This is a genomic window from Pseudomonas sp. WOUb67 (genome assembly GCF_050058005.1).
GTDB lineage: Bacteria > Pseudomonadota > Gammaproteobacteria > Pseudomonadales > Pseudomonadaceae > Aquipseudomonas > Aquipseudomonas putida_R.
This window is the reverse complement of the sequence record NZ_CP170112.1, coordinates 5,482,826-5,540,496: the sequence shown is the minus strand read 5'-3', so window position 1 is coordinate 5,540,496 and position 57,671 is coordinate 5,482,826. Positions and strand designations below refer to the sequence as shown.

Genomic DNA, 57,671 nt, shown 5'->3' with positions numbered 1-57,671 from the left:
GATGAGGAACAGTCTGATGGCTGGCAAAACGCTCTACGACAAACTCTGGGAAGCCCATGAGGTCAAGCGCCGTGATGACGGCTCGTCCTTGATCTACATCGACCGCCACATCATCCACGAAGTGACGTCGCCCCAGGCCTTCGAAGGCCTGCGCCTGGCCAACCGCAAACCGTGGCGCATCGACACCAACATCGCCACCCCCGACCACAACGTGCCGACCACGCCAGAGCGCAAGGGCGGTATCGAAGCCATCGTCGACCAGGTGTCGCGCCTGCAGGTGCAGACCCTCGACGAAAACTGTGACGAATACGGCATCGTCGAATTCAAGATGAATGACGAACGCCAGGGCATCGTCCACGTCATCAGCCCGGAGCAGGGGGCCACCTTGCCGGGCATGACCGTGGTCTGCGGTGACTCGCACACCTCCACCCACGGCGCCTTCGGTGCCCTGGCCCACGGCATTGGCACCTCCGAGGTCGAGCACGTGCTCGCCACCCAGTGCCTGGTCGCCAAGAAGATGAAGAACATGCTGGTGCGCGTGGAAGGCCAATTGCCTGCCGGCGTTACCGCCAAGGACATCGTCCTGGCCGTGATCGGCAAGATCGGCACCGCCGGTGGCAACGGCCACGCCATGGAGTTTGCCGGCAGCGCCATCCGCGAATTGTCGATGGAAGGTCGCATGACTATCTGCAACATGTCGATCGAAGCCGGTGCCCGTGTAGGCCTGGTGGCCACAGACGCCACCACCGTTGCCTATGTCGAAGGCCGCCCGTATGCGCCGAAGGGCGAGCAGTGGAAGCAAGCGGTCGAGTCGTGGAAAGACCTGGTGTCGGACGATGATGCCGTCTTCGACACCGTGGTCGAACTGGACGCGGCGCATATCAAGCCACAGGTCAGCTGGGGCACCTCGCCCGAGATGGTCCTGGCCGTCGACCAGCGCGTACCGGACCCGGCTGCCGAAGCCGACCTGGTCAAGCGTGGTTCTATCGAGCGTGCCCTCAAGTACATGGGCCTGACCGCCAACCAGGCGATCACCGATATCCAGCTGGACCGCGTGTTCATCGGCTCGTGCACCAACTCGCGTATCGAAGACCTGCGCGCCGCGGCAGAAATCGCCAAGGGCCGCAAGGTAGCCGCTACCGTCAAGCAAGCCATCGTCGTGCCGGGCTCGGGCCTGGTCAAGGCCCAGGCCGAGCGCGAAGGCCTGGACAAGATCTTCGTCGAAGCCGGTTTCGAATGGCGTGAGCCAGGCTGCTCGATGTGCCTGGCGATGAACCCGGACCGCCTGGAGAGCGGCGAGCACTGCGCGTCCACCTCCAACCGCAACTTTGAAGGCCGTCAGGGCGCCGGTGGCCGTACCCACCTGGTCAGCCCGGCCATGGCTGCCGCTGCCGCGGTGACCGGCCACTTCATCGATGTCCGCGAGTTGATCCAAGGGAGCGCAGCATGAAAGCCTTTACCCAGCACACTGGCCTCGTCGCGCCGTTGGACCGTGCCAACGTCGACACCGATCAGATCATCCCCAAGCAATTCTTGAAGTCGATCAAGCGCACCGGCTTTGGCCCGAACCTGTTCGACGAATGGCGTTACCTGGACGTGGGCCAGCCCTACCAGGACAACAGCAAGCGCCCGGTCAACCAGGATTTCGTGCTCAACCACGAACGCTACCAAGGTGCCAGCGTGTTGCTGGCGCGGGAAAACTTCGGTTGCGGCTCCAGCCGTGAGCACGCCCCGTGGGCGCTGGACGAGTATGGCTTTCGCAGCATCATTGCGCCGAGCTTTGCCGACATCTTCTTCAACAACAGCTTCAAGAACGGCCTGTTGCCGATCATCCTCAGCGATGAGGAAGTGGACGAGTTGTTCAAGCAGGTCGAAGCCAACCCGGGCTACCAGCTGACCGTCGACCTGCAAGCGCAGGCGGTGACCCGCCCGGATGGCAAGGTGCTGCATTTCGAGATCGATGCGTTCCGCAAGCACTGCCTGCTCAACGGCCTGGACGACATCGGCCTGACCCTGCAGGACAGCGATGCGATCAAGGCCTTCGAAGGCAAGCACCGCGCCAGCCAGCCTTGGCTGTTCCGGGATGCCTGATTGATGTAGCCGGCATTTGCAGTGGCTGTGCCGGCCTCTTCGCGGGTGAACCCGCTCCCACAGGTACGGCGTCGGATTCGAAACCTGTAGAGATCCTTTGGGAGCGGGTTCACCCGCGAAAGGGCCGGCAAAGGCAACAAAAATCTAAAGGATTGAGACATGACCAGCACCCAACACACCGACGTGGTCCAGCGCCAGTTCGGCGAACAGGCCAGCGCCTACCTCAGCAGCGCCGTGCACGCCCAAGGGAGTGAATTCGCCCTGCTGCAGGCCGAGCTGGCGGGGCAGGCGCATGCCCGCGTGCTGGACCTGGGCTGCGGTGCCGGTCATGTCAGTTTCCACGTCGCCCCGCTGGTTGCCGAAGTGGTCGCCTACGACCTGTCGCAATCCATGCTCGACGTGGTCGCCAGCGCCGCCGCCGAGCGCGGCCTGGCCAATATCACCACCGAGCGCGGCGCCGCCGAATGCCTGCCGTTCGCCGATGCCGCGTTCGACTTCGTCTTCAGCCGCTACTCGGCCCACCACTGGAGCGACCTGGGCCTGGCCCTGCGCGAAGTGCGCCGGGTGCTCAAGCCAGGCGGCGTGGCAGCGTTCATCGATGTGATGTCGCCGGGCAGCCCGCTGCTCGACACCTACCTGCAAACAGTCGAAGTGCTGCGCGACACCAGCCATGTGCGCGATTACTCCGCAGCCGAATGGCAGCGTCAGGTCAGCGAAGCTGGCCTGCATGTGCGCAGCCATACGCGCCAGCCGCTGCGCCTGGAGTTCACCAGCTGGGTCGAGCGCATGCGCACCCCCGAGCCGATGCGGGTGGCCATCCGCCAATTGCAGCAAGCCATGGGTGAAGAAGTACGGCAGTATTACCAGATCGAGGCCGATGGCTCGTTCAGCACCGATGTGCTGGTGTTGTGGGCCGAGCGTTAAGCACTTTTCGGTGGGGCCCGTCTGGCCGCACCGCGTGAATGGATAGAGGAAAGCATGAGCAAGCAGATTCTGATTCTCCCAGGTGACGGTATCGGCCCGGAAATCATGGCCGAAGCGGTCAAGGTGCTGGAACTGGCCAACGACAAGTTCCAGCTCGGCTTCAGCCTGGAACACGACGTGATCGGTGGCGCCGCCATCGACAAGCACGGCGTGCCGCTGGCCGACGAAACCCTGGAGCGTGCGCGCAAGGCCGATGCCGTGCTGCTGGGCGCCGTGGGCGGCCCGAAGTGGGACAAGATCGAGCGTGACATCCGCCCGGAGCGCGGCCTGCTGAAAATCCGTTCGCAACTGGGCCTGTTCGCCAACCTGCGCCCGGCCATCCTCTACCCGCAACTGGCCGATGCCTCGTCGCTGAAGCCGGAGATCGTTTCGGGCCTGGACATCCTCATCGTCCGTGAGCTGACCGGTGGCATCTACTTCGGTGCCCCGCGTGGCCAGCGCGAGCTGGAAGGCGGCGAGCGCCAGGCCTATGACACCCTGCCGTACAGCGAAAGCGAAGTGCGTCGCATTGCCCGTGTCGGCTTCGACATGGCCCGCGTGCGTGGCAAGAAACTGTGCTCGGTGGACAAGGCCAACGTCCTGGCCTCCAGCCAGCTGTGGCGTGAAGTGGTCGAAGACGTGGCCAAGGACTACCCGGATGTCGAACTGAGCCACATGTACGTCGACAACGCTGCCATGCAGCTGGTACGTGCACCCAAGCAGTTCGACGTGATGGTGACCGACAACATGTTCGGTGACATTCTGTCGGATGAAGCTTCCATGCTGACCGGTTCCATCGGCATGCTGCCTTCTGCGTCGCTGGATGCCGACAACAAAGGCATGTACGAGCCGTGCCACGGCTCGGCGCCGGACATCGCCGGCCTTGGTATCGCCAACCCGCTGGCGACTATCCTGTCGGTGTCGATGATGTTGCGTTACAGCTTCAATCAGTCGGTTGCCGCCGAAGCGATCGAGAAGGCGGTGAGCCTGGTTCTGGACCAGGGCCTGCGCACCGGCGACATCTTCTCTGAAGGCTGCCGTAAAGTTGGTACGCAGGAAATGGGCGACGCAGTAGTCGCAGCGCTGCGGAATCTGTAATCTCTCTGGCCCGCCACCCAAAATTCCCGGTGGCGGCCCACTTTTAGCAAAGGTGTAGTTGCGATGAAACGTGTAGGTCTGATCGGTTGGCGCGGTATGGTCGGTTCCGTGCTCATGCAGCGGATGCTGGAGGAGCAGGATTTCGACCTTATCGAGCCGGTGTTCTTCACTACTTCCAACGTTGGCGGCCAAGGCCCGAACGTGGGCAAGGATACAGCGCCGCTCAAGGACGCTTATTCCATTGAAGAACTCAAGACCCTCGACGTTATCCTGACCTGCCAGGGCGGCGACTATACCAACGAGGTCTTCCCCAAGCTGCGTGAAGCCGGCTGGCAGGGTTACTGGATCGATGCTGCCTCGTCCCTGCGCATGCAGGATGACGCCGTGATCGTCCTCGACCCGGTCAACCGCAAGGTCATCGACCAGCAGCTGGACGCCGGTACCAAGAACTACATCGGCGGCAACTGCACCGTCAGCCTGATGCTGATGGGCCTGGGTGGCCTGTTCGAAGCCGGCCTGGTCGAGTGGATGAGCGCCATGACCTACCAGGCAGCCTCGGGTGCCGGCGCGCAGAACATGCGTGAGCTGATCAAGCAGATGGGGGCTACCCACGCTGCCGTTGCCGATGACCTGGCCAACCCGGCCAGCGCCATCCTCGACATCGACCGCAAGGTTGCCGAGGCCATGCGCAGCGACGCCTTCCCGACCGAGAACTTTGGCGTGCCACTGGCGGGCAGCCTGATCCCGTGGATCGACAAGGAACTGCCGAACGGCCAGAGCCGTGAAGAGTGGAAGGCCCAGGCCGAGACCAACAAGATCCTCGGCCGCTTCAAGAGCCCGATCCCGGTCGACGGCATCTGCGTGCGCATCGGCGCCATGCGTTGCCACAGCCAGGCGCTGACCATCAAGCTGAACAAGGACGTGCCGATCGCCGACATCGAAGGCATGATCAGCCAGCACAACCCTTGGGTGAAACTGGTGCCTAACCAGCGTGAAATCAGCATGCAGGAACTGACCCCAACCAAGGTCACCGGCACCCTGAACATCCCGGTAGGCCGCCTGCGCAAGCTGAACATGGGCTCGCAGTACCTGGGCGCGTTCACCGTGGGTGACCAGCTGCTGTGGGGCGCTGCCGAACCGCTGCGCCGCATGCTGCGGATTCTGCTGGAGCGTTGATCGTTCTGCTTTAACTAAAAACCCGCGCTGGCGACAGCGCGGTTTTTTTTTGCCTGAAGGTTTTGTGCTTATGCCGCTGGCCCAATCGCCGGCAAGCCAGCTCCCACAGGTACTGCACAGGCCTGGAGAACTGTGCAGTACCTGTGGGAGCTGGCTTGCCGGCGATTGGGCGGGACATGTCATGCAAATGTTCGGGTCGGCAGCGTATTCCCGAGTTTTGTAACAGCACCCCTGAGCAGTGGCAAAATGCCTGGCTTAACGAGAAGTATTCTCATTATAATCGGCCTCCCCAGTTTGCCTGAGCATAGGAAAGTGCTGACGTGCTGGAACAACTCTTCAACGAACATGCCTCCGCCTTGCACCGCTACCTGCTGCGCAAGAACTGCACGCCATCCCTGGCGTCGGACATCGTCCAGGAAACCTTCCTGCGGCTGGCGCAGATGGAAGGGGTAGAGCGGCTGCTCGCCACCCCGGCCTACCTGTTCCGCGTTGCCCACAACCTGATGATCGACCATCATCGGCGCTATGGAAGCAGGCGCTACGAGGCCGAGCCGGCCAGTATCTTTGACGGCTTGATCGATGAAGCCAGTTCGCCAGAGGACCAGGCCCTGGGCGCCCTGGAACTGGAGCGCCTGCACGCAAGCCTGGAGCTGCTGCCCGAACGCACGCGTAACGTGTTTCTGCTGTGCCGGGTAGAAGGCATGACACACAAAGAGGCCGCCGAGTATTTACGGATTTCCACCAGCTCTGTACAAAAACACCTGGCCAGCGCATTGGCCCGAATCGGCAGAGGGCTCGAACCTGACCAGTAGACCAGGCGCAAGCGCTGACCTGGCGGGGCTACCAGAAAAACACCAACAGGCAGCAACAGCGTACCGTGAACCCCTCAGAACCTGTTGACCCGATCGAGCGCAAGGCTGCCGATTGGGTCTTGAAACACCGTCAAGGTCGCCTCGGCCCCGCCGAGCAAGCGGCCTATCGGCGTTGGCTGGAAGCCGACCCCCGGCATGCTGCCGTGGCTCAGCGCCTCGACCGCGCCTGGCAGGCCAGTGCCGCACTACGCCAGGGCTATGTGCGGCCTCCGCGCCCAGCCCGCGCCGGCGGGCCGCTGGGCTGGCTACAGCCCCTTTGGCAAAGGCCCTGGGCCAGTGGTGGCGCTCTCGGCGGATTGGCGATGGCCTGCTGGTTGTGGATGGCGCCGCCATTCTGGGTGCAGGGCCTGGGCGCCGATTACCAGACCGGCTACGGCGAAGTGCGCCATGTCACGTTGGGCGATGGTAGCCAGCTTGTACTCGGCAGCCGCAGCATTCTCAGCGTCGCGTATGACGGCCAGCGCCGTACGGTGCGGCTCAAGCACGGTGAGGCAGTCTTCAGCCCTTCACCGGTGGGCGAAGCGGAGCCACGACCCTTCACGGTCAGCACGCCAGGGGCAAACATCACCGCCCGTGGCACTCGCTACCTGGTCGCGGTCGACAAGGATGACCGATCCGGTTGGGTAGGCGTGCTTCAGCACAGCGTCGAAATCAACCTGGTTTCCCATGGCCTGGACGATGCGTCGGCATCTGCCGTGTTGCAGCAAGGTGACAGCCTGTACTTCGGCCCCCATGCCGGGCTCAAACCACTGGAGCAATCCCCCGAGGAGCTGGCCAGTTGGCAGGAGGGCAGGGTGGTGTTGCGCCAGCAGACCCTGGCCCAGGCGGTCGAGCAGTTGGGCCGTTATCGCACTGGGTTGACCCTGGTGCGCGGTGAAGCGCTGCGACGCCTGCCGGTGACTGCCGTGGCACGCACCGACCACATTGATGACGCCCTCAAGCAATTGGCCAGGCAAGCACATGCCCGGGTACTGGAGCTTCCCGGCGTACTGCTGATTTACTGATCTAAAAAAACTGATTAATAGATCATATCGCTCTACTGCGTTTTCCAGCTTCGCACGTTACTGAATGCAAATAACTCTTATTTGTCTTTAGCTAGGGTGCTTGGAAACGATGTCAAAGGGAGCTTCAGGGCGTTTTGCCCCTCAACGTGGAAAGCTGAGCCTGGGCATTCAGCTGGCACTGTTGGCCTGCTGCGGCGCCACGCCGGTAATGCCTGCCATGGCCGCCAGCGACCCGGCTGCCGCCGCACAGGCCGGCCAGTACCATCAGTTCGATGTGAAGGGCGGGGCACTTGAAGATGCCATGTTGCAGCTGGCGCGCCAGGCGGGCGCCGAGCTTTACCTCACCGGCGATGCCTTCAATGGCCTGTACGCCAACCCGGTGCAGGGCCGTTTCTCTCTGGAGGGTGCGCTCAAGCAATTGCTGAGCGGCTTGCCAATCAGCTTCAGCCTGAGTGGCGGGCCCGACCGCCCGGTAATCCACCTGCAATCGGCCACCAGCGCCGGCACCGATGACCTGCACCCGACCTACGTGTACAGCCAGCGTGACAGCCGCTCGAGGGACGAGAAGGGCTACAGCGACATCTACGACCAGGACATTTCCACCGTCTACGCCGGCAAGGAGCAGATCGAGCGCTACAAGGGCGCCGCCCCCGCCGACGTGTTCAAGGGCATGCTCAACGTTTACAGCGGCGACGCCCGCAACAGCGGTGCACTGGACCCGAACGTACGGGGCATTCAGGGCCCTGGGCGGGTGCCGCTGACCATCGACGGCACCGAGCAGGCGCTGACGGTGTACCGCGGCTATATGGGGGCCAACAACCGCAACTACATCGACCCCAACCTGATCGGTTCGATCAAGGTGATCAAGGGGCCGAACCTGGAGCGCAACGTCTACAGCGGCGTCGGTGGTGCGGTGGTGGCCAATACCCTGAGCGTCGATGACATCCTCAAGGAAGGCGAAGCGTTCGGCGGCGAGTTCAAGATCGAGGGCAGCAACAACTCGGTCTCACCGAAGCTGCCTACCTTGATGACCGGGCAGATGCCCGGTGCGGATTACCAGTACATCCCGATCAATTCGTACTACGACCCGTCGCTTTACAAACACCCGCGCACCAGTAGCAGCAACGACCTGTTGTCGAGCGACGACAAGGCTTACCGGCTGGCGCTGGGGACGCGCCAGGAGCAATTCGACCTGATGGGCGCCTATGCCTATCGGGAAAAAGGCAACCACTACGCGGGCAAGCAAAAGAGCAGTTATTACTCCAGTGGCGAACTGGTGGATGGCAAGTGGGACTGCGTGCCCAACCTGGCGCGCATCTACAAGCCCGGCGACGAGGTGCCCAACAGTTCCAGCAAGATGGAATCGTGGCTGGCCAAGGCCACCTGGAAGATCGACGAAGGCCAGAGCCTGGAGTTTGGCTACCGCGCCACCGACTCGTTGTATGGCGAGATCCTGCCCTCGCGCATTTCATTCTTCACCCCGGGCAGTACTTACGATGCCGCTACCTACGGCGTGCCGCAGTGGCCGCTGAGCCATGTGGACAGCAAGGCCTATAACGTCGAGTACAAGCTTAATCCCGATGACAACCGCTGGGTCGACTTCTATTCCAACCTGTGGATGACGCGAACCGTTAGCGATACCTACAGCTCGGGTGGCGTGCCCAATGAAACCACGATGCAGAACCGCGAGTTTCGCAACACGGCCGTGGCCAATGCCAAGCATGACCGTGCAGGGCTCACGGTCAGCAACAAGCTCAAGCTGCTGGACAGTCTTGATCTGACCCTGGGTGGCAGCTACCAGCATGAAAAACTGAGTTCGGGTGACAGCATGTTAGACCCGAGCACGTTCGGGGCAACGCGACTGTTTCCAAGGGCAGGTCGACGTGAGGAGCAGGAGTACAACTTCAACTTTGACTGGCAGCCGGTTTCGTTTGCGCGCTTTACGGCGGGTGGTCGTTATTCCTCGTATTGGTCGTTCGACGATTTTCTCAGTAAGCGGCAGCGTGATACGGGTGTGACTACCCAGTACGTGCAGACCGGTAAACAGGTCACGTACTCCACGAGCAGGCAATTGTCGGATGCAGAGTGGCGTGCGGCCGTGGACGAGAACATCGCGGGCAACCAATGGGTATGGGAGATGTTTGGTTATACCGAGGAGCAGATTCAGGCAGACATTGAAGCGACGGAACTCAATACACCGCGCTCAGTAACGACCCAGCACACGGCAGACTGGGCGCATGACGGAAAAGGGCGATATCAGCGCAGTAACAACCCGTGTATCGCAGCCGCAGCGGCTGGCGATATAGAGGGATGCACCGCCACGTTCTATGACGGTTCACCGGGCTACGTCGACAACGAGGGCAATCTGGTCAACCAAACGGTCGACACCTCGGCCAAGCACCGCAGGGATCAAGGCTGGGTACCTAATCTCTCGGCGACTTTCTTTACCTCGGAGAATGGCCGGTTCTATTTACGTTACAGCGAAGCGATTCGTTATCCGAGCATGTTTGAAAGTACCGTTGGCTTCTCTGCGTCACTGACGCCTTGGCAACTGGAGCCGGAACATGCACATAACTACGAAGTGGCTTACATTCACAACCTCAGCGGTTGGCTAGGCAGTGAGCAAGCGGATGTCAAGCTTACCTACTATCACAACACCACGGATAACGTCATCGAGCGCAGCCCGCAGCTGGTGTTCTCCAATGTTGAGAAACAGACGACGGCAGGTATCGAATTACAAGGCCGGTACGACAATGGCGGTTTCTTTACCGACGTGAGCGTGGCGCATGTGCTTAAAAATAAAGTGTGCGATGAAAACTCGGCCATGCAGCTGGATGCTAACGGCGGCATCGCCAATTGCGTGGATGATGGGTTCCTCGGGGGTTATCTAGTGGGCATGGCCATGCCTGAATGGTCTGCCAATCTTGGCTTGGGAGCGCGTTTCTTCGACCGTCGTCTGGAGGTCGGTGGGCGTGTCATTTACTACAAAGGGCACGACAGCAAATTCCATAGCAATTACAGCGGCAATCCCATGGTCTCGTATTACCTCAATACGCCGTTGTCGTGGGATGACATTGTGACCTACGACGCGTATGTCAATTACAAAGTGACGGACGATGTAAGTGTCGAGTTGGTCGGTACCAACCTGAGCAATCTTTATTACCTGGATCCCTTGACGCGTTCGGCCATGCCCGCGCCGGGGCGAACGTTGAAAATCGGTTTGACTGCAAACTTCTAAGGTGGAATGACTATGGACGGGTGAATGCGCCGAATGTCGGACGTGCTTGTGTGTTGGATACTATTAACTTATCAATGGATTATGAAATGAAAGCGTTCAATGTTTCCGTACTTGCAGTTGCACTTCTGGGCCTGGCTGGCGTTGCGCAGGCTGACGTATCCTCGGGGCAGAGCTATGCGGGCTCCATCGTAGTAGGTGGCTCCCAAGGCAACTCCACCAATCACCCTGGTGAAGCGGGTGCGCCAGCCGTGGGTGTGACGGCTTTCTACGGCGGTGCAAAAGTTGGCTTCAGCGGCCTCAAGGGCATGGTGGCTGCTGACGCCAATGGTGTAACCACCATTACCCCGGCAATGATGCCGGCATCGCACTCCGCCCTCGGCAACTTCGACTTCAAGCAGGTTTCCACCCAGCAAGTCTACTTTGGCGAATGGTCGCAGAACGGTACCAACAATGACCCGACCCGTGTCGTCTACTACTCGGGCGACACCGCCGGGCGCGTGCTGCCGACCACCAATGTTGCCTATGCAGTCCAGGGCATCAGCAACTACTCCGGTGCCAACCTGATGTCGGGTGACATGACGGCAACCTTTGGTGCTGCTGCGCCGAAACTCACGGGCTACGTCGGCAATAGCGCGCTGAGAGTCACTGTGGATGCCACCATCAACAAAACGAATGCATCCTTCTCGGGTACCTCCAAGGCCGTGAACCCGAGCAACAACGCGCAGCTGTCGGCGGGTACTACCCAAGGTAGCTTCTTCGGCGCCGGCGCCACTGCCTCCCTGGCCGGCATCGCCAAGTTCGATAACCGCAACTACGACACCGCGTTCGGTGGTGTGAAGAAGTAAGCCGACCCGCTTGATGCTGGTCAGTTAAGTGCAAGCAGGGTTGTCACGCAGCCCTGCTTGCAGCTATTTCAAGGCACCCCGAGAGCCGAGCAATGCCCCAGCCTTCACGCCTGCGTTACCTCTTGTTGCTGTCCCTCCCGCTTTCCTTCCCCATCACCGCTTTGGCCGACCAGGACACCAACCTGCGCCTGAACCAGAGCATCGAATATCGCGCCAACCGCCAGGAGCGCGAGCTGCTCAAGGACGAAATCGCCGGCACCACGCTGGTCATCGATGGCCAGACGTATCGGGTAGAGAACAACCTCAACGACCTCGGCCGTGCGCTCTATGTCTCGGTGCAGCGCCAGCAATGGGCCGACGTGACCGCCTTCCGCGCCCGCTACGTTGCGCTGGCAGGCCACGACCCGATGCTGCTGGCCTACGCCGATGGCGCACTGGCGCGCTCGCGCGGCGACCTGGACCAGGCCGAGGCGCACTACCGCACATTGCTGGCGCTGCAGGGCGACTTTCTCCCCGGCCAGCTGGAACTGGCCCGGGTACTGTTCGAAAACCGCAAGGATCGCGAATCCACTGACGCTTTCCGCCAGATCAGCCAGAGCCTCGGCCCGGCCGATGCGCGTAACCAGGGCCTGGGCAATACCGTCGACAGCTTCATCGAGGCGCTGGACCACCGCGAAAGCTGGCAGGGTTCGCTGGCCGTCGGCCCGACCTGGAACGACAACCTCAACCAGTCCTCGGAAAGCACCACCCACTACCAGTTGGAAACCAGCGACGGCGTGTACCTGGTCGAACGCAAGCTGCCCAAGGCGGTGTCGGCGCAGGGCATCGACTACGAAGCCACCTTGAACAAGCGCGTTGCGCTGTCCGGCCACCATGGCGTGTTTGCCCGGGCACTGGCCTATGGGCAGGCCTACGACAAAGAGGCCAGGTACAACGAAGACACCTTTATCGGTAACACCGGCTACAGCTATCAGGACGGGCGCAACCAGTACAGCCTGGGCCCACAGTTCGAATACAACCGCATCGGCAGCGACCCGATGTACTCGGCCTGGGGCCTGCGCGGTGAATGGATGCACAACCTTTCGGCCACCCGCATGCTCAAGCTGGAAGGCGAATACAAGGACATGGCCTACCGCCGCCAGGCCGCGGACACCTATGACGGCAGCGCCGCCTCGGTGTACGCCACCCTGTGGCAAGCCCTGCCGCAGCAATGGGTGCTGTTCGGCGGTTTCGACCTCACCGACCGCAACACCCGCGATGCGACCGAGGCTTACTTCCAGCGGGGCCTGCGGGTGGGCGTGGCCAAGGACTTCGACATCGGCCTGAGCAGTGTGCTGTTCGCCTCCTGGCGCACCCGCCAGTACGACGCCTACAGCGCCTTGCTCGACGACCGGCGTCATGAAGAAGAGCAAGGCTATACCTTCATCGTGCGCGCACCGCGCCTGGCCTTCCATGACCTGGTACCCAGCCTGACCTTCAAGTACAACAAGGTGAACAGCAACGTCGACTGGCTGTACAGCTGGGAGCGCAACAGCGTCAGCCTCAAGCTGGAAAAACAGTTCTGAGGGGGCTACACAATCTCAGAAGCCCTGCGTGATCCTCTGTGGGAGCGGGCGTGTCGGAGCGCCGAACCGCCGCGAACACCGGCGAAGCCGGTGCCATCCACCGCGTCGCCAGCTTCGCGGGCATGCCCGCTCCCACAGTGGGCTGTGCAGGCCTGCGCCGTTGAGCGCGGCAGTTATCCCGAGGGCCACAAGCAGCGTTGGCCTCGCCCGGGCAATGCGAGTAAAGTGCCGCTCCCGTTTCGCCTGAGGCAGCCCGCATCATGAACCCTACATTCGATATCGCCGTCGTCGGCGCCACCGGCAGCGTCGGTGAAACCCTGGTACAGGTGCTCGAAGAACTGGCGTTCCCGGTCGGCACATTGCACCTGCTGGCCAGCATGGAGTCGGCAGGCAGCAGCGTGATGTTCGCCGGCAAGAAGCTCAAGGTGCGTGAGGTCGACAGCTTCGACTTTGCCCAGGTCAAGCTGGCCTTCTTCGCCACAGGCGCCGCAGTCAGCCGCAGCTTTGCCAGCAAGGCGCTGCAGGCGGGTTGCACGGTCATCGACCTGTCTGGTGGCCTGGACGATGCCCTGCCCCTGGTGCCTGAAGCCAACGCAGAGCGCCTGGCCGGCCTGGCATTGCCGGCACGCATTGTCAGCCCGTGCTCGGCTGCCGTGGCCCTGGCGGTCGCGTTGGCACCGCTGAAGGGCCTGCTGGACATCGAGCGTGTGCAGGTGATGGCGGCGCTGGCGGTGTCCGCGCAAGGCCGCGAAGCCGTCAGCGAACTGGCCCGGCAAACGGCCGAGCTGCTCAATGCCAGGCCGCTGGAGCCACGCTTCTTCGACCGCCAGGTGGCATTCAACCTGCTGGCCCAGGTGGGGGCCGCCGATGAGCAGGGCCATACGGCGCCGGAGCGCCGCCTGGTCAGCGAGTTGCGCGTGCTGCTGGGCATGCCTGAATTGAAGATTTCCGTGAGCTGCGTTCAAGTCCCGGTGTTTTTCGGCGATAGCTTCAGTGTGGCCGTGCAGAGCCGTCGCCCGGTCGACCTGGAAGCGGTCAACCAGGCACTGGAGGCAGCCGACAGCGTCGAGTTGGTAGAACGTGACGATTATCCGACCCCGGTCGGTGACGCAGTGGGCCAAGACGTGGTCTATGTTGGTCGTGTACGTCACGGTGTTGATGAAGACCAGCAGCTCAACCTCTGGCTGACCACCGACAACGTGCGCAAAGGCGCCGCGCTCAATGCCGTGCAAGTGGCACAATTGTTGATTAAACAGATGCCGTAAAAGATACTGGCGAGCACTTTTGTCCTGCTCTGCTTGCAGGTTTCGGGACGATTCATACAAGGGAAGAGGTCATGCTTCGAATTCGCAAACTGGTTCTGGCCATGGCTGCAGCATCAGCGCTGTCGTCTGGCATGGCGAATGCGCTGGGCCTGGGGGAGCTGACCCTGAAGTCGGCACAGAATCAGCCGCTGGACGCCGAGATCGAATTGCTCGACGTGCGCGACCTCAAAGCCGCCGAAGTGGCGCCGAGCCTGGCGCCGCCGGAAGAGTTCAGCAAGGCCGGGGTGGCGTTTCCGACCTACCTCGAAGACCTGACCTTCACACCGGTGATCAACCCCAACGGCAAGAGCGTGCTGCGGGTTACCTCCAGCCAGCCGCTGCCGGGGCCAGTGGTCAAGTTCCTGGTCCAGGTGATGTGGCCACAGGGCCGCCTGCTGCGCGACTACAGCGTGCTGCTCGACCAGGCCAAGGCCCAGGGTGACAAGCCGGCGGCGGGCAATGTCGCGCCGGCGGTAACCGGTGCCAGCAACTACACCACCCAGCGCCGCGACACCCTGTGGCAGATTGCTGCGCGCAACACCCAGGGTGGCTCGATCCAGCAGACCATGATCGCGATCCAGGCGCTTAACCCGGACGCCTTCATCGGCAACAACATCAACCAGCTGAAGGTTGGCCAGGTACTGCGCCTGCCCGATCAGCAGCAGGTCCAGAGCATTGCGCAGGGCGAGGCAAACAGCGAGGTGGCCGAACAGTATGCCGCCTGGCGTGAAGGCCGCCGCCTGGGCCCGCGTGCCCGCCAGCTCGACGCTACCCGCCGTGGCGCCGCTGAAGCCGCCCCGGCGCGTATCGCCCAGGGTGACAACCTGCGCCTGGTCAGCCCGGGTAACCAGGCCGGTGCCGGCCAGGCCAAGGCACTCAACGACAAGCTGGCCGTGGCCCAGGAAAGCCTGGACACCAGCCGTCGCGACAACGACGAACTGAAAAGCCGCATGACCGACCTGCAGAGCCAGCTGGACAAGCTGCAGCGTCTGATCGAGCTGAAGAACGACCAGTTGGCCCGTCTTGAAGGCCAGGGTGCAGCCGCTTCGGCTGCCGCTGCCGCTTCACCGGCCCAGCCGGCAGCGGCAGCCGAGCCGGCGGTCAAGCCTGCACCCGCCGCCGTTGATACCGCGCCCCAACCCGTACCTGGCGCCACGCCTGCGCCAGCCACCCAGCCGAACAGTGCACTCGACCAGATCCTGGGTAATCCGTGGCTGCTTTGGCTGATTGCCGGCTCCAGCATCTTGGTGCTGGCGCTGCTGCTGTGGCTGCTGGCGCGCAAGCGCAAAGCCCAGCAAGAAGCTGAGAAGCACCTGCGCATGGCGCGGGCGCTGGAAGAAGAGCAAGCCCCAGGTTTCGACACCGATACCGAGAGCCTCGACGGCGTCGAAGTTTCGGAGCCGAGCGTGACCCTGTCGCCCGCTGTGGTCGCAGCTTCGGCTGCTGCGGCTGTCGCTGCGGAAAAAGTGGCTGCACCAGCCGCCGAGGCAGAGCCCGAGCCTGAGCCATACGCCGACCCGCACGCCGCACTGCTGGCGGAAGTCGATCAATGCCTGGCCGAGGGCCGCCTGAACCGCGCCACCGAACTGCTGGAGCCCGCCGTGGCCGCCGCGCCGGAGCGAGACGACCTGCGCCTGAAACTGATGGACACCTACGCCCGCCAAGGTGACCAGAGCGCGTTCGCCGAGCAGGAGCGCAAGCTGCCGGCCAGCGAGCAGAACATTGCCCAGGTTGCCGACCTGAAAGAGCGTTACCCGGCCATGCTTGGCCTGGCCGCTGCCGGCCTGGGTGCGGCGGCACTGGCTGCCGAAATGGATGAGCAGTACGTGCAGGAGCTGTTGCACGACGAGCCTGAGGCGCCGGTGGTTGCCGATGTGGTGCCTGACGAGGTGCCTGAGTTCGAGCCACAGGTAGACGCTGAGCCAGAGGTTGTGGCGCAAGCAGAGCCTGAAGCCGAGCTGGATGCCTTCGACGAAGTGCCGACCCTTGATGCACCGGGCCTGGATGAGCAGGACCTGGACAGTGACTTTGACCTGAGCCTGGGTGAAGACCTGCCGGAAGAAGACCCGCTGGCAGCGCCGCTGCTGGATGAGCCGGCGGCACAGGAACCTGTCCCCGACGAGCTGGTAATTGCCGAGCCTGTGCTGGATGAGCCTGAGCTGGAAGCGGTTCAGCCAGACGAACAGCCGTTTGCCGTGGATGCCGAACTGCAAGCCGACGCCGACGCTGATTTCGAAGCCATGCTGGCCCAGGCAGAGCCACAGCCTGCCGTGGACCTGTCCGATTTCGACCTCGATGTCACTGAGCCGGTTGCCCCGGCCGCCCCGGAAGCAGTGGAAGAGGCCCCGGTGGACATCGCCGCCGAACTGGCTGCCTTCGACAGCGTGCCGGCGTTTGACCCGGTGTCCGAGTTCGACATGCCGTCGGACTTCGACCTGTCGCTGTCGCTGGACGACGATTCGCCGGCCGCCAAGAGCTTTGCCTCGGAGCTGGACGACGTCAACGCCGAGCTGGACAAGTTGTCGCAGAGCCTCGAATCGCCCTCGCTGGAGCCACACTTCACCAGCGAGGACGCGGTTGCGCAGCCTGAGCCCGAGCCTTTGGACGACCTGGACTTCGACTTCTTCTCCGGCAGTGACGAAGTGGCCACCAAGCTCGACCTGGCCCGCGCCTACATCGACATGGGCGACAACCAGGGCGCGCGCGACATCCTTGATGAAGTGGTCAAGGACGGCGACGACACCCAGCGCCAGGAAGCCGAGGACATGCTCTCTCGCCTGGTCTGAGGTTGTTTGGCCCGGCCTCTTCGCGGGTAAACCCGCTCCCACAGGTGCTTCACAGATTTCAGATGCTGTGATGGCCCTGTGGGAGCGGGTTCACCCGCGAAGAGGCCCGTAAGCGCGACACACATCCAACGGCAGCCCTACACGGCTGCCGTTGTCGTTATAATCCCCGCCATTCCGTACACCCCACAGGTTTCATGCGCTTGGACATCATCGACACCGCTGCCGCCGAATCCGCGGCCGAAGGCTACTCCCGAATCGCCTTGGGCGTGGAATACAAGGGCGCCCGCTATCGCGGCTGGCAGCGTCAGGCCAGTGGAGTGCCCAGCGTCCAGCAAGCGCTGGAGCAAGCATTGTCCAAGGTCGCCAACGAACCGATTTCGGTAATCTGCGCCGGTCGTACCGATGCCGGCGTGCATGGCTGCGGGCAGATCGTGCATTTCGATACCCGCGCCGTACGCGACGAGCGCGCCTGGACCCTGGGCACCAACTTCAACCTCCCGCACGACATCAGCGTGGTCTGGTCGCGGCCGATGCCCGCCGACTTCCATGCCCGCTTCAAGGCGTGTGCCCGGCGCTACCGCTACGTCATCTACAACGACCCGATCCGTCCGGCACACCTGGCCGAGGAAGTGACCTGGAACCATCGCCCGCTGGATGTCGAGCGCATGGCCGAAGCGGCGCAGTTCCTGCTGGGTACCCACGACTTCAGCGCTTTCCGTGCCAGCCAGTGCCAGGCCAAGTCGCCGATCAAGCACATCTACCACCTGCGCGTTACCCGCCATGGTCAGATGATCGTGCTGGACGTGCGCGCCACCGCCTTCCTGCACCACATGGTGCGTAACATTGTCGGTGTGCTGACAGCCATCGGCGCCGGCGAGCGCCCGGTCACCTGGGCGCGTGAAGTGCTGGAAGGGCGCAACCGCCGCGAAGCCGGGGTCACCGCCCATCCGTACGGGCTTTACCTGGTCAAGGTGGAGTACCCCGAGGAATATGTGCTGCCCCAGCGTTACATCGGCCCACACTTTTTGACCGGCTACGAAGCGTTGGCAGACTGACGGACGAAAAGCCATTTGCTAACATCCGGCCTTTCACCGTAACAATCAGGGTTCGCTGTCCATGAGCAATGTTCGCAGCAAGATCTGCGGGATTACCCGTATCGAAGACGCACTGGCCGCTGCCGAAGCGGGTGCCGATGCCATCGGCTTTGTCTTCTATGCCAAAAGCCCGCGGGCCGTGGACGTACGCCAGGCGCGGGCGATCATTGCCGAGTTGCCACCGTTCGTGACCACGGTCGGGCTGTTCGTCAACGCCTCGCGGTGCGAGCTGAACGAGATCCTCGAAGTGGTTCCGCTGGACCTGCTACAGTTCCACGGCGATGAAACCCCGCAAGACTGCGAAGGCTATCACCGCCCCTGGATCAAGGCCCTGCGTGTGCGCCCGGGCGACGACCTGGAGGCGGCCTGCCAGCTTTACGCAGGGGCCCGCGGCATTCTGCTGGACACCTACGTGGCGGGCGTGCCCGGGGGAACCGGTGAGGCGTTCGACTGGTCACTGGTGCCGGCACGCTTGAGCAAGCCCATCATCCTGGCGGGCGGGCTGTCGGCCGATAATGTCGGCCGGGCCATTGCCCAGGTACGGCCTTACGCGGTGGATGTCAGCGGCGGTGTCGAGCAGGCCAAGGGCATCAAGGACGCGGCGAAAATCGAGGCCTTCATGCAGGCGGTGAAACAGGCGTGATGGCAGATGTGACGGCTGGCTGCGCGCCATCGTCCATAGCTTTCGCAGCCCTGCGGGGCAGCCGCCGGTGGCGGCACATCAACACATTAGCGGTGGAGTGGCACGCTGGAAGCCCCGGCGGCCGGTCCATCATTGTTTCATCAAAGATTTTGAGCTCAAGGGCAGGGCAGGGCCGGTGACGCCGCCCCCCGCCTGCCAATACTGGAGAAAGAAAGCATGAGCAACTGGTTAGTCGACAAACTGATCCCTTCGATCATGCGTTCCGAGGTGAAGAAGAGCTCGGTGCCTGAGGGCCTGTGGCACAAGTGCCCGTCCTGCGAGGCCGTGCTGTATCGTCCGGAGCTGGAAAAAACCCTGGATGTCTGCCCCAAGTGCAACCACCACATGCGCATCGGCGCACGTGCGCGCATTGATATCTTCCTCGACGCCGAAGGCCGTGCCGAACTGGGTGCCGACCTGGAACCGGTCGACCGCCTGAAGTTCCGTGACGGCAAGAAGTACAAGGACCGCCTGACCGGTGCCCAGAAGCAGACCGGCGAAAAAGACGCGCTGATCTCCATGAGCGGCACCCTGATGGGCATGCCGATCGTGGTCAGCGCCTTCGAATTCTCGTTCATGGGCGGCTCCATGGGTGCCATCGTCGGCGAGCGCTTCGTGCGCGCGGCCAACTACGCCCTGGAACACCGCTGCCCGATGGTCTGCTTCTCCGCTTCGGGCGGTGCGCGCATGCAGGAAGCGCTGATCTCGCTGATGCAGATGGCCAAGACCTCGGCGGTGCTGGCGCGCCTGCGCGAAGAAGGCATCCCGTTCATCTCGGTACTGACCGACCCGGTGTACGGCGGCGTGTCCGCCAGCCTGGCGATGCTTGGCGACGTCATCGTCGGTGAGCCAAAGGCCCTGATCGGCTTCGCCGGCCCACGTGTGATCGAGCAGACCGTACGCGAGAAACTGCCAGAAGGCTTCCAGCGCAGCGAGTTCCTGCTGGAGCACGGTGCTATCGACCTGATCATCTCCCGTGGCGAACTGCGCCCGCGTCTGGCCCGCCTGCTGGCGCAGATGACCGGCCAGGAAACCCCGGAGCAAGCGCGTGAGGCGGCTGCCGTCGCGTGATGAAACAACGATCCCTGGGCGAATGGCTCGCCTACCTCGAGCAGTTGCACCCCTCGGCCATCGACATGGGCCTGGAGCGGTCGCAGAAGGTGCTTGCCCGGCTGGCGCTGGGCAAGCTGGCGCCACGCGTGGTGACGGTAACCGGCACCAACGGCAAGGGCTCGACCTGCGCCTTCGTGGCCTCGTTGCTGCGCGCCCAGGGGCTGAAGGTCGGCGTTTACAGCTCGCCGCACCTGTTGCGTTACAACGAACGGGTAGTGATCGATGGCCAAGAGGCCAGCGATGAGCGCCTGTGCGAAGCCTTCGCCGCCGTCGAGGCGGCGAGGGGCGACATTTCCCTGACCTACTTCGAGATGGGCACACTGGCTGCGTTCTGGTTGTTCTACCAGTCGCAACTGGATGCCGTGGTACTGGAAGTGGGCCTTGGTGGCCGCCTGGACACCGTGAACGTGGTGGATGCCGACCTGGCCCTGGTGACCAGTATCGGCGTCGACCATGTCGATTACCTGGGCGATACCCGCGAGCTTGTGGCCTTCGAGAAGGCCGGCATCTTCCGCGCGGGCAAACCGGCCCTGTGCGGTGACCTGGACCCGCCACAGCCACTGCTGGACAAGGCTGCCGAACTGGCTGCGCCGCTGTTCCTGCGTGGTCGTGACTTCGATCTGGCCATTGCTGATGGCAGCTGGAGCTGGCGCGGTACCGCAGCTGATGGTGCGCAGGTAGGGCTGCGTGACCTGCCTTTGCTTGACCTGCCCATGGAAAACGCCACGCTGGCCCTGCAGGCTTACCTGCTGATGGGGCTGCCATGGGATGCCGCGCAGGTGCGCCAGGCATTGCTGGCGACCCGCATCACCGGCCGCCTCGATCGCCGGCTGCTGAACTGGCAGGGCAAGCCGGTGGAACTGCTGCTGGATGTGGGGCACAACCCCCATGCGGCGGAGTACCTGGCCCGGCGCCTGGCGGCCCGTCTGCTCAAGGGGCGCCGCCTGGTGGTGTTCGGCCTGCTCGCCGACAAGGACCTGGACGGCGTTGTCGCGCCACTGCAGGGCCTGGTCGACGACTGGGCCGTGGCGCCGCTGGATACCCCGCGCAGCCGCCCGGCTGCGGAACTGGCCACGGCCTTGACGAACCTCGGTGCTGCGGTGAAGTCTTATGTCAGCGTCGACGCCGCCCTCGAAGGGCAATGTGCGCAGGCGACGGCGGATGATCAGATCCTGCTGTTCGGTTCGTTTTTCTGTGTTGCCCAGGCGCTGGAATGGCTGGAGCGGCACACCCAGGAGGGTGGAGTAGATGGCAGTGCTGGATAAAGGGATGAAACAGCGCATGGTCGGTGCGCTGGTGCTGGTAGCGCTGGCGGTGATTTTCCTGCCGATGCTGTTTACCCGCGAGGACGAGATGCGCCAAGTGCACGTCGAAGCCCCGCAGGCACCGGCCATGCCAAGCCTGCCGGAAGTGAAAGTGGACCCGGTCGCCGTGCCGGAACCGCAGGTCATTCCGGAGGAGCCGCAGCAGCCACCGGTGGTAATCGACGAGTCCACTGCGCCAGCCGCTACGCCCAGCCAGCCGATCACGCCATCACCGCAGACCCAGGCGCAGGCTCAGCCGGCCAAACCGCAGGCCCCGGCACCGAAGGTCGAGCCGAAGCCGGCGGCCACCCCGGCACCTGCCACAGCAGTGGCCAAGCCAGCTGCCCCCTCGAAGATCGACGTCAATGGCTTGCCTGTCAGCTGGTCCATCCAGTTGGCCAGCCTGTCCAACCGTGCAGGCGCCGAAAAGCTCCAGCAAACCCTGCGCAGCCAGGGCTACAACGCCTATATCCGCGCGGCGGGCGGGATGAACCGGGTGTATGTCGGGCCGCTGATCGAGCGGGCCGAGGCCGAGCGCACGCGCGACGCCATCAATCGCCAGAACAGCCTCAAGGGCTTTGTGGTGCGGTTCCAGCCAGAGCGCAGTTGACAAAGCCATTCGCGGGCAAGCCCGCTCCCACAGGTTGTAGCGTAACCCATGCCGTTGCGCAGTCCCTGTGGGAGCGGGCTGGCCCGCGAATGGCTTAACACTAATCCCCCGACATTCCGCTTACTCCCAGCCCTGCGCTCTGATAAAATGCGCCGCCTCAAACGTCTGCAGGCAGCACCGTGGCATTTACCTTGGTTGATTGGGCGATCATCGCGATCATCGCCGTCTCCACACTGATCAGTCTCAAGCGCGGCTTCGTCAAGGAAGCCTTGTCCTTGCTCATCTGGATCATTGCCGGTGCGGTTGCCTGGATGTTCGGCGGTTCGCTCTCGGTGTATCTTGAAAGCTATATCCAGACGCCATCGATGCGCGTCATCGCCGGCTGCGCCATTCTTTTCGTCGCCACCCTGCTGGTGGGGGCCATGGTCAACTTCCTTGTCGGCGAGCTGATCCGTGTGACCGGGCTGTCCGGTACCGATCGTTTCCTGGGCATGGCCTTCGGCGCCGCGCGCGGGGCCTTGCTGGTAGTGGTGGCCATAGGCCTGATCAGCCTGGGGCCGGTTCAACAAGACACCTGGTGGCAGGAATCACGCCTGATACCACAATTTCTCTTGGTCGCCGACTGGTCGAAAAACCTGATTCTGGGTTTCACCGGCCAGTGGTCGCCCAGTGGGCTGATCAGCGCTCCGGCTGATCTGCCGTTCAAGGAACAGTTGCTCGGGCCCGCAAAGCCCTGAGCGCTTTTCACTCAAGTTTCGTCAAAGTAGGGGTTGCGTCGCATGTGTGGCATCGTCGGTATCGTCGGTAAGTCGAACGTCAATCAGGCGCTGTATGACGCGCTTACGGTCCTCCAGCACCGCGGCCAGGACGCTGCCGGTATCGTGACCAGCCATGACGGCCGGTTGTTCCTGCGCAAGGATAATGGCCTGGTGCGCGACGTCTTCCAGCAGCGCCACATGCAGCGCCTGGTGGGCAGCATGGGCATTGGCCACGTGCGCTACCCGACTGCGGGCAGCTCGACCTCGGCCGAGGCCCAGCCGTTCTACGTCAACTCGCCGTACGGCATCACCCTGGCCCACAACGGCAACCTGACCAACGTCGAGCAGTTGGCCAAGGAGATCTACGAGTCCGACCTGCGCCACGTCAACACCAACTCCGACTCGGAAGTGCTGCTGAACGTGTTCGCCCATGAGCTGGCGGTGCGCGGCAAGCTGCAGCCGACCGAAGAAGACGTGTTCGCTGCCGTTTCCCACGTGCACAGCCGCTGTGTCGGCGGTTACGCCGTCGTGGCGATGGTCACCGGCTACGGTATCGTCGGTTTCCGCGACCCCCACGGCATCCGCCCGGTGGTGTTCGGCCAGCGTCACACCGACGAAGGCGTCGAATACATGATCGCCTCGGAAAGCGTGGCCCTGGACGTGCTCGGCTTCACCCTGATCCGCGACCTGGCGCCGGGCGAAGCGGTGTACATCACCGAAGAAGGCCAGCTGTTCACCAAGCAGTGCGCCGAAGCGCCGAAACTGCAACCGTGCATCTTCGAGCACGTCTACCTGGCGCGCCCGGACTCGATCATCGACGGTATTTCGGTGTACAAGGCCCGTCTGCGCATGGGTGAGAAACTGGCCGACAAGATCATGCGCGAACGCCCGGAGCATGACATCGACGTGGTCATTCCGATCCCGGACACCAGCCGCACTGCCGCGCTGGAGCTGGCCAACCGCCTGGGCGTCAAGTTCCGCGAAGGCTTCGTCAAGAACCGCTACATCGGCCGTACCTTCATCATGCCCGGCCAGGCCGCGCGCAAGAAATCGGTACGCCAGAAGCTCAACGCCATCGAGCTGGAGTTCCGCGGCAAGAACGTGATGCTGGTGGACGACTCGATCGTGCGCGGCACCACCTGCAAGCAGATCATCCAGATGGCCCGCGAAGCCGGTGCCAAGAATGTCTACTTCTGCTCCGCAGCCCCTGCAGTACGCTACCCCAACGTCTACGGCATCGACATGCCGAGTGTTCACGAACTGATCGCCCACAACCGTACCACCGATCAAGTGGCCGAGTTGATTGGCGCCGACTGGCTGATCTATCAGGACCTGCCGGACCTGATCGAATCGGTCGGGGGTGGCAAGATCAAGATCGACCACTTCGATTGCGCGGTATTCAACGGTGAGTACGTCACCGGTGATATCGACGAAGCCTACCTCGAGCGTATCGAGCAGGCGCGTAATGACCTGGCCAAGGTCAAGAACCAGGCCGTCAGCGCGATCATCGACCTCTACAACAACTGATTCAGGGAGCGACGGCATGACGGATCAATGGGATGCCGGGCGACTGGACAGCGACCTCGAGGGTGTCGGTTTCGACACCCTGGCGGTGCGCGCCGGTCAGCACCGTACACCCGAGGGCGAGCACAGCGAAGCGCTGTTCCTGACCTCCAGCTACGTGTTCCGCACGGCCGCCGACGCGGCCGCGCGCTTTGCCGGTGAAACGCCGGGCAACGTCTATTCGCGTTACACCAACCCGTCGGTGCGTGCCTTCGAGGAGCGCCTGGCGGCCATGGAAGGCGCCGAGCAGGCCGTGGGCACCTCCACCGGCATGGCAGCCATTCTGGCCGTGGTGATGTCGTTGTGCAGCGCCGGTGACCATGTGCTGGTGTCGCAGAGCGTGTTCGGCTCGACCATCAGCCTGTTCGAGAAGTACTTCAAGCGCTTTGGCGTGCAGGTGGACTACGTGCCACTGGTCGACCTCGGCGGCTGGGAGAGGGCCATCAAGGCCAACACCAGGCTGCTGATCGTCGAGTCGCCGTCCAACCCGCTGGCCGAACTGGTCGATATCACCGCACTCAGTGAAATCGCCCATGCCCGTGGTGCCATGCTGGTGGTGGACAACTGCTTCAGCACCCCGGCGCTGCAGCAGCCACTGAAGCTGGGTGCCGACATCGTGTTCCACTCGGCCACCAAGTTCATCGACGGCCAGGGCCGTTGCATGGGGGGCGTGGTTGCCGGCCGTGCCGAACAGATGAAAGAAGTGGTGGGCTTCCTGCGTACCGCAGGCCCGACGCTCAGCCCGTTCAATGCCTGGATCTTCACCAAGGGCCTGGAAACCTTGCGCCTGCGCATGCGTGCGCACTGCGAAAGCGCCCAGGCGCTGGCCGAATGGCTGGAGCAGCAGGACGGCGTGGAGAAGGTGCATTACGCCGGCCTGCCCAGCCACCCGCAGCACGAACTGGCCAAGCGCCAGATGAGTGGCTTTGGTGCGGTGGTCAGCTTCGAGGTCAAGGGCGGCAAAGAGGGCGCCTGGCGCTTCATCGACGCCACCCGGGTGATTTCCATCACCACCAACCTGGGTGACAGCAAGACCACCATCGCCCACCCGGCCACCACCTCCCACGGTCGCCTGTCCGCGCAGGAGCGTGAAGCCGCCGGTATCCGCGACAGCCTGATCCGCGTTGCCGTGGGCCTGGAAGACGTGGCTGACCTGCAGGCCGACCTTGCACGCGGGCTGGCCGCACTGTGATCGAAATCCGCGGCAGTACCCCGGGCCAGAACGGCCGGGTAGCCTTGGTTACCGGTGCTGCGCGCGGCATCGGCCTGGGCATTGCCGCATGGCTGATCTGTGAAGGCTGGCAGGTGGTGTTGAGCGACCTGGACCGTCAGCGTGGCGGCAAAGTGGCCAAGGCCTTGGGCGACAACGCCTGGTTCATCACCATGGACGTTGCCGACGAGGCCCAGGTCATTGCCGGGGTGTCCGAAGTGCTCGGGCAATTCGGTCGGCTGGACGCGCTGGTGTGCAATGCGGCCATCGCCAACCCGCACAACCAGACGCTGGAAAGCCTGAGCCTGGCGCAGTGGAACCGGGTGTTGGCGGTTAACCTCAATGGCCCGATGCTGCTGGCCAAGCATTGTGCGCCGTACCTGCGTGCGCACAACGGGGCGATCGTCAACCTCACCTCTACCCGGGCGCGGCAGTCCGAGCCCGACACAGAGGCCTATGCGGCGAGCAAGGGCGGCCTGGTGGCCTTGACCCATGCCCTGGCCATGAGCCTGGGCCCGGAGATTCGCGTCAATGCGGTGAGCCCGGGCTGGATCGATGCCCGTGACCCGTCGCAGCGCCGTGCCGAGCCGTTGACCGAGGCCGACCATGCTCAGCACCCGACGGGCAGGGTAGGCACCGTGGAAGATGTGGCGGCGATGGTTGCCTGGCTGTTGTCGCGCCAGGCGGCGTTTGTCACCGGCCAGGAGTTTGTGGTCGATGGCGGCATGACCCGCAAGATGATCTATACCTGAGCATTTTGTATTGCCTGTGCAGGCCCTTTCGCGGGTAAACCCGCTCCCACAGGTACTGCGTAGTTCTCAAGGCCTGCGCAGTACCTGTGGGAGCGGGTTTACCCGCGAAAGGGCCTGCACAGGTAATCACACCATTTCTGCCTTTTTTGAAAAAAATTCAATGGGGCTATTGACTTAGCTTCGCCACCTGCGTAAATTTCGCGGCCTCAGAGAAGCAAACGCAACAAGCAACATCGCGAGGGTGATTAGCTCAGCCGGGAGAGCATCTGCCTTACAAGCAGAGGGTCGGCGGTTCGATCCCGTCATCACCCACCACTTCCTGAGAAGTTCCTGGTGCAAAGGTTTCGCAAGAAGCCGACAGCCAGAGAGGAGCGCACTGCGCAGCGGTAGTTCAGTCGGTTAGAATACCGGCCTGTCACGCCGGGGGTCGCGGGTTCGAGTCCCGTCCGCTGCGCCATTTTTCAGTAACAGATGGGTGCCATGCACCGGTCTGAAGCCACAAGGCAAATTGCCTTTGGCTGATCCCAGTTTCAATCAGGTGCAAGCCTGAACGATACGCAGCGGTAGTTCAGTCGGTTAGAATACCGGCCTGTCACGCCGGGGGTCGCGGGTTCGAGTCCCGTCCGCTGCGCCATCTTCGTTTCAAGGTCCCTAGAACACCTTGAAGCAAACACAAGAGAAGCGATCCTGTTGTCGATTTTTTTGTGCCTGCCCTGAGGCCATTGCGCCGGAAGGGTAGACCCAGGTTTCAATCGGGCGCAAGCCTGAATGATACGCAGCGGTAGTTCAGTCGGTTAGAATACCGGCCTGTCACGCCGGGGGTCGCGGGTTCGAGTCCCGTCCGCTGCGCCATCTTCGCCTCAAGGCCCCTTGAACGCCTTGAAGCACGAAAAAAGCGACCTTCGGGTCGCTTTTTTTGTTTCCACGGCTGGAAACGCCCGCCTTTACCCAGATTTACACCAACCTGACAGACTCTTCACCGACCAGTGGTTCCTGTGCCTGCCTGCTGTGTTGCACAATAGGCACCTTCCTGACTTACCCGGAATTCGCAATGACCAGATCTTCCGTCTTTGGTGCGCTCGGGCTGGCCCTGGTGCTGGCGGGGGTGGCCGGTTGTTCCTCGAAGAAAACCGCCGTGTACGAGCACGAGAACTTCGATGACTCGGGTACCTTCTCGCGCAGCTTTCCGGTGAGCGATGCCGGCTCTTGCGAGGCCGCCCGGCGTGCCTTGCTCAGCCAGGGCTACATCATCACCAACAGCGGCGCCAACCAGGTGGTGGGTAACAAGAGTTTCCAGCAGAACAGCGAGAACCACCTGCAGATCAGCTTCAACGTCACCTGCGCGCCGGATGTGAGCGACGAACAGCGCTCGACCATGTTCGCCAACGCCCTGCAGGACCGCTATGCGCTGAAAAAGTCCAACACCTCCGCCAGTTTGGGCGTGGGCGTGCTGGGTTCGGTATCGATGCCCATCGGCTCGAGCGACGACTCGATGGTCAAGGTGGCCAGCGAAACGGTGACGGCGGCGCAGTTCTATGACCGCTATTTTGCCCTGGTGGAGAGCTACCTGCCCAAGCCGAAGAAGGTCAGCAAGGCCAAGGTCGAGGCGCCCAAGGTCGAAAAACCGGCGGTTGACCTAGGGTTGCCGGAGCAGGCGGCTGCGAACCCTGTGGCCCCCGCGCCGGCAGTCGCGCCTGCCGCTGAAATTGCACCCGCGCCTGCGGCCGTTGCTCCAGCCAGTGAGGCGGTAGCGGCCCCTGCGGTGGATGACAGCCAGGGTTCGCAGCCGGTAGCGCCGCCGACGGAGGCTGCGCCGATTCAGGTGCAGCAGGATGCACCGCCTGCCGAGGCTGCGTCGCCGGCACTCTGATGGGTCGCCCACGCGTGCAGTGACGCTTTCCCTGATACTGGCAAATAGCTATTTCGCCTGTCATGGCTTGCCCCCTACAATCGCCTGATCATGCAGGCGGTTGGGTCGTCCAGCCGCGCCAGGTTGTGTCAGGGAGATGGCCTCGATGATCAATTCACCGCTTCAGTTCGGCATATCCATTTCTGCCAGGGAGCTGGCCGACCAAACCGGCTTGGCGCAGATACCGGGTGCGGTCGTCGATGTCTGGAAGTTGCTGTACCGGGATCATGGCCATGCTGAGTACGAAAAGGTCTGTGCGCTTTTGAGCCGGGGCCTCGAGCGCCTGCAACGTGTACGCTCGCGCATCGCCCTGAGCGATCGGCAGATTCAGTCATACCAGCCGAACCTGGACCAGTACGAGATCAACGCGTCGCTGCTGGCCCTCGAGACGCTCTACCACGATTACGAACAAGCTTTGGACATGCTTGTGCAAGGCATCCGCGAGCAGGCTGCGGGCGGGCTGCAAGGTGCAGCCGACCGGATGGTTGCCCTCGGGCGCTTGGGTGGCTTGAACAATCGCATCGCCGATGAAGTGGGTAAACACCTGTTGATCCTGCAGCGCTCGCTCAATAGCGACTACCGCCTGCAGTTCCTTTGGCCATTTTACGAGCAGCAGAGCTGCCGCGACTTCGTTTCGTACTTCTATACCAGCAAATTCTGCTATGCACGATGCTTCGTCGCCCAGGTCAAGGCGTACCTGTTGCTGCATCTGGTCCAGGCCGACCCCTTCTCACCGTTCCGTATCAAGGACGAACTCAATGAGTTCGAAACCCTGCTGGGCCGCCAGGAACGGGAAATGACCCACTGGTTGCCCGAGGAGGTCCAGGCTTTGGTCCAGGAGCTGGCGTTGGAGGCCCAGGGGGTGCGCGGCGCCGCCGCGGTGTCGTTCCGTTCGAGGCTGGGCGATCATGGCTTGCGCTTTGGTGAGGACAATCGCGTGCACCTTAGCAGCGTGGTTCAGGAGTGGCGTCTGGAACCCATCGAGCCGCTGGTGTTCAACCCGCACATCGATCAGCGTTTTCGCCTCAAGCATGCGGTATCTGGCCGGATCCTCCAGCTGGACGGGCCGGCTGGTGCCACGGGGGTCAAGGACTACAAGGACGCCAAGGGCGGCTGGAGGATCAGCTGGAACGGCTCCCGTGAAGCGTTCAACCTGCAGTTCAAGGGGGCCGCCGACGATCTTGAAAACAACTTCCGCCTGGTCGCGCGCAGCGGACCGAACAGGGCCAGCACCGAGGTGCGCCTGGCTGGCAAGCTGGTCGAACGGCCTTTCGATAACGATCTGCAATTCCATATCGAGCCCTATAACCAGCCATTCGCCGAGCGCGAGCGGCTGTTGGTCGATGAGCACCTGACGCCGGGGGGGTACCTGACCTCTGAGGCTGGGGCCTATACCCTGCATTATCGGCACGATGGCTCGGTAGAATTGGTCAAGGGGCGCGACGGCAAAGTGGTGTGGTCTGCGGCGACGGGCCACCCGGTGGCGCCGCAGCGCCTGATGCTGCAGCCTGATGGTAATTTCGTTGCCTATGACATGCTGGGGTCGCCGTACTGGGCCTCGGGCAAGTATTTCAAGGACCAGCAAGCGTTGTATCGGCGCTCGATACTGCGGGTGCGCAAGGACGGCCGTGTCGAGATTCGTGTACCGGGGCAGGAGATTTTCTGGATTACCCCGCAGCCGTAACCCGTGCGCGATCCGAAGCCACACGATCTTCCCGGGAGCACCAGCGGAATGCTTCCTAGTCAGGGAGAACACTGATAGCATCCGGCCACCTCGCTGGGGTCGATTCTGTAGATGCATGCTCTTTCTGTGTTCATCTTTTCGCTCCGGTAGCCGATAAGACGATTCAAGCAATTCATACTTTTACAGGGACGTAGCGAGATGAAGCAGGTTGTCTGGTGGGTGGCGTTGGCGTTGATCGGCAATGTGGCGCTGGCTGCCACCGAAGGCGACCCTTTGCTCGATGGTGCTACCCCCACCGTCAGTGAGGTGCGTGGCGTGCTGCGCGCCCGCTCTCAAGCGGTGCTGGCCAGCGAGTTGCCGGGCCGGGTCACTGAAATGCCGTTCACCGAGGGGCAGTCGTTCAGCAAGGGCGATGTGCTGGTGCGTTTCGACTGCAGCGCTTACCAGGCCCAGGCTAATGCCTCCAACGCTGCCGTGCGCGCAGCACGCGAAGAATTGCGCAACAAGCAGCAGTTGGCCGCGCTGAACTCGGTCGGCCGTTTCGAAGTTGCGCTGGCCGAGGCGCGCCAGGCACAGGCTCAGTCCGAGTCGCAGATCTATCAGGTACAGGTGCAGCGCTGCCAGATCAAGGCTCCGTTTGATGGCCAGGTAGTTACGCGCCGGGTCCAGGCCCATGAGAGCGTGGCCAGCGGCGCGCCGCTGCTGGAGATTGTCGATAACCGATCACTGGAAATTCAGCTGCTGGTACCGTCGCGCTGGTTGGGCAAGCTCAAGCCTGAGCAGGCCTTCAGCTTCGTCCCCGATGAGACCGGCAAGCCCATCGACGCCGTGGTCAAGCGTCTCGGCGCGCGCATCGACGAAGGTAGCCAGACCCTCCTGCTGATTGGCAGCGTGCCGGCCAATACCCCGGGCCTGCTGGCCGGGATGAGCGGTACCGCGCACTTCGCGCAGCCGCAATGAACGCACCCGTCCCCGGCGCGCTGGAACAGTTACTGGCGCACTACCTCAAGCTTGAGCGCCAGGCCCGTTCTGCGTCTTCCACCGAGGTGCTGGCGTTCAGCATGGTCAACGACAGCCAACCGCTGTTCGGCTATCGCCATGGCGCGCTGCTGATCACCGGCAAGGTGCGGGCACTGACCGGCATCAGCGTGGTCGAGCCGAATGCGCCCTTCGTGGTGTTCATCGAGCGCATGGCCGCCGGTCTTGCCGCCGGCGAGCGCTTTGCCCTGCCCGGAGCGGTGCCGCAGGACAGTGTCGACCAGGCCATTCGCGATGACTGGCAGGCGCTGTCGGCACCTTATGCGTTCTGGTTGCCGCTCAAGGATCGCGAGGGCCAGGTCTTCGGTGGCCTGTGGCTTGCCCGTGATGCCGCCTGGAGCGAAGCCGAGCAGGCCTTGTTGGCGCAACTTGGCGATTGCTACAGCCATGCCTGGCGTGCCCTGCAGCCGGGCAAACCGTGGCGCCTGCGGTGGCCGGCGCGGACGCGCTGGGCCCTGGCTGCCGCGCTGCTGCTGGTGCTGCTGGTGCCGGTACGCCAGTCGGTGCTGGCCCCGGCGGAGGTGGTGCCACGCAACGGCCAGGTGGTTGCAGCACCGCTGGACGGCGTGGTTGCCGAGTTCCTGGTCAAGCCCAACCAGCCGGTCAAGGCCGGTGACCTGCTGGTGCGCTTCGACGCCACCAGTCTCAAGGCCCAGGCCGATGTCGCAGAGCGAACCCTGGGCGTGGCAGAGGCGGAGTGGAAGGCCAACACCCAGCGCGCCTTTTCCGATGCCGATTCCAGCGCGCGCATCGACCTGTTGGCCGCACGGGTCGAGCAGAAGCGCGCTGAGCGCGACTATGCCCGTGACCTGCTGGGGCGCAGTGAGGTACGTGCCGAGCGCGATGGCATCGCGGTTTTTGCCGATGCCCAGCGCTTCGTCGGCAAGCCAATGCGTACCGGTGAGCGCCTGATGGATATCGCCGACCCGGCGCAGGCCGAGCTTCGCATTGAACTGCCAGTGGCCGATGCCATTGGCCTGGAGAAGGGCGCCGAGGTGGCGTTGTTCCTCGACAGCGATCCGCTGAACCGGCATGGCGCTGTGCTCGAGCGCGCCGCCTATCAGGCGCAGACCACCCCGGCCGGCCAGTTGGCCTATCGTCTCGATGCCAGTTTCGCGAGTGCGCCGCCGCGCATCGGTTTGCGTGGAACCGCCAAGATTTACGGTGACCGTGCACCGCTGGCTTTGTACCTGTTGCGTCGGCCGTTGGCGGCACTGCGTCAGGCGGTGGGCCTTTGAGGCTGCCGGCGCTGCGCCCTGACCTGCAGCTCTCGGCGGGTGCGCCGGGCCTCGACGGCTCGCCGAACTGGACCCTGGCCGATCCGCTGCGTGGCCGCTATTTCAAACTCGGAGCCCCGGCCATGCGCCTGCTGCGGCACTGGGCGCTGGGCGATCCGCAGCGGGTGCTCAACGCGGCCAACGCCGAACCGGGTGTCCCGCTGACCGGGCAGGCCGTGGAGGAGCTGTTGCGCTTCCTGCGCGGCCATGATCTGGTCAGTGCCGTCGATGCTGAGCAGCGCGATGGTTATGCGGCGAAGGCAGCGGCCCAGCGCCAAGGCATCTGGACACAGATCCTGCACAAGTACCTGTTCTTCCGGATTCCGCTATGGCGTCCGGATGCCTTCCTTAATCGCACCTGGCCGTGGTTGCAGCGCTATGGCCCGAACCTTCTGCGGTTCGGCCTTCCAACGGTGCTGTTGCTCGGCCTGTTCCTGGTGATGCGTGACTGGGAGCGCTTTCTTGCGACCTTCCCGCACCTGCTCAGCCTCGGCGGCATGGCCGCGTTTGGCATCGCCCTGGGCTTCGCCAAGCTGTGCCATGAATTCGGCCATGCGTACATGGCCAAACGCGCCGGCTGCCGGGTGCCGAGCATGGGGGTGGCGTTCATGGTACTGCTGCCGATGCTCTACACCGACGTCAGCGATGCATGGCGCGTGCAGGACCGGCGCACCCGCCTGCTGATCGGCGCCGGCGGCGTGCTCGCCGAATTGCTGCTGGCCTGTATTGCCCTGCTGGCCTGGTCGCTGCTGCCGGACGGGGCAGGGCGCACAGCCGCGTTCATGCTTGCCAGTGCCACCTGGATCACCACCGTGGCCATCAACGTCAACCCACTGATGCGTTTCGACGGCTACTTCCTGCTTGGCGACCTGTGGGGCGTCGACAACCTGCAGGGTCGCGGTTTCGCCCTCGGGCGTTGGCACTTGCGCGAACTGCTGTTCGGTTACGGCGAACCTATGCCGGAGCGCTGGTCGCCCGGGATGCGGCGACGCCTGCTGTGCTGGAGCTATGCCTCGTGGCTGTGGCGCGCGGTACTGTTCTTCGGGATCGCCCTGGCGGTGTACCACCTGTTCTTCAAGGTGCTCGGTATCTTCCTGATGCTGGTCGAGCTGGTGTGGTTCATTGGCCTGCCGGTGTGGACCGAGTGCAAGCACTGGTGGAAGCATCGCGACAAGGCCCAGCCGCGCAAGGTGCTGTTGCTGGGGGGTGGCTTGGTGCTGCTGCTGGCCCTGCTGCTGGTACCTTGGCGCAGCGGCGTCGAGGTGCCGGCAATGCTTGAGGCGTCGCGGGTCAGTGCCCTGCATGCACCGGCGGCGGCGAGAATTCGGGCGGTGCTGGTCAAGGATGGCGAGCAGGTGGCGCAGAACCAGGTCCTGGTAGAGCTGGAGTCTCCCGACCTGGAGGCGCGCATGACCATCAGCCGTCGTGAGATCGAGATTCTACAGTTGCAACTGCGCCGCCAGTCGGCGCGCAGCGAGACCGCTGCCGACAGCGGCATTCTCGAACAGCGCCTGGCTGAAGCCGTGGCCGAATACCGCGGCCTGGCAGCGCAGCGCGAGCGCCTGGTGATCCGTGCACCCCATGCCGGGAGCCTGCGCGACCTGGCCGACAACTTGGTGCCCGGGCGCTGGGTTAGCAGTGATCTGCCTTTGGCCCAGATCACTTCGCAAGGCCTGCGTCTGCGTGGCTACGTGGCCGAGGCGGACCTGTGGCGGGTCGAGCCGGGTGCGGCTGGGCACTTCGTTGCCGACGATGTACTGCGCGAGTCGCTGAAAGTGACCCTGGACGCGGTGGACAACAACGGCGTGGCCTACATTGATCAGGAGGCATTGATTTCCGATCATCACGGCCCTATTGCGATCCGCCGTGACGAAGAGAAGAGGGCGCAGCCGTTGCAGGCGCAATATGGCGCGCAATTCGTGCTCGAAAACAGTGCGCCCGAGCAGTTTTCACACCCGTTGCGCGGCGTCGTGGTTGTGGATGGCCGGGGCGAATCGCTGCTTGCTATGGCCTGGCGAAGAATCGCTGCAATTGGTGTGAGAGAAAGCGGATTTTAGTAGTGCGATTGTCAGACAATTTGTTGTAGTCTGATGTCAATTAGCCATGGCGCTAGCGGTGACTTTCGTCACTTGAAGAGTTGATCACCACGTTTTTCAAACAGGGAAGTTTGCTTTGATGTCGAAGTACGCTGTGACACTCCGTGCGCTAGAAACAACCGACATGGCTTTTTCGGAACATGTCTACGCCACCAGCCGTGCTGACGAAATGTCCCATAGCGGCTGGTCAGCCGGCGAAATTGCGGCATTTCTGAGCATGCAGTTCAATGCCCAGCATCGCTACTACCAGGAGCACTTTCGCGGTGGTGAGTTCCTCATCATTGAACTTGATGGCCAGCCCATCGGCCGCCTGTACGTGTTCGTTGGCAAAAACACACTGACCCTCATCGATATCGCCTTGCTTCCTGACTTTCAGGGGCAGGGCATCGGCACTTCACTGGTCCATCAGCAACTGCAACGGGCAGACGACCACGGCCTCGCGGTGGAACTGTCGGTGGAAACCTACAACCGGGCCCAGCGCTTGTACGTTCGCGCAGGCTTTCACGTAATCAATGAAACCGGGGTCTACCTGCGCATGCGCCGTCAAGCCCTTGTGACTTCCCCTGCGGTGGCCTCATGAGTGACCTCGATTTCCGTATCCCCACCCGGGAAGACCTGGCCAGTGGTGCCGCCGGCGGTGGTTTCACCCTTCAGATAGCTCCCGACGAGCACCTGCCGGTGGAGTTGGTGGACCTGCGCGATGGCTCGGCGCTGAACACTGACTACGACTGCTACCTGGCCACCTTCGTGTTGCCCCACGGGGTAAGCCTGCCGCAGGCGGTGTTTCGCCTGACCGGCCCGGATGCCCGCGAATGGTTGCTGTTGCTGACCCCAGTGTTGCCTGAGCCCGATGGCCGCCACGCATTGGAATTGGTGATTCATACACGGCGCGAATCCATCGCGGCTCACTGATCTGACCTACATGATGAACGGCTCGCTGGCGTTCATCATTCGCAACCTTTGCTTGGCCATCAACTTCATCATCTGCCGCTGCGGACAGATGCGGGTGCGTGCCAGCTGAGGGGTTGAAACAGGAATTTCCCAACCACGCAACAAAGGACATGTTCGATGAGCGATCCCTTTATCGGCGAGATCAAGATGCTGGCAAGCAACTACGCTCCCCGCGGCTACGCCATGTGCCAAGGCCAATTGCTGCCTATCCAGCAGAACAACGCGCTGTTCGCCCTGGTGGGTACTGCCTATGGTGGTGATGGCCGTACCACCTTCGGCTTGCCGCACTTTGGCGGCCGTTCGCCGATTGGCCAAGGCGTTGCTGCGCCCGGTGTGCAGAGCGTGTACCAGCTAGGTGAGAGCGGTGGTTCGGAAACCGCCACCCTGTCGCAGAGCAACATGCCGACCCACGCGCACCAGCAGAAGGCGTCGGCCGCCACGGCGACCACCGACAAGCCAGGTCCAGATACCTTCTTGGCTGCGGCAGTGGACGGCGGCGGCAACGCCGTGAACATCTACGGCATCGAGATCAGCAGCGCGCCGACCACCATGGCACCGCAGTCGATCGCGCCAAGTGGTGGTTCGACACCCTTCGCGATCCGCAACCCCTTCCAGGCCGTCAGCTTCGTCATCGCCCTGATCGGTGAATACCCAAGCCGCCCCTGATTGCGGCCATTGGCGACGGCCACGGCCGTCGCAACTTTTTCGGCCGCCTTGCCAAGCAGGCAAGGCGGGCATACCAGGAGGTGCAACATGAAGTTCATCGAACGCTTTTCGCGCAAGGCATCCGTAGGAACTGTAGCGGCCGGCGATGGTCAGCCGCCGCTGTTGATGGCCCTTGAACCGCGGATCATGTTCGATGCGTCCGTGGGCGTGGTCGCCCAGGATGCCGCTCAGGCCACCGCCGAGCCGGCCAAGGACAGCACCTCCAACGACCAAACGAGCCAACAGGACAGCCAGGCGTCAGCCAGTGCCGACAGCCGATCGGCGCAGAACGACCAGCGCCATGAAGTGGTATTCGTTGATGGCCAAGTGGCCAATGTGGGCGAACTGCTCGAAGGCCTGTCGGGCAAAGCCGAGGTGGTGATCCTTGACCCGAACAAGGACGGCCTGCAGCAGATGGCCGACTACCTCAAGGGCCGTGAAGGCCTGGACGCCATCCACCTGCTGTCCCACGGCGCCGACGGCTCCGTACAGACGGGCAATCTCTGGCTGGCCACCAACAACCTTGGCGAACACCGCGAAGCCTTGCAAAGCATCGGGGCCGCGCTCAAGGCTGATGGCGACCTGATGCTATACGGCTGCAACGTGGGTGAAAGCGGGCAGGGGCAAGCCTTCCTTGACCAGCTGGCCCTGATCACTGGCGCCGATGTGGCAGCGTCTGCCGACGATACCGGCGCTGCCAGCCTGGGCGGCAACTGGGCACTGGAGCGCAGCAGTGGCGTAATCGAGACCGCCAGCCTCGGCACCCAGCTTGAAGGCTATGACGGCTTGTTGGCCGCCACCTTCACCGGCGGCGCCAACCCCACCGCGCCAACCCTGCTCTCTGGGCAGTTGCCGCGCTTCGTGGTGGGCGATTTCAACAACGATGGCCGCAGCGACATCCTGTATCAGATCGGCGCCAACGGCAGCGCCTGGAAGTTCGCTGCCGGTAACGCCGACGGCACCTTCAGCATCGTCGACCAGATAGCCTCGCCGTTCGCCAACGTGACCCTGATCGATGCCGCGAGCAACGGCACCAACTACTATGCCGCCGACTTCGACAAGGACGGTGACATCGACTTGCTGGGCGTGACCGTTACCAGCGGTCCGGCCTATCTGTACCGCAACGTGAACGGTGTGTTCACCCGGGAAGTCGCAGCCGGCTTCAACGGCACCCAGTACGGCGTGCGCCTGGTGGTCGGCGACTTCAACGGCGACGGCGCGGCCGACATTCTCTATCAGCCTGGCACCGTCGACAGCGCCAACGCCTGGCGCTATGCGTTGAACAACGGCGACGGCACCTTTACCGACATGGTGCAGTCTGCCTCGCCCTTCGCGGCCTTCACCCTGGCCGCCTATTCGACCTTCAACTACAAGGTGATCGACTTCGACGGGGACGGCGACCTCGACATCCTTTACCAGCTCAACAACAGCACCGGCGCGCTCTACCTGAACAACGGCAACAATACCTTCAGTCAGGGCTCCACCGCTGGTTTCCCGGTGCCTGTCTTTGCCCCGCGCACCCTGTGGGGCGATTTCGATGGCGATGGCGACGCCGACGTGTTCTGGCAGGTCGGTGCCAACGGTACCGACTGGAATTACGGCACCAACAATGGCGATGGCACCTTCACCATCGTTACCCGGGCCAATTCGCCCTTCGCCGGGCTGAACATGACCGACTACGGCGTCAACAACTTCCGCATCGGTGACTTCGATGGCGACGGTGACATCGACGTGGTCGGCAGCTCGCCTGTTTCGACGGCCTTCGTCTACTACCAGGCCGGCACGCCGCCGACCCTGGTCAGCGCCACGCCGGCCGACGACAGCCTGAACGTGTCGCCGAGCGCCAACATCGTGTTGACGTTCAGCCAGAGCGTGACCAAGGGTACCGGCAACATCCACATCGTGCGCACCTCCGACAACCAGGTGGTGCAGACCATCCTCGCCAGCAGCAGCCAGGTGACCGGCTCCGGTACCACCTGGACCATCGACCCGAGCGACCTGGCCCAGGGCACCGCCTATGCCGTGCGCATCGACAGCAAGGCCTTTGCCAACGCCGATGGCAAGGTGTTCAAGGGCATCAGCAATAACACTACGCTGAATTTCACTACCTCCACCGTGCAAGCGCCGGTGATCGGCAACGTCAACGGCGACACCGTCACCTACGTCGAAGACAGCGCCTATGTACTGCTCGACGCCGGGGCCAATGCAACGGTCAGCGATGCCGATTCGGCCAACTTCAGCGGCGGCAAGCTGATCGTGCAGATCACTGCCGGCGGGACTGTCGGCGAAGACGTGCTGTTCATTCGCGACCAGATTGCCGGTGCCAACCAGATCATCCTTTCCGGTGCCGCGATCATGTACAACGGCCTGGTGATCGGCACATTCACTGGCGGCAGCAATGGCAACCCGCTGGTTGTCACCTTCACCAACAACGCCAACGCAATTACCGTTGCAGCTTTGGTGCAGAACCTGGCGTACCGCAACAGCAATACCGTCGAGCCGTCGACCGCCTCACGCAGCGTGTCGGTCAGCATGGATGACGGCGCGGGCGGCAGCAGCGCGATCTCGGTGGTCAGCGTTGCCGTCCAGGCGGTCAACGATGCTCCGGTGGTCAACCTCGCCGCCACCAACCCGACCTACACCGAGAATGCTTCGGCGGTGCAGCTGTTCAGTGGCGCGACGGTCAACACCGTCGAGTCCGGGCAGAAAGTGACCCAGATGACCTTCACCGTTACCACCGTGTTCAATGGTGCGGCCGAGAAGCTGGTGATCGACGGCAGTGATGTGACCCTCACCAATGGTACCAGCGTGGTCACCACCAACAACGGCACGGTGGTGACGGTCTCGGTGACCAGCGGCACTGCCAGCGTCACCCTCAGCAGCAGCGCAGGCCTGGACGTGGCGACGGCGCAGACCATCCTGAACACCATGGCCTATCGCAACGACAGCGACAGCCCGAACACCACCAACCGTGTGGTGACCCTGAGCACCGTGAGCGACAACGGCGGGTCGGCCAACGGAGGGCTGCCCACCCTCGCCGTAGGTATCTTCAGCACCGTGACCGTGGTGGGCATCAACGACGCGCCGGTCCTGAGCGGCGGGCCATACAGCTTCCCAAGCACCAACGAGGACACTACCAGCACTGGCACGCGGGTCTCGACTCTGCTGACCAACTACACCATGGTCGACGCTGATGTCGGCGCCCTGCGCGGCATCGCGGTGATTACCAAGTCCGGCAACGGCATCTGGCAGTACTCCACCGACAACGCCACCTGGACCGACTTCGGTGCCGTTTCCAGTACCAGCGCGTTGTTGCTGGCTTCCACGACCTACATCCGCTACGTCCCGGATGCCGCCAACGGCGAAACGGCCAGCCTCAGCTTCCGAGGCTGGGACCAGACCACGGGTACGGCGTCCGTAAACGGTATTCGCGGTACCTCTGATACCTCCAGCAACGGTGGCACCACGGCGTTCTCCACAGGCACCGCGGTGGCCAACCTGACGGTGACCTCGGTCAACGATGCACCGGTGATGACGCCGGTGTCGCCGGTTTTGAACGGGATCAGCGAAACCGCGCTCAACAACGGCGGCAGTACCGTTCTCTCGCTGCTAGGTGGTGTCACCGACGTCGATACCTCTGCGGTGAAGGGCATGGCGGTCACCGGCCTGACCGCCACTTACGGCACGTGGCAGTTCAGCCTTGACGCCGGCAGCACCTGGAGCGACGTGGGTGTTGTTTCCACCAGCGCCGCGCTGCTCCTCACCGCGCAGAACCTGGTGCGCTTCGTGCCGGACGGCATCCACGGCGAGACGGCGACCATCACCTACAAGGCCTGGGACCAAAGCAGCAATCCCGGCCTGCAAGGCTTCAAGCTCAATATCACTACCGCCGGCGGTACCTCGGCCTATTCCACGGGGGCCGACACCGCCAGCGTGGTGGTCACCGCGGTCAACGACGCCCCGGTGGTCACCGTGAGCGGTGGTACAGCATCCTGGAGCGAAGGCAACAACGTTGCGTCCACCCCGGTCCTGGTGGACCCGGGCCTGACCCTGTCCGACCCGGACGGTCCGAATCCGATCAGCGCCGCCGCGCGCATGCTGACCTACTACAGCGCTCAGGACAGCCTGAGCTTCGTCAACGATGGCCTCACCATGGGTAACATCATTGGCACCTGGACCGTCGGCACCGGCACCCTGACCCTGACCTCTGCCGGCAACCAGGCGACCGTGGAGCAGTTCCAGGCCGCGCTGCGTGCAGTGACCTACACCAACGCGTCGGAAACCCCCAATACCACGATCCGGACCGTGGGTTTCACTGTCACCGATGGCGAGGGTGCCCAGTCGGCCCTCGTAGCCCGTGACATCACCATCACTGCGGTCAATGATTCGCCGACCATCAGCGCCGTAGCGTCGCTGCCGATTACCGAGGACACGCCGACGGCGCTCGGCCAAATCACGTTCAGCGATGTCGATTCCACCCTTGGCGTCGTGACCTTCTCGGTGGGCAGCGGTACCTTCAGCGCCACCGGCTTCGGCGGCGTCGCCGTGGGCGGTACGGCGACGGCCCTGACCCTGAGCGGCACCCTGGCCAATATCAATAATTTCATCGCCGGCAACCGCCTGGTCTACACCCCGGCAGCCAACGCCAGCGGCGATGTGACCCTGACCATCAACGTCAACACCTCCAGTGTTTCCGACGCCACCACCACCGTGACCCTGCAGGTGGTCGCGGTGAACGATGCGCCTGTGGTCACCGTGCCACCGTCCATCACCGTGACCGAAGATGTGTCGAGCGTGATCAGCGGCATCAGCTTCACGGATGTCGATGCTGGCGCCAACACGGTCACCGCAACCTTCTCCGTGCCGAGCGGCAGCCTGAGCGCGACCGGTGGCATGGGTGTCACCGTCACTGGCTCCGACACCGGCGAGTTGACCCTGTCCGGTAGCCTGGCCGATATCAACTTCTTCATCGCGGCCAATGGCTTGACCTTCAAGACGGCCCAGGACGCCACCACCAGCGTGACCCTGACGGTGACCCTCAACGACAAGGGCTTCAGCGGCACCGGCGGCGAACAGACTGACACCAAGACCGTCACCCTCAACGTCAGCGCGGTCAACGATGCACCGGTCAACAATGTGCCGGGTACACAGACTGCCTCGCAGAACATTGCCCTGGGCTTCAACACGGCCAACGGTAACGCCATCTCCATCACCGACGTGGATGCCGGCAATGGCCTGATGACCGTTATCCTGATGGCAAGCAACGGCCAGCTCAGCCTGGGCAGCCTGACTGGCATCAGCTTGGTGATCGGCACCGGGCTCAACGACACCGTCATGGCGTTCGAGGGTACCCGCGCCGACATCAACGCCGCGCTGCAGACGCTCAGCTTCACGCCCGGCAGCAACTACATTGGCGGCGCCAGCCTCACCATCCAGACCTTTGACAACGGTAACTCCGGCAGCGGCGGACCGCTGACCGACTTCGATACGATCGTAATCAACGTGATCCCGGTGAACCCGGTAGTCACCAGTGTTGCGGCGCAGGGGTTGGACCGTGCCGTGAAAGTCGGCGACGAAGTGCTGATCAGCATGGTTTGGGACCAGGTGGTCAATGTCGATCTCACCAGCGGCAGCCCAAGTCTGTTGCTGGAAACAGGTTTGATCGACCGCAACGCGACCTATGTCAGCGGCAGTGGCAGCAACACCCTGGTCTTCAAGTACACGGTACAGGCCGGCGATATCAGTGCCGACCTGGACTTCCAGAGTACTGCGGCGCTGCAAATGAACGGCGCGGTGATCAGCAACAACACCAGCGACCTGGCGGTACTGACCCTGCCGACCGTGGGCGGCGCCGATTCCCTCGGCGGACGCAGCAATATCGTGGTTGACGGTGTGGTGCCGGTGGTGGCGAGCGTCAGCGCGCCGTCCGATGGCACCTATATCATCGGCCAGAACCTCGACTTCACTGTCAACTTCAGCGAAAACGTGCAGGTCGACACCACGGGTGGGGTGCCACGTATCGCCGTGACGCTGGATACCGGCGGAACAGTGTATGCCGACTACGTAGCCGGTTCCGGTGGCAGCGCCCTGGTGTTCCGCCTGACGGTTGCCAGCGGCCAGCTGGACAGCAACGGCGTGACACTGGGCGGTTCGGTACAGCTCAATGGCGGCAGTATCCGCGACAGCGCAGGCAACGACACCGTAGTGACCCTGAACAGCGTGGCCAGCACTGCCAACGTCCACGTCGACGGTGTGGTGCCGGTGGTGGCCAGCGTCACCGCGCCGCTCGATGGCAACTACAAGGCCGGCGATGTGCTGACCTTCACCGTCAATGCCAGCGAAGCACTGCAGACCGGCGCACTGGCGCCGCGCCTGGTGCTGGACGTGGGCGGCGTGACCCGCTACGCCACCTATGTTTCCGGTAGCGGCGGTGCAGCGCTGGTGTTCCAGTACACCGTGCAGGTCGGTGACAACGACGGCGACGGCATCGCGGTCAACAGCCTCGACTTGCGTGGCGAGCAACTGACCGACCTCGCGGGTAACGACCTGAACCTGACTCTCAATAGTGTAGGCAGCACTGCAGGCGTTGTGGTCGACACCACGGCACCAAGCGCCGGCAGCATCGTGCGTATCGATGCCAGCCCGAACACCGGCAGCTCGGTCAGCTACACCGTGACCTTCGACGAAGATGTCAGCGGCGTAGACGCCAGCGACTTCAACCTGGTCTTCGGCGGTACTGCCGGGGGCAGCATCAGCAGCGTCACGGCGGTCGATGGGCGAACTTACACCGTGGTCGTGGCTGGCCTGAGCGGCAGCGGCAGCCTGCGTCTGGACCTCAACAACAGTGGCACCGGTATCGTCGATCACGCTGGCAACGCCGTGGTCGGCGGCCTGAGCGGCGCCACCTACAGCATCGACCGGGTCGCACCGAGCGTGACCAGCGTCGCTGTGCCGAGCAACGGCACCTACCTCGCCGGGCAGAATCTCGACTTCACCGTACACCTCGATGAAGCCGTGCAACTGGACACCAGCAACGGTGCCCCGCGTATCGCAGTGACGCTGGACGATGGCACTGTTGCCTACGCCACCTACCTGTCCGGTGCCGGAACCGATGCGCTGGTGTTCCGCATGACCGTCGCCAATGGTCAGTTGGACAGCGACGGCGTCGCCCTGGGTGGCAGCATCCAGCTCAACGGCGCAACCCTGCGCGACGCGGCGGGCAACGATGTCAACCTGCCGCTGAACAACGTCGCCAGCACCGCTGGCGTGCAGGTGGATGCGGTGGTGCCGGTGATCGAGTCGGTGACCGTGCCGGCGAACGGCAACTACAAGGCCGGCGATGTGCTGACCTTCACCGTCAATGCCAGCGAAGCACTGCAGACCGGCGCACTGGCGCCGCGCCTGGTGCTGGACGTGGGCGGCGTGACCCGCTACGCCACCTATGTTTCCGGTAGCGGCGGTGCAGCGCTGGTGTTCCAGTACACCGTGCAGGTCGGTGACAACGACGGCGACGGCATCGCGGTCAACAGCCTCGACTTGCGTGGCGAGCAACTGACCGACCTCGCGGGTAACGACCTGAACCTGACTCTCAATAGTGTGGGCAGCACTGCAGGCGTTGTGGTCGACACTACAGCGCCAAGCGTCGGCAGCATCGTGCGTATCGATGCGAGCCCGAACACCAGCAGCTCGGTCAGCTACACCGTGACCTTCGACGAAGATGTCAGCGGCGTGGACGCCAGCGACTTCAACCTGGTCTTCGGCGGTACTGCCGGGGGCAGCATCAGCAGCGTCACGGCGGTCGATGGGCGAACTTACACCGTGGTCGTGGCTGGCCTGAGCGGCAGCGGCAGCCTGCGCCTGGACCTCAACAACAGTGGCACCGGTATCGTCGATCACGCTGGCAACGCCGTGGTCGGCGGCCTGAGCGGCGCCACCTACAGCATCGACCGGGTCGCACCGAGCGTGTCCAGCGTCGATGCGCCGAGCAACGGCACCTACCGCGCCGGGCAGAACCTCGACTTCACCGTACACCTCGATGAAGCCGTGCAACTGGACACCCGCAACGGTACCCCGCGTATCGCAGTGACGCTGGACGATGGCACTGTCACCTACGCCACCTACCTGTCCGGTGCCGGGACCAATGCGCTGGTGTTCCGCATGACCGTCGCCAACGGTCAGCTGGACAGCGACGGCGTCGCCCTGGGTGGCAGCATCCAGCTCAACGGCGCAACCCTGCGCGATACGGCGGGCAACGATGTCAACCTGGCGCTGAACAACGTCGCCAGCACCGCTGGCGTGCAGGTGGATGCGGTGGTGCCGGTGATCGAATCGGTGACTGTGCCGGCGAACGGCAACTACAAGGCCGGCGATGTGCTGACCTTCACCGTCAATGCCAGCGAAGCACTGCAGACCGGCGCACTGGCGCCGCGCCTGGTGCTGGACGTGGGCGGTGTGACCCGCTACGCCACCTATGTTTCCGGTAGCGGCGGTGCAGCGCTGGTGTTCCAGTACACCGTGCAGGCCGGTGACAACGACGGCGACGGCATCGCGGTCAACAGCCTCGACCTGCGTGGCGAGCAACTGACTGACTTGGCCGGCAACAGCCTGAACCTCACGCTCAATGGCATGGGCAGTACAGCAGGTGTGATGGTGGACACCGTCGCACCAAGCGCCGGCAGCATCGTGCGTATCGATGCCAGCCCGAACACCGGCAGCTCCGTCAGCTACACCGTGACCTTCGACGAAGATGTCAGTGGCGTAGACGCCAGCGACTTCAACCTGGTCTTCGGCGGTACTGCCGGGGGCAGCATCAGCAGCGTCACGGCGGTCGATGGGCGAACTTACACCGTGGTCGTGGCTGGCCTGAGCGGCAGCGGCAGCCTGCGCCTGGACCTCAACAACAGTGGCACCGGTATCGTCGATCACGCTGGCAACGCCGTGGTCGGCGGCCTGAGCGGCGCCACCTACAGCATCGACCGGGTCGCACCGAGCGTGACCAGCGTCGCTGTGCCGAGCAACGGCACCTACCTCGCCGGGCAGAATCTCGACTTCACCGTACACCTCGATGAAGCCGTGCAACTGGACACCAGCAACGGTACCCCGCGTATCGCAGTGACGCTGGACGATGGCACTGTTGCCTACGCCACCTACCTGGCCGGTGCCGGGACCGATGCGCTGGTGTTCCGCATGACCGTCGCCAACGGCCAGTTGGACAGCGACGGCGTCGCCCTGGGTGGCAGCATCCAGCTCAACGGCGCAACCCTGCGCGATGCGGCGGGCAACGATGTCAACCTGGCGTTGAACAACGTCGCCAGCACCGCTGGCGTGCAGGTGGATGCGGTGGTGCCGGTGATCGAGTCGGTGACTGTGCCGGCGAACGGCAACTACAAGGCCGGCGATGTGCTGACCTTCACCGTCAATGCCAGCGAAGCACTGCAGACCGGCGCACTGGCGCCGCGCCTGGTGCTGGACGTGGGCGGTGTGACCCGCTACGCCACCTATGTTTCCGGTAGCGGCGGTGCAGCGCTGGTGTTCCAGTACACCGTGCAGGCCGGTGACAACGACGGCGACGGCATCGCGGTCAACAGCCTCGACCTGCGTGGCGAGCAACTGACTGACTTGGCCGGCAACAGCCTGAACCTCACGCTCAATGGCATGGGCAGTACAGCAGGTGTGATGGTGGACACCGTCGCACCAAGCGCCGGCAGCATCGTGCGTATCGATGCCAGCCCGAACACCGGCAGCTCCGTCAGCTACACCGTGACCTTCGACGAAGATGTCAGTGGCGTAGACGCCAGCGACTTCAACCTGGTCTTCGACGGTACTGCCGGGGGCAGCATCAGCAGCGTCACCGCCGTGGACGGCCATACCTACACAGTGATCGTCAGCGGCTTGGTGGGTACCGGCAGCGTACGCCTGGACCTGAAGTCGGGCACGGATATCGCCGATGCGGCTGGCAACCTGGTTGCTGATGGACGCGTGGGCGCGAGCTATAGCATTGACCGCGACGTGCCGAGCGTGACCAGTGTCGATGTGCCGAGCAACGGCACCTACCTCGCCGGGCAGAATCTCGACTTCACCGTACACCTCGATGAAGCCGTGCAACTGGACACCCGCAACGGTACCCCGCGTATCGCAGTGACGCTGGACGATGGCACTGTCACCTACGCCACCTACCTGTCCGGTGCCGGGACCGATGCGCTGGTGTTCCGCATGACCGTCGCCAACGGTCAGCTGGACAGCGACGGCGTCGCCCTGGGTGGCAGCATCCAGCTCAACGGCGCAACCCTGCGCGATACGGCGGGCAACGATGTCAACCTGGCGCTGAACAACGTCGCCAGCACCGCTGGCGTGCAGGTGGATGCGGTGGTGCCGGTGATCGAGTCGGTGACTGTGCCGGCGAACGGCAACTACAAGGCCGGCGATGTGCTGACCTTCACCGTCAATGCCAGCGAAGCACTGCAGACCGGCGCACTGGCGCCGCGCCTGGTGCTGGACGTGGGCGGTGTGACCCGCTACGCCACCTATGTTTCCGGTAGCGGCGGTGCAGCGCTGGTGTTCCAGTACACCGTGCAGGCCGGTGACAACGACGGCGACGGCATCGCGGTCAACAGCCTCGACCTGCGTGGCGAGCAACTGACTGACTTGGCCGGCAACAGCCTGAACCTCACGCTCAATGGCATGGGCAGTACAGCAGGTGTGATGGTGGACACCGTCGCACCAAGCGCCGGCAGCATCGTGCGTATCGATGCCAGCCCGAACACCGGCAGCTCCGTCAGCTACACCGTGACCTTCGACGAAGATGTCAGTGGCGTAGACGCCAGCGACTTCAACCTGGTCTTCGACGGTACTGCCGGGGGCAGCATCAGCAGCGTCACCGCCGTGGACGGCCATACCTACACAGTGATCGTCAGCGGCTTGGTGGGTACCGGCAGCGTACGCCTGGACCTGAAGTCGGGCACGGATATCGCCGATGCGGCTGGCAACCTGGTTGCTGATGGACGCGTGGGCGCGAGCTATAGCATTGACCGCGACGTGCCGAGCGTGACCAGTGTCGATGTGCCGAGCAACGGCACCTACCTCGCCGGGCAGAATCTCGACTTCACCGTACACCTCGATGAAGCCGTGCAACTGGACACCCGCAACGGTACCCCGCGTATCGCAGTGACGCTGGACGATGGCACTGTTGCCTACGCCACCTACCTGGCCGGTGCCGGGACCGATGCGCTGGTGTTCCGCATGACCGTCGCCAACGGCCAGTTGGACAGCGACGGCGTCGCCCTGGGTGGCAGCATCCAGCTCAACGGCGCAACCCTGCGCGATGCGGCGGGCAACGATGTCAACCTGGCGTTGAACAACGTCGCCAGCACCGCTGGCGTGCAGGTGGATGCGGTGGTGCCGGTGATCGAGTCGGTGACCGTGCCGGCGAACGGCAACTACAAGGCCGGCGATGTACTGACCTTCACCGTCAATGCCAGCGAAGCACTGCAGACCGGCGCGCTGGCGCCGCGCCTGGTGCTGGACGTGGGCGGTGTGACCCGTTACGCCACCTATGTTTCCGGTAGCGGCGGTGCAGCGCTGGTGTTCCAGTACACCGTGCAGGCCGGTGACAACGACGGCGACGGCATCGCGGTCAGCAGCCTCGACCTGCGTGGCGAGCAACTGACCGACCTCGCGGGTAACGACCTGAACCTGACCCTCAATAGTGTGGGCAGCACTGCAGGCGTAGTGGTCGACACCACGGCGCCAAGCGCCGGCAGCATCGTGCGCATTGATGCCAGCCCGAACACCGGCAGCTCGGTCAGCTACACCGTGACCTTCGACGAAGATGTCAGTGGCGTGGACGCCAGCGACTTCAGCCTGGTCTTCGGCGGTACTGCCGGGGGCAGCATCAGCAGCGTCACCGCTGTGGACGGCCATACCTACACAGTGATCGTCAGCGGCTTGGTGGGTACCGGCAGCGTACGCCTGGACCTGAAGTCGGGCACCGATATCGCCGATGCGGCTGGCAACCTGGTTGCTGATGGACGCGTGGGCGCGAGCTATAGCATTGACCGCGACGTGCCGAGCGTGACCAGCGTCGCTGTGCCGGGCAACGGTACCTACATCATCGGCCAGAACCTCGACTTCACTGTCAACTTCAGCGAAAACGTGCAGGTCGATACCACAGGTGGGGTGCCACGTATTGCCGTGACGCTGGATACCGGCGGAACCGTATATGCCGACTACGTATCCGGTTCCGGTGGCAGTGCCCTGGTGTTCCGCCTGACGGTTGCCAGCGGCCAGCTGGACAGCAACGGCGTGACACTGGGTGGTTCGGTACAGCTCAATGGCGGCAGTATCCGCGACAGCGTCGGCAACGACACCGTGGTCACCTTGAACGGTGTTGCCAGTACCGCCAACGTCCACGTCGACGGGGTGGTACCGGCAGTGGTCAGTGTCACCACACCGCTCGATGGCAACTACAAGGCCGGCGATGTGCTGACCTTCACCGTCAATGCCAGCGAAGCACTGCAGACCGGCGCACTGGTGCCGCGCCTGGTGCTGGACGTGGGCGGTGTGACCCGCTACGCCACCTATGTTTCCGGTAGCGGCGGTGCAGCGCTGGTGTTCCAGTACACCGTGCAGGCCGGCGACACTGACGGCGATGGCATTGCGGTCAGCAGCCTCGACCTGCGTGGCGAGCAACTGACCGACCTCGCGGGTAACGACCTGAACCTGACCCTCAATAGTGTGGGCAGCACTGCAGGCGTTGTGGTCGACACCACGGCACCAAGCGCCGGCAGCATCGTGCGTATCGATGCCAGCCCGAACACCGGCAGCTCGGTCAGCTACACCGTGACCTTCGACGAAGATGTCAGTGGCGTGGACGCCAGCGACTTCAGCCTGGTCTTCGGCGGTACTGCCGGGGGCAGCATCAGCAGCGTCACCGCTGTGGACGGCCATACCTACACAGTGATCGTCAGCGGCTTGGTGGGTACCGGCAGCGTACGCCTGGACCTGAAGTCGGGCACCGATATCGCCGATGCGGCTGGCAACCTGGTTGCTGATGGACGCGTGGGCGCGAGCTATAGCATTGACCGCGACGTGCCGAGCGTGACCAGCGTCGCTGTGCCGGGCAACGGTACCTACATCATCGGCCAGAACCTCGACTTCACTGTCAACTTCAGCGAAAACGTGCAGGTCGATACCACAGGTGGGGTGCCACGTATTGCCGTGACGCTGGATACCGGCGGAACCGTATATGCCGACTACGTATCCGGTTCCGGTGGCAGTGCCCTGGTGTTCCGCCTGACGGTTGCCAGCGGCCAGCTGGACAGCAACGGCGTGACACTGGGTGGTTCGGTACAGCTCAATGGCGGCAGTATCCGCGACAGCGTCGGCAACGACACCGTGGTCACCTTGAACGGTGTTGCCAGTACCGCCAACGTCCACGTCGACGGGGTGGTACCGGCAGTGGTCAGTGTCACCACACCGCTCGATGGCAACTACAAGGCCGGCGATGTGCTGACCTTCACCGTCAATGCCAGCGAAGCACTGCAGACCGGCGCACTGGTGCCGCGCCTGGTGCTGGACGTGGGCGGTGTGACCCGCTACGCCACCTATGTTTCCGGTAGCGGCGGTGCAGCGCTGGTGTTCCAGTACACCGTGCAGGCCGGCGACACTGACGGCGATGGCATTGCGGTCAGCAGCCTCGACCTGCGTGGCGAGCAACTGACCGACCTCGCGGGTAACGACCTGAACCTGACCCTCAATAGTGTGGGCAGCACTGCAGGCGTTGTGGTCGACACCACGGCACCAAGCGCCGGCAGCATCGTGCGTATCGATGCCAGCCCGAACACCGGCAGCTCGGTCAGCTACACCGTGACCTTCGACGAAGATGTCAGTGGCGTGGACGCCAGCGACTTCAGCCTGGTCTTCGGCGGTACTGCCGGGGGCAGCATCAGCAGCGTCACGGCGGTCGATGGGCGAACTTACACCGTGGTCGTGGCTGGCCTGAGCGGCAGCGGCAGCCTGCGCCTGGATCTCAACAACAGTGGCACCGGTATTGTCGATCACGCTGGCAACGCCGTGGTCGGTGGCCTGAGCGGCGCCACCTACAGCATCGACCGGGTCGCACCGAGCGTGACCAGCGTCGATGCGCCGGGCAACGGTACCTACCGCGCCGGGCAGCATCTCGACTTCACCGTACACCTTGATGAAGCGGTGCAACTGGACACCCGCAACGGTACCCCGCGTATCGCAGTGACGCTGGACGATGGCACTGTTGCCTACGCCACCTACCTGTCCGGTGCCGGGAGCAATGCGCTGGTGTTCCGCATGACCGTCGCCAATGGTCAGCTGGACAGCGACGGGATCACGCTGGGCAGCAGTATCCAGCTCAACGGCGCGACGATGCGCGACAGCACCGGCAACAACGCCAACACAGCACTCAACGGCGTGGACGATACCCGCCAGGTGCGCATCGATGCCCTGGTGCCGAGCGTTACCACCGTCGGCCTGCCGGCGGCAGGTGCCTACAATGCCGGTGACGTGCTGCGCTTCACCGTCCATGCCAGTGAAAATGTCATTGTCGATAGCGGCGCCGGCACACCGCGCATCGCCCTCGACATCAATGGCGTGACCCGCTACGCCAGCTACGTATCCGGCAGTGTCAGCAATGCACTGGTGTTTGAATACACGGTGCAGTCGAGCAATAACGCCAACGGCATTACCCTGGGCGCGAACATCGACCTTAACGGCGCGACACTGCGTGATGCCGCCGGCAACGAGATGAACCTGGCGTTGAACGTACCGGGCCTCAACGGCGGTATCGTCATTGACACCCATGCGCCGCAAGTGCGCGCCATCGCCAATGTCGACATCACGCCGACCAATGCCAGTTCGGTGCGTTACACAGTGACATTCAGTGAAGGCGTCAGTGGTGTCGATATCGGCGACTTCAGCCTGGCCTTCACCGGCTCGGCCGCTGGTCGTATCGTTTCGCTGCAGCGTGTCGATGGCAGCACCTACACCGTCATCGTCGACAGCCTGACGGGCGCTGGCAATGTGCGCCTGGACCTGAATGCAAACGGCTCAGGGATCGTCGATGTGGCGGGCAATCCTTTAGCAGCAGGCCTGCAAGGCAACAACTACGTCATCGACCGTGTTGCCCCATCGGTGAGTAGTGTCGGCGTGCCGGCCAGCGGCACCTACGTTGCAGGCCAGACCCTCGATTTCATCGTCAATACCGACGAGGCGGTGGTGGTGGACAGCGGCGACGGTAACCCGCGCCTGGCGATTACCCTGGACAACGGGCGCATGGTCTATGCCGACTACGTGTCCAGTTCTGGTGGCACCGGGCTGCTGTTCCGCCTCAGTATCACCAGTGGCATGGCCGGCAACAGCACGTTCGCCGTGGCCCAGGCCATCGACCTCAACGGCGGCAGCATGCGTGATGCCCGAGGCAACGACGCCAATACCGGGCTGAACAACGTCGGTGATACCCGCGGGATCCTGATCGATGCCAAGGCGCCGCGCCCGAGCAGCATCGTGCTCGACGGCCCGGTGTTGCCGACTGATCGTACGCTGAGCTTCACCCTGAGCTTCGACGAGGCGGTCAGCGGTGTCGATACCCGCGACTTCTCGGTGCTCGGTACCGGCTCGGCCAGCGGGGTGGTGCAGACGGTGCAACAGATCGGTGCCGGGACTTACCGAATCGTGGTCGGCGATCTGCGGGGGCAGGGCAGTGTGTCGCTGAGTCTGAATGCTTTGAACAGCGGTATCCAGGATGGCGCTGGCAATGCTCTGGCGGTGTCGCTGGCGAGCCAGGTGCAAACCCTGCAGACCCAGGATGCAGGTGACCTGCATTACCGTCTCAATCCGCCGCAAACCACGGGTGCGCCGCAGGTGGCATTGACCCAGCCTCAGATTCCGGGGTTTGTCGCCAACGCCAGTGGCTCGCCGATGGTCATTCCGTCGCTGTTCGACATCCGTACCGTGGGTGGCGATCTGCAGCCGCTGGGCACCATCTTCCTCGGTGACGGGAGCAGCGCACCCAGCTTCATCGCCCAGGTATTCGGCAGCAGCGACGCCGGCCTGGGGGGCCACAGCGGCTTCCTCGGCTTCGGTGGCGGTGATGGCGGGGTGTTCGGCAGCAGTACCTTTGCCGCCGTGTTCAGCCGCGAAGTGCCGGGGGTCAGCGAGATGAGCGTATTCAACGGTAGCCAGTGGAAGCAGAGCGACTTGAACCAGGGGCTGCGCGGGGTCTTCGGGGCACCGACCTTCGGCCAGCAATTACAACAATTCAATGAAGCCGACCAGCGCCATGTACGCGAGTTGGCCAAGGCCCTGGCGCAGCCGACAGAGATCGGGAAGCGGGCATGAAAGACAGCACAACACTTGAAATCAGAGCCGTACCAGGGGGCGGCCCAAAGATGAACAAAAGTTACAGGCTTTTTGCCGCCAGTTTGCTGGCATTGGCGGTTAGCGGATGTGCAGTCACCAGCCAACCGATCGATCGCAGCGTCAGCGAGGAGCGGGCTCGTGCAGACCTGGCCAGCATGTTCAAGGGTCAGGAGCCGATCAATGGCCCCCTGACCCTGCATGAGGCGATGGCCCGGGCGGTGAAGTACAACCTCGAAGCTCGCCTGAAGGTGATGGAAGAAGCACTGTCCAAGCGTCAGGTCGACCTGGCTCGCTTCGACATGCTGCCGCGCATGGCACTGGCAGCCGGCTACGCCGGGCGCAACAATGTCGGTGCCTCGAGCAGCCAGAGTGTCGAGACCGGTACTCAGTCCCTCGAACCCTCCACCTCACAGGACCGCGACCGTGAAGTGGCGGACCTGACCATGGTGTGGAACGTGCTCGACTTCGGCGTGAGCTACGTCAGCGCCAAACAGCAGGCCGACCAACGCCTGATCCTCGAGGAACGCCGGCGCAAGGTGATCCACACCATTACCCAGGACGTGCGTTCGGCCTACTGGCGCGCCGTGGCCGCTCAGCGCCTGCTGACCCAGATCGACAGCCTGATGGGTCGCATCAACCAGGCCCGCGATAACAGCCGGAATATGGCCGCACAGCGGGTCGGTGACCCGGTGCAGTCGCTGAGCTACCAGCGTGCCCTGATCGAAGCTACCCGTCAGCTGGAAGAGCAGCGCCGCGCGCTGTCCTTGGCCAAGACCGAACTGGCCGCGCTGATCAACCTGCCGCTGAACACCAACTACACCCTGGCGCCAGAAGAAGGCTACCAGGTGCCGGCGTTCAAGGCCGATTTCGCCAAGCTCGAACAGCAGGCCCTGGCCAGCCGTCCAGAGCTGCGCGAGCAGGACTACCAGGCCCGCATCAGCGCCGCAGAAACTCGCAAGGCCATGCTGCGCCTGTTGCCGGGGCTGGAGTTTTCCGCTGGCGGTCACTACGACAGCAACTCGTTCCTGACCAACCAGAGCTGGGCCGACTATGGTGTGAAAGTGACCTGGAACCTGTTCAACGTGCTCTCGGCGCCAGCGGCCATCAAGGTCGCCGAGGCCGGTGAAGACGTAGCCGCAGCCCGTCGTCAGGCGATGTCCATGGCGGTGCTGGCCCAGCTGTATGTTGCCAACGCCAACTTCAACGAGGCTGTGCGGCAGTTCCATACCAGCGAAGAACTGGCGTCCCTCGACGGGCAGATTGCCGAACAACTGCGCAACCGTTACCAGACGCAGAACATCGGTGAACTGGAATTGATCCAGGGTGAGCTGAACAACCTGCAGACTCAGCTCAAGCGCGACTTGTCCTATGCCGAACTGCGCAATGCCTATGCGCAGCTGTATGTCAGCTCGGGCGCGGACCCGTTGCCGGACAATCTGCCGGATGACAGGCTTCAGACCATCGCCACGGCGCTGCAGAACAACGAGGCCAGCTGGAGTCGCTGACAGAGATCAATTGGACGCACTGGCGCCGCCGTTCAGGCGGTTGGCATTTTGCCAAGCGCTTCGCCCGAGGGCTCGAATCGGTCGCCAGTGTCCATCCGGACGTCGCGCAGCAGCTGTGTTTCCAGGTGCAAAGCGTACAGCGACTCGGCGCGGTAGCTGGCCATGAGCGTGCGACGTGGCTCGCCTGAGAAGTTTCGGCTAGCCGCGTGCACCAGGCCTACGTCGAACACCAGGATGTCGCCGGCACGTCCGGCAAGCTGTATCGACTGAGTTTCGTCATCGAAGTCGAAAGGTTGCGCGTCTGGCATGGGGCGATGGCTGCCGGGCACGATGCGTGTAGCGCCGTTGTCATGGCCGAAATCATCCAGGTAGATCAAGGCGCCCGCCGTATCGCCTGGCCGCAGGCCAAACAGGTCACGATGCAAGGGCTGGTGGCCGCCACCGGCAATGGGGTCGCGGCCATCCACCTGGGAAAGAAAGAATCGTTCGCCGATCAACTCGCCGACGGTAGTCAACAGGTGGGGCAAGCGGCATACGGCCTGGATCAGTGGGTCAGCATCCAGCTGTGAATGACGCCAGCCCGGGCCACGTGGCACCGGCCATTGCTCCAAGGGTTTCACACCACTTTCGAATGCGCTGCGCAGGTTGTCGAGCCATGCGTGCGCGATCACCTGGCGAAGCAGGACGTAGCCATTTCGATGGAGTTGTTCGCGTGCGGTCATGGCGTGTGTTCTTCCTTGTCGTTTGACTGAACAGGCATAGTAGGCTTCATTTCCAGGTAACCTTCATAACCGGAAAGTCACCTTGAAGGTGCAAGTGCAAAACACGTTTGAAACGAGCGATGGGCAAGTAGCGGATCACAAGCTTGTCATCATTCCTTCATCCCACCTGCTTAGGTTGAAGGCGACACCGACGAAGATACTATGAGTAAAGAGGGACCAGGGCTATGGATGAATACCAGGAAGAACTACTCGAAACCCAGGCGTACGAACTGGACACACCCGAACCGGCTGAAGACGCTACCGAGCTTTAGCCCGCACGTCGCTGACTGCGGCGGAACTCACCCGGCGTAAGGCCCGTCCAGCGCTTGAACGCGCGCTGGAAGGCCTCGGCCGAAGCAAACCCCAACAGGTAGGCAATCTCGCCAAAGGCCAGCTCCGTATCACGGATATAGGTCTCGGCCAGGTCGCGCCGTGTTTCGTTGAGCAAGTCGCGAAAGCGCGTGCCTTCCTCGGCCAGCTTGCGGCGCAGTGTCCAGGTGGGTAACTGCAAGTGCAGCGCCACCTCTTCCAGGTCCGGTTCACGGCCGCCATTGAGCAGCGGGCCCAGCAAGTGGGTGATGCGCTCACCCAGGCTGCGTACCCGTGTGCGTTGCAACAGCTCTGCCTCGCACAGTTGCAGCAGGTGCTGCCAGGTGCTCGGGCAGTGTCTGGGGTTGGCCAACTGCAGTGTGGCGCGGCTCAGTCGCAACTGGTTGCCCTCGGCCGCGAATTGCACGGGTGTGCTGCTCAGCGCCTGATAACGCGCAGCGTAGGCGGGCGCGGCAAATTCGATGTCCAGGCGTTCGGCCTGTACTGCCATGCCCGCCAGGTCGGCAAGTTGCGCCAGCCAGCCGGCAAGCAGTGAATCAACCACGAAGCGGTTATAGGCGTTGTAGGGGCTGATGGAGTAGAAGCGCAACCAGGCGCCCTGGGTATCTTCCTCAAAGCTGGAATGGCCACGATAGTTGGCCGCGTACAGTGGCTCGAAGCGCAGCAGGGTGCGGGCCGCATCGCCCAGGGTAGGCGCCTGGGCGGCGGTGACCCCGGCCAGGCCGGCATGTGCCAGGCGGCTCAGGCGCCCCATGTGCAGGCCCAGTGCGGCCTCGCCGCTCAGCTCGATGGCGGCGTGGCCCAGGTGCATGTAACGGGGGATCGACAAGCGTGCGCCAGCTTCGGCCAAGCGTGGTGTATCCAGGCCGTAGCGGCGTAGCAGCGGCTCAGGGTCGTGGCCCATCTCGCGCAGGGCCTCGGTCAGCGGCTGGACAAAGCCTACCGAAAGGTCGCCAAGGCGGACGCGGGGGCGGGCCATGAGCCTATAGCCACAGGTTCAGCAGTCGGGCACCCGGGCTGGGGGTACCTGCCAGCAACTCACCCGACTGGCGGGCAAAGCCTTGGCCGTCACTGGCCTGCTCCCAGAACTGCCCGCGCAGGAACACGCTCATGCTGCTGACGCTGGCCCCGGCGGCCTCGGTCAGACGTTGCCAGGCGCTTTGTTCGCTGACTTCACCACGTTGCAGGGCCAGCCCGGCGGTGGCGTTCTGGTGGCGATTGCCACGCCATGGCGCTTCCCAGCTGCCCTTGCCGCTGAGGAATACCGGGTTGGCGATCAGTTGTACCGCTTGTTGTGCCAGTTGCTGGTGGTTTTCCGGGTACCAGCTGTCACTGCCCACCAGCACACCCAGGCGCCCGGCAGGGGTTTGCACCACTTGCAGCGGTTGTTGGCGGCCATCGTGGACGTAGCGGCGGATTTCACTGTCGGGGAACTGCTGGCGCTGTGGCTGGCCCAGCAGTGAGCCATCACCGGCAAACACCACGCTGCTGTTGAACAGCGGGCCGCTGCCGGCGTGCAGCACGCCCTGCTTTACGTAGGGCGCAGGCAGCACGATGGAGCCGGCCACCAGGGTGACGCCAAATTCCCTGGCCAGCCCGCCGAACAGCTGCTGGTAGTCCGCAGCCATTTGCTCGGCCTTCATGCGCAGGTGCGCGTCAGCGCGCCAGTCGTCGCCGTCGGCAGCCAGCATGGCCAGGCCGTAGCGCACCGGGTTGCTCAGCTCCAGCCACTGCAAGGCCTCGCGGCTTTGCGTGACCTGGTACAGCTCGTTCTTTTCCCCGCGCGCCCACAGCCAGGTACCGATGTGCTCCGGCAGTACCACCACCGTGCGCGGGCTCACCAGCCCCTGGGCACGCGCCTGCTCCAGGTAGGCTGCCAGCTTGCGGTGCAGGCGTTGCAGGTTCTGGTAGTCGCCCGGGTACAGCAGCGGCTCGACGCCCAGCAGGTTGCCGTGCTCGCCCGGCACGCCATGGTTCAGCGCCAGCTCGATGCGCAGGTCGGACAGATAGTGGCCTTCCGGGCGTTGTTGGGTCCAGAAGCCGTAGCCGCAGAGAGCGGCGATCATCACCAGCGCCAGGGCGCTTGCCAGGAGTTTTCGCATCAAGCGTTGGGCATCGCAAAAAGTGGAGTGGCCATGCGGATCAATGTGGTCGCAAACCCAAGCCTTTTAACCAGGTTGAGCAGCGCACTGCATTGATCCATGCACAATCGACTTTTGATCATACCAAAGGAATGGCGATGGGCGTGCACGAACCCCGGGCATTGATGCCCGGGGTTGTGTTGGTGAGGTCAGGCGGCCAGCGTTGCCAGGGCCAGGCGTCCGTCCTGGATGCAGAACTTTTCGAGCAACTTCAGCGAGCCGCCGAATATCAGTGCACCGGAGTAGGTGATGTCGGTCAGGACAAAGGCATCTGGTTCACTGAATGGCCATTTGACCTGATTCGCCGCCACTTTGACCATGGGCGCTATGGACGGGATGTTGTTGGTTACCCCGCCAGCCACCACGCGCTCGATGATCACGTGGATGACGATGCTGACAATGGCCACAACCAACGCCGCGATGATGCCCACGATCAACGCCATCACCTTGCCGCCGACGCCACCGGCCACCGCAGTGGCCACGGCGGCAATTGCGCCCAGGATGGCTTCGGTAACGACCACCCAGGTGGCGATGTCGGTCGTGTTCTGTACATCCGGGTCTCCCACCATGGCATACACCATGACTTGTTCGCCCTTGTCGTTGACGCCCAATTGCAGCGTCTGCTTGGTGACGATGCGGGTATAGGCCACGATACCGGGCGAGATGTCCGTGCGTACCTTGCACTCGGTACGGATATAGGACTCGTCAAAGTTGATATCGAATTTTTCGGCCACGGGATGATAGGTGATGGCCCCATACTTTACGCTGTCGAGCTTGAGGTTGTTGGCCGTGATGGACGTGCCCGCCGCATCCAGGGTGAAGTTGGCCTCTGTGGTACCCTCGAAGATGAACGGCAATGC

General features: G+C 63.4%; 34 protein-coding genes, 4 tRNA genes and 2 pseudogenes (1 of these 40 cut by a window edge). 36 read left to right on the top strand and 4 right to left on the bottom strand.

Annotated features, from left to right (window positions below; genetic code table 11):
- The first annotated feature begins 16 nt into the window (after nucleotides 1–16).
- From leuC to ABOC32_RS24295, 36 genes and pseudogenes are all read left to right on the top strand, one after another.
- Entirely contained in the window at nucleotides 17–1,450 is a 1,434-nt protein-coding gene (leuC, locus tag ABOC32_RS24470) for a 3-isopropylmalate dehydratase large subunit (RefSeq protein WP_426809208.1), read from the top strand.
- Complete coding sequence (gene leuD / locus ABOC32_RS24465) at nucleotides 1,447–2,091, top strand: 3-isopropylmalate dehydratase small subunit (protein ID WP_016500869.1); 645 nt, start codon at nucleotides 1,447–1,449, stop codon at nucleotides 2,089–2,091. Before leuC ends, leuD begins: the two co-directional genes overlap by 4 nt.
- Nucleotides 2,092–2,250: 159 nt before the next feature.
- On the top strand, nucleotides 2,251–3,015 hold the full coding sequence (locus tag ABOC32_RS24460; protein ID WP_426809207.1) for a class I SAM-dependent methyltransferase: 765 nt from the start codon (nucleotides 2,251–2,253) through the stop codon (nucleotides 3,013–3,015).
- A gap of 54 nt (nucleotides 3,016–3,069) precedes the next feature.
- Nucleotides 3,070–4,152 carry a 3-isopropylmalate dehydrogenase gene (gene leuB, locus ABOC32_RS24455; RefSeq protein WP_063425019.1) on the top strand — a complete coding sequence of 361 codons (1,083 nt, stop codon included), beginning with the start codon at nucleotides 3,070–3,072 and terminating at the stop codon, nucleotides 4,150–4,152.
- 63 nt (nucleotides 4,153–4,215) lie between these two features.
- Nucleotides 4,216–5,328, top strand: coding sequence for an aspartate-semialdehyde dehydrogenase (gene asd / locus ABOC32_RS24450; protein WP_338746534.1), 1,113 nt, complete (start codon nucleotides 4,216–4,218; stop codon nucleotides 5,326–5,328).
- A 320-nt stretch (nucleotides 5,329–5,648) separates the two neighbouring features.
- Complete coding sequence (locus ABOC32_RS24445; protein ID WP_426809206.1) at nucleotides 5,649–6,140, top strand: RNA polymerase sigma factor; 492 nt, start codon at nucleotides 5,649–5,651, stop codon at nucleotides 6,138–6,140.
- Nucleotides 6,141–6,205: 65 nt separating this feature from the next.
- Entirely contained in the window at nucleotides 6,206–7,204 is a 999-nt protein-coding gene (locus tag ABOC32_RS24440) for a FecR family protein (RefSeq protein WP_426809205.1), read from the top strand.
- Between the two features lie 109 nt (nucleotides 7,205–7,313).
- Nucleotides 7,314–10,442 (top strand): TonB-dependent receptor domain-containing protein, encoded by a 3,129-nt coding sequence (locus ABOC32_RS24435; RefSeq protein WP_426809204.1) that lies wholly within the window; start codon nucleotides 7,314–7,316, stop codon nucleotides 10,440–10,442.
- A gap of 86 nt (nucleotides 10,443–10,528) precedes the next feature.
- Nucleotides 10,529–11,287, top strand: a complete 759-nt coding sequence (locus ABOC32_RS24430; protein WP_426809203.1) for a Slam-dependent surface lipoprotein — start codon at nucleotides 10,529–10,531, stop codon at nucleotides 11,285–11,287.
- A 92-nt stretch (nucleotides 11,288–11,379) separates the two neighbouring features.
- Complete coding sequence (locus ABOC32_RS24425; protein WP_426809202.1) at nucleotides 11,380–12,852, top strand: surface lipoprotein assembly modifier; 1,473 nt, start codon at nucleotides 11,380–11,382, stop codon at nucleotides 12,850–12,852.
- A 260-nt stretch (nucleotides 12,853–13,112) separates the two neighbouring features.
- Nucleotides 13,113–14,117 carry an aspartate-semialdehyde dehydrogenase gene (locus ABOC32_RS24420; RefSeq protein ID WP_426809201.1) on the top strand — a complete coding sequence of 335 codons (1,005 nt, stop codon included), beginning with the start codon at nucleotides 13,113–13,115 and terminating at the stop codon, nucleotides 14,115–14,117.
- 71 nt (nucleotides 14,118–14,188) lie between these two features.
- A complete protein-coding gene (locus ABOC32_RS24415; RefSeq protein WP_426809200.1) occupies nucleotides 14,189–16,942 on the top strand; it encodes a FimV/HubP family polar landmark protein in 2,754 nt (917 codons plus the stop codon).
- A 194-nt stretch (nucleotides 16,943–17,136) separates the two neighbouring features.
- On the top strand, nucleotides 17,137–17,997 hold the full coding sequence (gene truA / locus ABOC32_RS24410; protein WP_426809199.1) for a tRNA pseudouridine(38-40) synthase TruA: 861 nt from the start codon (nucleotides 17,137–17,139) through the stop codon (nucleotides 17,995–17,997).
- Between the two features lie 61 nt (nucleotides 17,998–18,058).
- Nucleotides 18,059–18,679: a phosphoribosylanthranilate isomerase gene (locus ABOC32_RS24405; RefSeq protein WP_426809198.1), complete on the top strand. Its 621-nt coding sequence runs from the start codon at nucleotides 18,059–18,061 to the stop codon at nucleotides 18,677–18,679.
- A gap of 216 nt (nucleotides 18,680–18,895) precedes the next feature.
- Nucleotides 18,896–19,789 (top strand): acetyl-CoA carboxylase, carboxyltransferase subunit beta, encoded by an 894-nt coding sequence (accD, locus tag ABOC32_RS24400; RefSeq protein ID WP_009686024.1) that lies wholly within the window; start codon nucleotides 18,896–18,898, stop codon nucleotides 19,787–19,789.
- Nucleotides 19,789–21,096, top strand: a complete 1,308-nt coding sequence (gene folC, locus ABOC32_RS24395; RefSeq protein ID WP_426809197.1) for a bifunctional tetrahydrofolate synthase/dihydrofolate synthase — start codon at nucleotides 19,789–19,791, stop codon at nucleotides 21,094–21,096. The genes accD and folC overlap by 1 nt, the downstream gene beginning before the upstream one ends.
- Complete coding sequence (locus tag ABOC32_RS24390) at nucleotides 21,080–21,745, top strand: SPOR domain-containing protein (protein ID WP_426809196.1); 666 nt, start codon at nucleotides 21,080–21,082, stop codon at nucleotides 21,743–21,745. Before folC ends, ABOC32_RS24390 begins: the two co-directional genes overlap by 17 nt.
- 179 nt (nucleotides 21,746–21,924) lie before the next feature.
- Nucleotides 21,925–22,482: a CvpA family protein gene (locus ABOC32_RS24385; RefSeq protein ID WP_086976206.1), complete on the top strand. Its 558-nt coding sequence runs from the start codon at nucleotides 21,925–21,927 to the stop codon at nucleotides 22,480–22,482.
- Between the two features lie 42 nt (nucleotides 22,483–22,524).
- On the top strand, nucleotides 22,525–24,030 hold the full coding sequence (purF, locus tag ABOC32_RS24380; protein ID WP_426809195.1) for an amidophosphoribosyltransferase: 1,506 nt from the start codon (nucleotides 22,525–22,527) through the stop codon (nucleotides 24,028–24,030).
- A 16-nt stretch (nucleotides 24,031–24,046) separates the two neighbouring features.
- A complete protein-coding gene (locus ABOC32_RS24375) occupies nucleotides 24,047–25,258 on the top strand; it encodes an O-succinylhomoserine sulfhydrylase (RefSeq protein ID WP_426809194.1) in 1,212 nt (403 codons plus the stop codon).
- Nucleotides 25,255–26,028 carry an SDR family oxidoreductase gene (locus ABOC32_RS24370; RefSeq protein ID WP_043200439.1) on the top strand — a complete coding sequence of 258 codons (774 nt, stop codon included), beginning with the start codon at nucleotides 25,255–25,257 and terminating at the stop codon, nucleotides 26,026–26,028. Before ABOC32_RS24375 ends, ABOC32_RS24370 begins: the two co-directional genes overlap by 4 nt.
- A 239-nt stretch (nucleotides 26,029–26,267) precedes the next feature.
- A tRNA-Val gene (locus ABOC32_RS24365) sits at nucleotides 26,268–26,343 on the top strand.
- A 65-nt stretch (nucleotides 26,344–26,408) separates the two neighbouring features.
- A tRNA-Asp gene (locus ABOC32_RS24360) sits at nucleotides 26,409–26,485 on the top strand.
- A 100-nt stretch (nucleotides 26,486–26,585) separates the two neighbouring features.
- Nucleotides 26,586–26,662 (top strand) — tRNA-Asp (locus ABOC32_RS24355).
- A 141-nt stretch (nucleotides 26,663–26,803) separates the two neighbouring features.
- Nucleotides 26,804–26,880: transfer RNA gene (locus ABOC32_RS24350), tRNA-Asp, on the top strand.
- A 199-nt stretch (nucleotides 26,881–27,079) separates the two neighbouring features.
- On the top strand, nucleotides 27,080–27,898 hold the full coding sequence (locus ABOC32_RS24345) for a DUF2242 domain-containing protein (protein WP_426809193.1): 819 nt from the start codon (nucleotides 27,080–27,082) through the stop codon (nucleotides 27,896–27,898).
- A 145-nt stretch (nucleotides 27,899–28,043) separates the two neighbouring features.
- A complete protein-coding gene (locus ABOC32_RS24340) occupies nucleotides 28,044–29,621 on the top strand; it encodes a hypothetical protein (RefSeq protein WP_426809192.1) in 1,578 nt (525 codons plus the stop codon).
- A 198-nt stretch (nucleotides 29,622–29,819) separates the two neighbouring features.
- Nucleotides 29,820–30,581: an efflux RND transporter periplasmic adaptor subunit gene (locus tag ABOC32_RS24335; protein ID WP_426809191.1), complete on the top strand. Its 762-nt coding sequence runs from the start codon at nucleotides 29,820–29,822 to the stop codon at nucleotides 30,579–30,581.
- Nucleotides 30,578–30,809 (top strand): annotated as a pseudogene (locus ABOC32_RS24330) (HlyD family secretion protein); the annotation flags it as partial. The gene ABOC32_RS24335 and the pseudogene ABOC32_RS24330, both read left to right, overlap by 4 nt.
- A 77-nt stretch (nucleotides 30,810–30,886) precedes the next feature.
- Nucleotides 30,887–31,897 (top strand): annotated as a pseudogene (locus ABOC32_RS24325) (efflux RND transporter periplasmic adaptor subunit); the annotation flags it as partial.
- Nucleotides 31,894–33,993: a site-2 protease family protein gene (locus ABOC32_RS24320; RefSeq protein ID WP_426809190.1), complete on the top strand. Its 2,100-nt coding sequence runs from the start codon at nucleotides 31,894–31,896 to the stop codon at nucleotides 33,991–33,993. The pseudogene ABOC32_RS24325 and the gene ABOC32_RS24320, both read left to right, overlap by 4 nt.
- Before the next feature lie 118 nt (nucleotides 33,994–34,111).
- A complete protein-coding gene (locus ABOC32_RS24315) occupies nucleotides 34,112–34,612 on the top strand; it encodes a GNAT family N-acetyltransferase (protein ID WP_426809189.1) in 501 nt (166 codons plus the stop codon).
- A complete protein-coding gene (locus tag ABOC32_RS24310; protein WP_426809188.1) occupies nucleotides 34,609–34,944 on the top strand; it encodes a DUF6916 family protein in 336 nt (111 codons plus the stop codon). Before ABOC32_RS24315 ends, ABOC32_RS24310 begins: the two co-directional genes overlap by 4 nt.
- A 156-nt stretch (nucleotides 34,945–35,100) precedes the next feature.
- Nucleotides 35,101–35,649 (top strand): phage tail protein, encoded by a 549-nt coding sequence (locus ABOC32_RS24305; RefSeq protein WP_426809187.1) that lies wholly within the window; start codon nucleotides 35,101–35,103, stop codon nucleotides 35,647–35,649.
- Between the two features lie 87 nt (nucleotides 35,650–35,736).
- On the top strand, nucleotides 35,737–52,053 hold the full coding sequence (locus ABOC32_RS24300; protein WP_426809186.1) for a DUF4347 domain-containing protein: 16,317 nt from the start codon (nucleotides 35,737–35,739) through the stop codon (nucleotides 52,051–52,053).
- A 50-nt stretch (nucleotides 52,054–52,103) separates the two neighbouring features.
- On the top strand, nucleotides 52,104–53,579 hold the full coding sequence (locus tag ABOC32_RS24295; RefSeq protein ID WP_426809185.1) for a TolC family protein: 1,476 nt from the start codon (nucleotides 52,104–52,106) through the stop codon (nucleotides 53,577–53,579).
- Nucleotides 53,580–53,611: 32 nt separating this feature from the next.
- On the opposite strand, the gene ABOC32_RS24290 is transcribed toward ABOC32_RS24295, so the two are convergent.
- The 4 genes from ABOC32_RS24290 to ABOC32_RS24275 all read right to left on the bottom strand — a co-directional run.
- Nucleotides 53,612–54,301: a phytanoyl-CoA dioxygenase family protein gene (locus ABOC32_RS24290; protein WP_426809184.1), complete on the bottom strand. Its 690-nt coding sequence runs from the start codon at nucleotides 54,299–54,301 to the stop codon at nucleotides 53,612–53,614.
- 307 nt (nucleotides 54,302–54,608) lie between these two features.
- Nucleotides 54,609–55,649, bottom strand: a complete 1,041-nt coding sequence (locus ABOC32_RS24285) for an AraC family transcriptional regulator (protein WP_426809183.1) — start codon at nucleotides 55,647–55,649, stop codon at nucleotides 54,609–54,611.
- Between the two features lie 4 nt (nucleotides 55,650–55,653).
- Nucleotides 55,654–56,772 carry a nitrilase-related carbon-nitrogen hydrolase gene (locus tag ABOC32_RS24280; RefSeq protein WP_426809182.1) on the bottom strand — a complete coding sequence of 373 codons (1,119 nt, stop codon included), beginning with the start codon at nucleotides 56,770–56,772 and terminating at the stop codon, nucleotides 55,654–55,656.
- Between the two features lie 188 nt (nucleotides 56,773–56,960).
- Nucleotides 56,961–57,671 carry the 3' portion of a TULIP family P47-like protein gene (locus tag ABOC32_RS24275; RefSeq protein ID WP_426809181.1) on the bottom strand. 933 nt of this gene lie beyond the right edge of the window, so only the last 711 of its 1,644 coding nucleotides appear in the window; the start codon falls outside the window, past its right edge; it ends in the stop codon at nucleotides 56,961–56,963.

What these genes read in the sequence shown, in the direction of transcription:
- leuC (WP_426809208.1), top strand. Translation starts at nt 17, where the DNA reads ATGGCTGGCAAAACGCTCTACGACAAACTCTGGGAAGCCCATGAGGTC.
- leuD (WP_016500869.1), top strand. Translation starts at nt 1,447, where the DNA reads ATGAAAGCCTTTACCCAGCACACTGGCCTCGTCGCGCCGTTGGACCGT.
- ABOC32_RS24460 (WP_426809207.1), top strand. Translation starts at nt 2,251, where the DNA reads ATGACCAGCACCCAACACACCGACGTGGTCCAGCGCCAGTTCGGCGAA.
- leuB (WP_063425019.1), top strand. Translation starts at nt 3,070, where the DNA reads ATGAGCAAGCAGATTCTGATTCTCCCAGGTGACGGTATCGGCCCGGAA.
- asd (WP_338746534.1), top strand. Translation starts at nt 4,216, where the DNA reads ATGAAACGTGTAGGTCTGATCGGTTGGCGCGGTATGGTCGGTTCCGTG.
- ABOC32_RS24435 (WP_426809204.1), top strand. Translation starts at nt 7,314, where the DNA reads ATGTCAAAGGGAGCTTCAGGGCGTTTTGCCCCTCAACGTGGAAAGCTG.
- ABOC32_RS24430 (WP_426809203.1), top strand. Translation starts at nt 10,529, where the DNA reads ATGAAAGCGTTCAATGTTTCCGTACTTGCAGTTGCACTTCTGGGCCTG.
- ABOC32_RS24425 (WP_426809202.1), top strand. Translation starts at nt 11,380, where the DNA reads ATGCCCCAGCCTTCACGCCTGCGTTACCTCTTGTTGCTGTCCCTCCCG.
- ABOC32_RS24420 (WP_426809201.1), top strand. Translation starts at nt 13,113, where the DNA reads ATGAACCCTACATTCGATATCGCCGTCGTCGGCGCCACCGGCAGCGTC.
- ABOC32_RS24415 (WP_426809200.1), top strand. Translation starts at nt 14,189, where the DNA reads ATGCTTCGAATTCGCAAACTGGTTCTGGCCATGGCTGCAGCATCAGCG.
- truA (WP_426809199.1), top strand. Translation starts at nt 17,137, where the DNA reads ATGCGCTTGGACATCATCGACACCGCTGCCGCCGAATCCGCGGCCGAA.
- ABOC32_RS24405 (WP_426809198.1), top strand. Translation starts at nt 18,059, where the DNA reads ATGAGCAATGTTCGCAGCAAGATCTGCGGGATTACCCGTATCGAAGAC.
- accD (WP_009686024.1), top strand. Translation starts at nt 18,896, where the DNA reads ATGAGCAACTGGTTAGTCGACAAACTGATCCCTTCGATCATGCGTTCC.
- folC (WP_426809197.1), top strand. Translation starts at nt 19,789, where the DNA reads ATGAAACAACGATCCCTGGGCGAATGGCTCGCCTACCTCGAGCAGTTG.
- ABOC32_RS24390 (WP_426809196.1), top strand. Translation starts at nt 21,080, where the DNA reads ATGGCAGTGCTGGATAAAGGGATGAAACAGCGCATGGTCGGTGCGCTG.
- purF (WP_426809195.1), top strand. Translation starts at nt 22,525, where the DNA reads ATGTGTGGCATCGTCGGTATCGTCGGTAAGTCGAACGTCAATCAGGCG.
- ABOC32_RS24375 (WP_426809194.1), top strand. Translation starts at nt 24,047, where the DNA reads ATGACGGATCAATGGGATGCCGGGCGACTGGACAGCGACCTCGAGGGT.
- ABOC32_RS24345 (WP_426809193.1), top strand. Translation starts at nt 27,080, where the DNA reads ATGACCAGATCTTCCGTCTTTGGTGCGCTCGGGCTGGCCCTGGTGCTG.
- ABOC32_RS24340 (WP_426809192.1), top strand. Translation starts at nt 28,044, where the DNA reads ATGATCAATTCACCGCTTCAGTTCGGCATATCCATTTCTGCCAGGGAG.
- ABOC32_RS24335 (WP_426809191.1), top strand. Translation starts at nt 29,820, where the DNA reads ATGAAGCAGGTTGTCTGGTGGGTGGCGTTGGCGTTGATCGGCAATGTG.
- ABOC32_RS24315 (WP_426809189.1), top strand. Translation starts at nt 34,112, where the DNA reads ATGTCGAAGTACGCTGTGACACTCCGTGCGCTAGAAACAACCGACATG.
- ABOC32_RS24310 (WP_426809188.1), top strand. Translation starts at nt 34,609, where the DNA reads ATGAGTGACCTCGATTTCCGTATCCCCACCCGGGAAGACCTGGCCAGT.
- ABOC32_RS24305 (WP_426809187.1), top strand. Translation starts at nt 35,101, where the DNA reads ATGAGCGATCCCTTTATCGGCGAGATCAAGATGCTGGCAAGCAACTAC.
- ABOC32_RS24300 (WP_426809186.1), top strand. Translation starts at nt 35,737, where the DNA reads ATGAAGTTCATCGAACGCTTTTCGCGCAAGGCATCCGTAGGAACTGTA.
- ABOC32_RS24295 (WP_426809185.1), top strand. Translation starts at nt 52,104, where the DNA reads ATGAACAAAAGTTACAGGCTTTTTGCCGCCAGTTTGCTGGCATTGGCG.
- ABOC32_RS24290 (WP_426809184.1), bottom strand. Translation starts at nt 54,301, where the DNA reads ATGACCGCACGCGAACAACTCCATCGAAATGGCTACGTCCTGCTTCGC.
- ABOC32_RS24285 (WP_426809183.1), bottom strand. Translation starts at nt 55,649, where the DNA reads ATGGCCCGCCCCCGCGTCCGCCTTGGCGACCTTTCGGTAGGCTTTGTC.
- ABOC32_RS24280 (WP_426809182.1), bottom strand. Translation starts at nt 56,772, where the DNA reads ATGCGAAAACTCCTGGCAAGCGCCCTGGCGCTGGTGATGATCGCCGCT.